This is a genomic window from Streptomyces armeniacus (assembly GCF_003355155.1).
In the GTDB taxonomy this organism is placed as follows: Bacteria; Actinomycetota; Actinomycetes; order Streptomycetales; family Streptomycetaceae; genus Streptomyces; species Streptomyces armeniacus.
This window is the reverse complement of sequence record NZ_CP031320.1, coordinates 2,635,780-2,692,613: the sequence shown is the minus strand read 5'-3', so window position 1 is coordinate 2,692,613 and position 56,834 is coordinate 2,635,780. Positions and strand designations below refer to the sequence as shown.

The following is a 56,834-nucleotide window of genomic DNA, read 5'->3' as shown; positions in this document are numbered from 1 at the left end:
GCCGCCGCGGAACGTACGGCCGGTGACCGTGCACCGCAGCCCGTCCGCGGGCGGGGGCGCGGTGACGCGTACGCCCGTGGGGCGGATCAGCAGCGTACGGTCGCCCTGCGGGGTGCCGTCCGGTACGGGGACCGGGCCCCACGGGGTGTCCGCCGTACGGCCGTTGACAGTGGCCCGTACGACGTTGTCGAAGCCGAGGAAGCGGGCGACGAACTCGGACGCCGGGCGCTGCCACACCTCCAGCGGCGTGCCCGCCTGAGCGATCCGGCCCTCCCGCATGACGACCACCCGGTCGGCGAGCGCGAACGCCTCCCCCTGGTCGTGCGTCACGGCCAGCACGGTGGTGCCCAAACGGCGGAACAGCAGGCGCAGTTCGACGACGAGCCGCTCGCGCAGCCCGCGGTCCAGCTGGCCGAGCGGCTCGTCCAGCATCAGCAGCTTCGGCTCCGGCGCCAGCGCGCGGGCCAGCGCCACCCGCTGCTGCTCGCCGCCGGACAGCGAGGGGATGGCGCGGCGGGCGGCGCCGGGGAGGCCGACGAGGTCGAGGAGTTCGGTGACGCGGTGCTCCACCCGGTCGCGGCCGAGCCGCCGCATCTGGAGGCCGAACGCGACGTTGCCGCCCGCGTCGCGCTGCGGGAACAGCTGGTGGTCCTGGAACATCAGCCCCAGGCCCCGCTTGTGCGCGGGCACGCCCCTCTGGTCACGCCCGGACAGCAGGACGCGCCCGGCGTCCGGGGCCTGAAGGCCCGCGACGACGCGCAGGAGCGTCGATTTGCCGCTGCCGCTGGGGCCGAGCACGCACACGGTCTCGTGCTCGGCGACGGACAGGTCCACCGCGTCCAGCGCGGCCCGCGCGCCGTACCGTACGGTGACGTCTTCCAGACGCAGCATCAGAACTCCCCCGCACGGCCGGCGCGTACGCGTTCCAGTGCGAGCAGCGTCACCGCGCACACCAGCATCAGGATCGTGCTCAGGGCCATCGCCTGCCCGTAGTTGAGCTCGCCGGCGCGGCCCAGGAAGCGGGAGACGGCGACGGGCAGGGTGGGGCTGTCCGGGCGCGCGATGAAGATCGTCGCGCCGAACTCGCCGAGCGACACGGCGAACGCGAAACCCGACGCGACCAGCAACGCGCGGCGCACCAGCGGCAGTTCGACCGTACGCCACGCCCGCAGCGGCGACGCGCCGAGCACTGCGGCGGCCTCCCGGAGGCGTACGTCCACGGCGCGCAGGACGGGCAGCATCGTACGGAGCACGAACGGCACTCCGACCAGCGCCTGCGCCAGCGGCACCAGAATCCACGACGAACGGAGGTCGAGCGGCGGCTCGTCCAGTGCGATGAGGAAGCCGAAACCGACGGTCACGGCGGAGGTGCCCAGCGGCAGCATCAGCAGCGCGTCGAAGCCGCGCACGAGGCGGCCGGCCCGGCGGGTGAGCGCGGCGGCGGCGAGGCCGCCGACGAGGAGCGCGATGAGCGTCGCGGCGGCGGCGTACGCGAGGGAGTTGCCGATCGCCTCGGCGGGCGGCACCAGGAAGGTGCCGTTCTCGTCCAGGGTGTTCAGGGCGCGGTAGAACGCCAGCCCGTAGCCGCCGTCGGAGGTGCGCAGGGAGCGTTCGACGAGGACGGCCAGCGGGGTCACCAGCAGCACCGCGATGACGGCGAGCACGGACCAGAGCAGCGCCCACTGCCCCGCGCCCTCCGGGCGGCGTGCGGTGTGCCGGGCGTCCACCAGGCCGAGCGCCGACTCCCGGCGGCGTACGGACCACGCGTGCACGGCGAGCAGGACGGCGACGGCGGCGAACTGGAGCAGCGTCAGCACGGCGGCGGTCGGCAGGTCGAGCAGGCCCGCCGTCTGCCGGTAGATCTCGACCTCCAGCGTCGCGTAGCGCGGCCCGCCGAGCACCTGGACGACGCCGAACGACGTGAACGTGAACAGGAAGACCATCAGCGCCGCCGCCGCGAGCGAGGGCGCCAGAGCCCGCAGCGTCACCTTCCGCCAGGCGGCGAAGCGGCTCGCGCCGAGGACCCGCGCGGCCTCCTCCTGGCGCGGGTCGAGCTGCGACCAGAGGCCGCCCACGGTCCGTACGACCACGGCGTAGTTGAAGAACACGTGCGCCAGCAGGATCGCCCACACCGAGGTGTCCAGCCGCAGCCCGAACGCCTCGTCCAACGCGCCGCCCCGGCCCAGCAGCGCGAGGAACGCCGACCCGACGACGACCGTCGGCAGCACGAACGGCACCGTCACCAGCGCGCGCAGCAGCTGCTTGCCGGGGAAGTCGAAACGGGCGAAGACGTACGCGCCCGGCAGCGCCACCAGCAGCGTCAGCCCGGTCGACGCGGCGGCCTGCCAGACCGTGAACCACAGCACGTGCAGCACGTCCGGATCGGACAGCACCTCGCCGGCCCGCCCCAGCTGCCACCGCCCGCCCTCGCGCAGCCCGCGGCCGACGATCGCGGCGACGGGATAGCCGAAGAACAGCGCGAAGAAGGCGGCGGGGACGGCCATCAGCGCGAGCCGCAGGGCGGCGCCGCGGCGGCCGTCCGTACGGGCGGACTCCCGCGGCGGCGCGGTCACTTCAGTACGAGTGAGGTCCACGACTTCACCCACTGCTCCCTGCCCTCGCCGATCTTCTCCGGCGCCATCGTCGCCGGATCGTCCACGGTCACGCCGTACCGGGTGAACAGCTCGGGCAGCTTCGCGTCCGCACGCGCCGGATTCACGAACATCTGCAGCGGCAGGTCCTCCTGGAACGCCCTGCTGAGCAGGAAGTCCAGCAGCGCCTTGCCACCCTTCTCGTTCCCGGCGCCCGACAGCAGCCCGGCGAACTCCGTCTGCCGGAAGCACGTCTCCTCGGCGACGCCCGTCGGCGCCTGCTCCGGCTGCGGCTTCTTGCCGAGCACCTCGACGGGCGGGCTGGACGCGTACGAGACGACGAGCGGCCGGTCGCCCTTGCCCTTTCCGGCGGCCGAGCCGCTGAAGCGGTCGTTGTACGCCTGCTCCCAGCCATCGACGACCTCGACGCCGTTGGCGCGGAGCTTCTTCCAGTAGCCCTGCCACTCGTCCTTGCCGTACTTCTCGATGGTGGCGAGCAGGAAGCCGAGGCCGGGCGAGGAGGTGGCGGCGTTCTGCGTGACCAGGAGGTCCTTGTAGGCGGGCTTCGTCAGGTCGTCGAGGGTGCGGGGCGGGTCGAGCTTCTCGCGGGAGAAGTAGTCCCGGTCGTAGTTGACGCAGATGTCGCCGGTGTCGACGGGCGTGACGCGGTGCTTCTCCGGGTCCGCCCGGAGCCGCGCGGGGACCTTGTCCAGGCCCTTCGCCTCGTACGGGGTGAAGACGCCGTTGTCGAGGGCGCGCGAGAGCAGGGTGTTGTCGACGCCGAAGAAGACGTCGCCCTGCGGGTTGTCCTTGTTGAGGACGGCCTGGTTGACGGCGGAGCCTGCGTCGCCGCCGCGCAGGACCCGCACCTTGTAACCGGTGCGCTCGGTGAACTCGTTGAGCACCTTCTTCGACGCCGCGAACGAGTCGTGCGTGACGAGCGTGACGGTCTTCGACCCCTTGCCGTCCTCGGCGGAACCCCCCGATCCGCACCCGGCGAGCAGTGAGGCGCCCAGCGCGACGGCGAGGCCGGTGGTCACGGTGTGTCTCATGCAGCTGCCCTCGGTACGGGTGCGCAGGCGCACGCGGGCAGCACAAGAGTTTCGCCGAACTTCCTACCCAGCATGACCTGGGCGAGGTTCGAGGGTCTGCGGCTGCTGCCGCACTCTCAGCGCTGCTCGCGCTCCCCTGTCGGTGTGGACGTTCTTTCGAACACTACCAGCCCGCGTTCGGGAGCCCCCGGTCAGCGCTCCGTCGCCGCCAGCTGCCCGCAGGCGCCGTCGATCTCCTGCCCGCGGGTGTCCCGTACGGTCACCGGCACGCGGTGCGCCTCCAGCGCCCGTACGAACTCCCGCTCGTCCTCCGGGCGGGACGCGGTCCACTTCGAGCCGGGGGTGGGGTTGAGCGGGATGAGGTTGACGTGCACCCGCTTGCCCTTGAGCAGCCGGCCGAGGAGATCGGCCCGCCACGCCTGGTCGTTGATGTCCCTGATCAGCGCGTACTCGATGGAGACACGGCGGCCGGAGCGCTCGGCGTACTCCCACGCGGCGTCCAGCACCTCCCGTACCTTCCAGCGGGTGTTCACCGGTACGAGCGTGTCCCGGAGTTCGTCGTCGGGCGCGTGCAGGGACACGGCGAGCCGGCAGCTGAGGCCCTCGTCCGCGAAGCGGAGCATGGCCGGGACGAGGCCGACGGTCGACACGGTGATGCCGCGCTGGGAGATGCCCAGCCCGTCCGGCTCGGGGTCGGTCAGCCGGCGGATGGCGCCGACGACGCGGTTGTAGTTCGCCAGGGGCTCGCCCATGCCCATGAAGACGATGTTGGACAGGCGCGCCTGCCCGCCCCCAGAGCCTCCGGCCTGGGAGGTACCCCCTGGCACCTCCCCGTCGCGCAGCGCGCGCATGCCGTCCACGATCTGGTGCACGATCTCGGCGGTGGACAGGTTCCGGTCCAGCCCTGCCTGGCCCGTGGCACAGAACGGGCAGTTCATGCCGCAGCCCGCCTGCGAGCTGACGCACATCGTGACCCGGTCCGGATAGCGCATCAGCACGGACTCGACGAGCGTCCCGTCGTGCAGCTTCCAGAGCGTCTTGCGGGTCGTGTCGTCGTCGCAGCTGATGTGCCGCAGCACCGTCATGAGCTCCGGCAGCAGCTCCGCCGCCAGCTTCTCGCGAGCGGCAGCGGGGATGTCCGTCCACTGCGCGGGGTCGTGGGCGTAGCGCGCGAAGTAGTGCTGCGACAGCTGCTTGGCGCGGAACGGCTTCTCACCGAGCGCGGCCACCGCCTCGCGGCGCTCCGCGGGGGCGAGGTCGGCGAGGTGCCGGGGCGGCTTGGCGGCGCCGCGAGGGGCGGCGAAAGTCAGTTCTCCGGGTGCAGGCATAACCTCCCCAGTGTCGCAGACGCGCGGCGGGGACCCGTACCGCGTGCGTACGGGCCCCCGCGTACCGCCTTGCGCGCCTGCGCGCCCGGTGCGGGCGAGCGCTCTCAGCCCGTGCCGACGAAGACCACCAGGAGCAGCCAGGCGACCGGGGCCGTGGGCAGCAGCGAGTCCAGTCGGTCCATGATCCCGCCGTGGCCCGGCAGCAGCGTGCCCATGTCCTTGATGCCCAGGTCCCGTTTGATCATGGACTCGCCCAGGTCGCCGAGCGTCGCGCTGACCGCGACCGCCAGGCCCAGCACGAGCCCCTGCCACCAGACGCCGTCGTCGATCAGGAAGTGCATGCACAGCGCGCCCGCCGCCATCGCGAAGCCGACCGCGCCGAGCAGCCCTTCACGGGTCTTGCCGGGACTGATCCGGGGCGCGAGCTTGTGCGTGCCGAAGCGCCAGCCGACCGCGTACGCGCCGGTGTCGCTGACGACCGTCAGCAGCAGGAACGTCAGCACGCGCCACGCGCCGTCGTCCGCCGCCAGCATCAGGGCCACGAAGGTCGCCAGGAACGGCACGTAGAACGCCGCGAAGACGCCCGCCGTCACGTCCCGCAGATACTCCTCGGACGATTCGGTCATGCGCCAGACCAGCACCGCGAGCGCCGTGAGGGCCATCGCCACCCACGCGCCCTCCGCACCCCGCGCGTAGCCCGCGACGACCATCGCGGCACCGCCGACGACCAGCGGCACCAGCGGGACGCGGATCTCCTTGCGTTCGGCGAGCCGGGTCGTCAGCTCCCAGAGGCCGACGCCGACCGCGGCGACGATCACGCCGAGGAACACCGGCTTGTAGACGAAGAGGGAGGCGATGATGACGGCGCCGAGGCCGAGGCCGACCCCTATCGCCGCCCGCAGGTCGCGTCCCGCGCGCTTGCCTCCCCTGCCCTTGTCCTGGTCCTTCCCCTGGTCCGGGCCGCCGGCACGGGCCCGGCGGCCCGGCGGCGGAGTCGCGGGCCGGCCGGACGGACCGGACTGGCCGGATGGTCCCGCACGGTCCCGGGGTCCGTCGCGTCCTGCGTCGTCGCTGCTGCCGGGGTCACCCCGGTCCGGCGGGTCGGGCACGATGGGCATGGGCCGAGTCTGCGACGCGTCCGCCAAGTCGCCGTCCAGGCGCGCGGGAACGCCCGCCTCGCTTCGCTGGGAGGCGTGCCCCGGCATGGCGGGGCGCCGTTCGGGAGTGCTCCTGAAGCCGGCACCCGGCGACGGAACCCCCCGCGTTGAGTCAGTCACGGATCGCAGCCTCAGACTTCGAGCAGCTCGGCTTCCTTGTGCTTGAGCAGCTCGTCCACCTGCCCCACGTACTTGGCGGTGGTGTCGTCCAGCTCCCGCTCCGCGCGGCGTCCCTCGTCCTCACCGACCTCGCCGTCCTTGATGGCCTTGTCGATGGTCTCCTTGGCCTTGCGGCGGATGCTCCGGATGGAGATCTTGGCGTCCTCGCCCTTGGTCTTCGCGACCTTGATGAACTCCCTGCGGCGCTCCTCCGTCAGCTCGGGAAACACCACCCGGATGAGGTGCCCGTCGTTCGACGGGTTGACGCCCAGGTCTGAGTCGCGGATCGCCTGCTCGATGTTGCGCAGCGAGCTCTTGTCGAACGGAGTGACCACCGCCATCCGCGGCTCCGGCACCGAGAACGACGCCAGCTGGTTGATCGGGGTCATCGTGCCGTAGTACTCCGCCACGATCTTGTTGAACATCGCCGGGTGCGCACGACCGGTGCGGATCGCGGCGAAGTCCTCCTTGGCGACGACGACCGCCTTCTCCATCTTCTCCTCGGCCTCGAGGAGGGTCTCTTCGATCACCACGTGCTCCTGGTTCGATGAATGAGCGTGAGACTGCTTCGTTCCGGCAACGGCCGCCGGCCGTCCGCAGTGCCCTGATTCCTGCACGGTGTCCGACCGGCAGGCTGTTGTCCATCCCCGTACCGCGCCGTTCCGGCCACGCCAACGGCGCGGCGCCGCCGGTGAATTCACACGGCCGGGAGGCCGGTCAGTCCCTGGTGCCCTGGCTGCTCACCAGGGTGCCGATCTTCTCACCTTTCACCGCGCGGCCGATATTGCCCTCCGCCAGCAACTCGAAGACGAGGATCGGCAGCTTGTTGTCCCGGCAGAGGGTGACGGCGGTGGCGTCGGCGACCCTGAGGTCCCTGGTGATGACCTCGCCGTACTCCAGCGCGTCGAACTTCACGGCGTCGGGGTTCGTCGCCGGGTCGGCGTCGTACACCCCGTCCACGCCGTTCTTGCCCATCAGCAGCGCCTCGGCGTCGATCTCCAGGGCTCGCTGGGCGGCGGTGGTGTCGGTGGAGAAGTACGGCATGCCCATCCCGGCGCCGAAGATGACGACGCGGCCCTTCTCCAGGTGCCGTACGGCCCGCAGCGGGATGTACGGCTCCGCGACCTGCCCCATGGTGATGGCGGTCTGGACACGGGAGTCGATGCCCTCCTTCTCCAGGAAGTCCTGGAGCGCCAGGCAGTTCATGACCGTGCCGAGCATGCCCATGTAGTCGGAGCGCGCCCGGTCCATGCCGCGCTGCTGCAGCTCAGCGCCGCGGAAGAAGTTCCCTCCCCCGATCACGACGGCGATCTCCGCACCCTCGCGGACCACGGAGGCGATCTCCCGTGCCATCTTGTGCACGACGTCGGGGTCGACCCCCAGCCCCCCACCGCCGGCGAACGCCTCACCGGAGAGTTTCAGCAGGAAGCGACGCCGGCCGTTGTCTTTGTCGGTGTCTTTGCTCATGGAGATCTCCTCGTGCATACGAAGGAGGCCACTGCCGGTGGACCCTCTCGGCTCCTCGTGGCAATGGCCTCCTCGTCAGAACTGCCGTGTGCCCGACCCTAACGGGTCTCTGTCCGGCCCGCGGACCAGCCGGGCACGGGGTCGGCGGGGGTGCTTCAGGCGCCGACACGGAAGCGGGCGAACCGCTTCACCGCGACACCGGCCTCCTGCAGCACCTTCTCCACGGACTTCTTGTTGTCCTTGGCGAACGGCTGGTCGAGAAGGCAGTTCTCCTTGTAGAAGCCGTTCACCCGGCCCTCGACGATCTTGGGCAGGGCCTGCTCCGGCTTGCCCTCCTCGCGCGCGGTGTCCTCGGCGATACGGCGCTCGCTCTCCACCGTCTCGGCCGGAACGGCGTCGCGGGAGAGGAACTTCGGGGCGAACGCGGCGATGTGCTGCGCCACGTCCTTGGCGATCCCGGCCTTCGCCTCGGCGTCCGCCGAGCCGGCGTCCAGCTCGACCAGCACGCCGACCTGCGGGGGCAGGTCCGGGCTGGTGCGGTGCAGGTACGCGGCGACGTAGCCGTCGGCGAACTTCGCGAAGCGGTCGAGGACGATCTTCTCGCCGAGCGTGGCGTTGGCCTCGTCCACGTACGCCTGGACGGTCTTGCCGCTCTCGATCTCCGAGGCGAGCAGCGCCGGGGTGTCGGCGGGGTCCGTGGCGTCGACGTGTGCCGCGATCTCGTCGGCGACACCGGTGAACTTGTCACCCTTCGCCACGAAGTCGGTCTCGCACTTCAGCTCGACGAGCACACCGGAAGTGTTGTCGTCGGCGATGCGGGCGACGACCGCGCCGTTGGAGGCCGTACGCGACTCGCGCTTGGCGACGCCCTTCTGGCCCTTGACGCGCAGGATCTCGACGGCCTTGTCGACGTCGCCCTCGGCTTCGTCCAGCGCCTTCTTGCAGTCCATCATGCCGGCGCCGGTGAGCTCGCGCAGCTTCTTGACATCAGCGGCGGTGTAGTTCGCCATCCTTCTTTCCTTCTGTGCACTAGGCCCTGCCGCGTGCTGGGCACCGGGCAGGGCTGTCCGTCATGAGGTCGCTCTGGGTGGCGGCCGAGCGAGCGGATTCGGCGCCGCTCAGCCGGGCCGGTCCGGCAGTCCCGGCCGGCGGAGTGGCCGAGTGCCCCTCCGCCGGCCGGGGAACGTGTGGAACGTCAGGCGTCGGCCGACTTCTCGTCGCCGGCCTCGCCGGCCGCGGGGGCCTCGGCTGCCACGACGGCCTCGTCGGCCGGCTTCTCCTCGGGCTTGGCCTCGGGAGCGGCGGCCTCGTCGGCCTTCGCCTCCTCGGGCTTCGCCTCTTCAGCCTTGGGCTCCTCGGCCTTCTCGCCCTCGAGGAGCTCGCGCTCCCACTCGGCCAGCGGCTCCGTGGCGGCCTTCTCGCCCTTGCCCTCCGCCGAACCGGCCGAGCGGGCGATGAGGCCCTCCGCGACGGCGTCGGCGATCACGCGGGTGAGCAGGGTGACGGACCGGATCGCGTCGTCGTTGCCCGGGATCTTGTAGTCGACCTCGTCCGGGTCGCAGTTGGTGTCCAGGATCGCGACGACGGGGATGTTGAGCTTCCGCGCCTCGCCGACGGCGATGTGCTCCTTCTTGGTGTCCACGATCCAGACGGCGCTGGGCACCTTCTGCATCTCGCGGATACCGCCGAGGGTCTTCTCCAGCTTCGCCTTCTCGCGCGAGAGGACGAGGAGCTCCTTCTTGGTGAGGCCGGACGCGGCCACATCCTCGAAGTCGATCTGCTCGAGCTCCTTCAGGCGCTGCAGGCGCTTGTAGACGGTCGAGAAGTTCGTCAGCATGCCGCCCAGCCAGCGCTGGTTCACGTAGGGCATGCCCACGCGTGTGGCCTGCTCGGCGATGGCCTCCTGCGCCTGCTTCTTGGTGCCGACGAACATGATGGAGCCGCCGTGCGCGACGGTCTCCTTGACGAACTCGTAGGCGCGGTCGATGTACGACAGCGACTGGAGCAGGTCGATGATGTAGATACCGTTGCGCTCGGTAAAGATGAAGCGCTTCATCTTCGGGTTCCAGCGGCGGGTCTGGTGCCCGAAGTGGACGCCGCTCTCCAGCAGCTCCCGCATCGTGACGACGGCCATGGCCGTTCTCCTTGAGGTACTCGGTTGTTTCGCGAGGACCTTGCGGCCCCCGCATGCCTGACGCCCCTGACGCGTTGTGCCTGCGAGTTCCCTGTTCAGAAAGGGTTCCGAGGACCGAGATACGCGGCCACCGGGTGAGGGTGGCGGGGCGTGCGAAGTCGACCCGGTGACCCGGATCGCCACCAGAAGTGTACGGGACCCCGGAAGCGGCGTGCGACCGTGCCCGAAGGGGGCGGCGGGGAGACCGCGGGGGCGCCCGGAGTCACACGCGGGGGTGACCGAGTTGTCCACAACCCGCGAGTTATCCACCGGAACCAACCATGATCAACTGTTGGGGAGTTCACGCGCCACGCTCTGTGCATGCGAAACGAACAGTACGTACACACAAGCATGTCCACGCCCGCTGCGGCATTACTGGTGCTGTCGGCGCTGGCGATGGCGCTGGCACTGCTGTGGCTCTGCCCGTCGCCGGTGCACGCGGTGATCGGCTCGGCTCGGGCGGCGGATTCGGCGAGGACCGGGCCGCCGGACGGGGCCCGGCCGGACACGGAACACCCCGGCCCGGAGCGGGGGCAGTGGCAGGAACGGGAGCAGGAGCAGGAGGCGCGCCGCGCCTGGCCGGTCGCGGGCGAGGGCGGAAGCCCGCGGCCGGTGGTCGTCCATGGCTGGCGGCCCCCGCCGACGCCGTGGGCGGCGGGCCACCGCGGCGTCGACCTGGCCACCCGAGCGGGCCGGCCGGTACGCGCAGCCGGTGCGGGCCGGGTGTCCTTCGCGGGGCCCGTGGCAGGGCGCGGGGTGGTCGCGACCGAGCTGTCCGGGACGGGCGATCCGCCGTTGCGCACGACGTACGAGCCCGTGCGCGCGTCGGTGCACAAGGGCGAACGGGTGCGGGCGGGCGACGTGGTCGGCACGGTGCAGCCGGGCCGCTTCCACTGCGGCACCGCGTGTCTGCACTGGGGGCTGCTGCGCGGCGACCGCTATCTCAACCCGCTCTCGCTGCTGCCGCCGCACATGCTCCGCGGCGGTCCGGCGCGGCTGCTGCCCTTCTCCGGCGTACCGGAGCCGCGGAGCGAGCCACGCGGCGGCGACGGCGGCCGACCGGACACGCCGGAGACCGTCGCGGCCCGGTCGTCCACAAGCGGCGGCACGGGGCCGCTCGTCGCCGGACTGGCGCTGGCCGCGGCGTCGGTCTGGGCGCACCGGAGGCTGCGCCGGCGGCGGCCGTCCACGCGGACGGTTCAGCCGCGCACCCCGCCGAGGGCCATGGACACGGCGGCCTCGGTGATATGTGCGGGGTCCTCGGCTGCGCCGAGTTCGATACGCCGCACGGCGGCGTCGACGACGCCCTGGAGCAGCATCGCGGCGAGCCGCGGCTGAGTGTGGCCGAGCTCGCTGAGCGCCTCGACGACCATCGCGATCAGACCGCCGTGCGCGGCGCGGATCTTCTCCCGCGCGGCGGCGTCGAGCTCGCCCGCGGAGATCGCCACGACCGCCCGGTGCCGCCGGTCGCCGACGAGCGCCAGCTGCTGCCGCACGTACGCCTCGATCTGCGCTTCCGGGCCGTCGGCCGCCGCCATGGCGGACTCGACCTCGGCCGCCCACACGGGGAAGTCGACCGCGCACAGCTCCTCGACCACGGCGGCCCGGGAGCGGAAGTACTCGTAGACGGAGGACCGGGCGAGACCCGTGCGCTGCGCGAGCGCGGGAAAGGTCAGGGCCTCCGTGCCACCTTCGGAGAGGAGGGAGCGCGCCGCGTCCAGCAGGGCGCCACGCTGCATGGTCCGGTGCTCGGCCACCGAGGCCGCTCGAATCCTGGGCACACGGCCACTCTACGGAGGGCAGTACCGATTCAGCGACCCATCTCCGCCAGCTTCCCCCGGAGCTGGAGCACCGACTTGGTGTGGATCTGGCTGACCCGGCTCTCGGTCACGCCCAGCACATGGCCGATCTCGGCGAGGGTCAGCCCCTCGTAGTAGTAGAGGGTGACGACCGTCTTCTCCCGGTCCGGAAGGGTGTTGATCGCCCGTGCCAGCAGCCGCCTCAGCTCGCGGTCCTCGGCGACCTCCACCGGGTTGTCGGCGGCGGTGTCCTCCAGCGTGTCCATCAGGCTGAGGCGGTCGCCGCCCTCGCCGCCCGCGTGCAGCAGCTCTTCCAGAGCGACCACGTTGGCAAGCGACAACTGGCTGAAGACCGCGTGGAGTTCCTCCACGGGGATCTCCATCTCGGCGGCCACCTCGGCCTCCGAGGGCGTGCGGCGGAGTGACGCCTCGAGGGTGGCATACGCCCGCTCGACGGCGCGCGCCTTCTGCCGCACGGAGCGCGGAATCCAGTCCATGGCCCGGAGTTCGTCGATCATTGCGCCGCGGATACGGGTGATCGCGTACGTCTCGAACTTGATGGAGCGGCCCGGGTCGAACTTCTCGATGGCGTCGATCAGGCCGAAGACCCCGGACGAGACGAAGTCGGCCTGCTCCACGTTGGGCGGCAGCCCGACGCTGACGCGTCCGGCGACGTACTTCACCAGCGGCGAGTAATGCAGGATGAGCTGTTCCCGCAGCCTGCCGTCACCCGTCCCCTTGTACGACCGCCACAGCTCGTCCAGCGAGCTGGGGGCGGGGCCGGGCGCAGCGTCCTCGACTGCGACCGGCGCCTCGGCGGTGGCCGTACGGTCGGGCCCGGATTTGTGCTGGGGCATTCGTCGCCTTGAGCCGTTCTACTGGAGAGTCAGAGTGTTGTGAGCGTAGCGTGACTGTCTGGTCGCGGTATGCGATGAGCGTCCGATCTGGTATGCGCAGATACGTTCCGCTGCACGCACCCCTGGGTTACGCCGCAGGCAGGGCCCGTTCCACGGGTCGCGGAGCGGGTGCTGGCTGAACCGGCGGACTACGCTCACCCTTTCACCCAGGAGCCGCAGGTCAAGGACCGAACCGTCACCCGATGGGGTGTCTGCGGGCGGGCTGCGCCGCGCGTGCCAACCACCAGTGATCGCCTTTCCGTTCGACGAATCCGAGTGACCTCAGTTCGTGGAGGCGTACGAGTGTGAGCTCACTCGGAGTGCCCGCTTCGCGCGCCAACTTCTGCGCGGTGACGGCGTTCCTCGCGGGCATCGCCTCCAGCACCCGCACCGCGTCCGGCGGCAGGACGTCGCGCGGCAGGGCGGGCCCGCTGCGTTCGGGAGCCAGCTCACCCATGCGGCCGACGAGTTCGATCACCTCGTCGGGATCGGTGACCAGCTGTCCCTCCAGCCGCAGGAGTTGGTGCACTCCCGCTGACAGCCCGGAGGTCACCGCGCCGGGCACGCCCATCACCGTCCGCCCCAACTCCCTGGCCCGCCGCGCCGTGACCAGCGAGCCGCTGCGCAGCTCGGCCTCCACCACGACGGTCCCGCGTGTGAGCGCGGCGATCACGCGGTTGCGCAGCACGAAACGGTTCCGCGTCGGGTGCGCGCCCGGCGGCAACTCCGCGACCAGTAGCCCCTGTTCACCGATCCGCCGGATCAGCCGTCCGTGGCCCGGTGGGTAGGTGACGTCCACGCCGCAGGCCAGCACGCCGACGGTGGCCCCGCCGACCGCGAGGGCACCGCGGTGCGCGGCGCCGTCCACCCCGTACGCCGCGCCGGACACCACCGTCCAGCCGCGCTCGGCCAGCCCGGCGCCCAGGGTGGAGGCCACGTGCACGCCGTAGTCCGTGCAGGCGCGGGCGCCGACCACGGCGACGGAGCGCAGCGCCCAGAACCGGAGCGACGGGGCGCCGCGCACCCAGAGGCCGACCGGCCGCGCCCCGCCGAGGTCGTCGAGCTGCCCCGGCCACTCCCCGTCGCCGGGGCAGAGGAAGCGGCCGCCCAGCTGCTCCACGGCGGCGAGGTCCGCCTCCGGCTCCGGGGCGTCGCGGGCACGCAGCCGCAGACCTTCCCAGCGCTGCTCGGTGGTCCCGTCCAGCCGCGTGCCGTCCCGGCGGAGCGCCCGCGCCACCTCCTCCGCGCCGTACTCCGCCAGCCAGCGGCCGACGAGCTGGTCCCCGGGCTCGGTGACACGCGTCAGAGCCATCCGCGCCAGCCGCTCCGCATCACCGCTCCCGGACCCGCTACTCCCGGACCCACCGCTCCCCGATCCGCCGCCGCCCGCCGGCTCACTGTTCACAGCCGACTCCCCGACAGCGTGCTCCCCCGCGTGATGCCCGTACGCAGCTCCAGCGCGCACCGCACGTCCGCCGCCGTCGGCCGGTCGTGGCCTGCCAGGTCCGCCACCGTCCACGCGACCCGCAGCACGCGGTCCAGCCCGCGGGCGGTAAGCACCCCGCGGTCCATGTCCTCCTCCGCTTCGCGCAACGCGCCCGGCGCCACGGGCCAGCCCTTGCGCAGCGCGTGCCCCGGCACGTCGCTGTTCGTGGTCCAGTCAGTCCCCGCGTACCGCGCCGCCGCCCGCTCGCGGGCCTCGCGCACCCGCGCGGCCACCGTGGCGGTGCACTCCGCGGTGCCCTCCAGCGCGGCCAGCTCGGAACGGGTGAGGGGATGGACGGTGACCCGGAGGTCGACGCGGTCCAGCAGCGGCCCGGACAGCCGTGCGCGGTAGCGCCTGATCGACGACGGCCGGCACTCGCACCCTCCGGCGTTCATGCCGTGCCGCCCGCAGGGGCACGGGTTCGCGGCGAGCACGAGCAGGAAGCGGGCGGGCAGCCGCATCATCCCGCTGGCGCGCGCCACCACCACGTACCCCGACTCGAGCGGCTGCCGCATCGCGTCCAGCACCCGCCCGCTGCATTCGGCTGCCTCGTCCAGAAAGAGCACGCCGTGGTGTGCCACGGAGACGGCGCCCGGGTGGGGCAGACCGGTGCCGCCGCCGATGAGGGCCGCCATGGTCGCGGAGTGGTGCGGCGCGCAGTACGGCGGCCGTTCCACCAGCGGGTGGCCGGGTGGCAGCGTCCCCGCCACCGAGTGCACGGCCGTCACTTCGAGCGACTCCGCCGCGCTCAGCGGGGGCAGCAGCCCCGGCAGCCGTTCCGCGAGCATCGTCTTGCCCGCGCCGGGCGGCCCTTTGAAGAACAGGTGGTGCCGTCCGGCCGCCGCCACCTCCAGGGCTCTGCGGGCGCCGGCCTGGCCCGCGACCTCCGCCAGGTCCAGCTGCCGTTCGCCGCCCGCCGTCACGGCGCGGCCGGAGCCGGGGACCAGGAAGCCGCCAAGCACGGCCTCGCTACGGCCCGGCGTGCCAAGCCTGTCCGCACGCTCCTGCTGCTGTTCCTGTTCGCCGTCCTCGGGCGGCGCCTCGTCCGTGAGCAGCGCGATGAGCTGCCGCAGGCTCCGCACCCCGAGGACGGTGACGTCCGGGACGAGCGACGCCTCCGCGACCGCCTGCTCTGGCACGACCACCTGCCGGTATCCCGCGTCCGCCGCGGCGAGCACGGCGGGCAGGACACCGCGTACGTGCCGGACTCTGCCGTCCAGCCCCAGCTCGCCGATCATCATCAGGTCGGCAATGGCCCGCGGATCGATCCGTTCCGCCGCGCCCAGCACCGCGCACGCCACGCTCAGGTCGAAGCCGCTGCCGCTCTTGGGCACGGACGCCGGGCTGAGCCCCACCGTGAGCTTCTTCTGCGGCCATTCCGCGCCCGCGTTGACGACCGCCGCGCGCACCCGGTCCCGGCTCTCCACGAGGCTCTTGTCCGGCAGCCCCACCAGGGTGAACGCGGCGACGCCCGGCTCGAGGTCCGCCTGCACCTCGACGACGACGCCCTCCACGCCGACCAGCGCCACCGAGCACGTACGCGCGAACGCCATCACGCCACCCCTCGCACGTGCTCCACCCACGGCGCGCCCCGGGCCGGCAGCACCACGCCGACCAGGTCGATCCGTACACCTCCGGTGGGCGGGCGGCCGTACCGCACCAGCCAGCGTTCGTGGAGCCAGCGGGCGGCCAGCCGGCGCAGCCGCGCCGACTTGTTCGGGGTCATCGCGGCCATTGGGTGCTCGTAGCCACCCGCGCGGCGCGTCTTCACCTCGCAGATGACCAGCGAGTCCCGGTCTCTCGCGATGATGTCGATCTCGCCGTCGCGGCAGCGCCAGTTCCGTTCCAGGACGGCCATGCCGGTCTCGCGCAGCCTGCGCGCTGCCAGGTCCTCGCCGTAGCGGCCGAGTGCTCCTCGGGCATTCATGTGGACCACCTCCGTCACCGACTGTGACGGCCCCTGAGGTGGTCAGATGATCTTGCTGTGTTTCGGTGGATAACTCACGGGTTGTGGACAACACCGTCACCCACAGGGGTGGTGTCCGTGACGTACGGCGGGCCCCCGTCGTTCAGCCCGTCGTTCAGCCCTTGAAGCCGGAATCCTCGGGGAGGTCGAGTTCGCTCTTGTTGAGCTCCTCAATATTCACGTCCTTGAACGTGAGCACCCGCACCTGCTTGACGAAGCGGGCCGGCCGGTACATGTCCCAGACCCAGGCGTCGGCCATCGAAACTTCGAAGAATACCTCACCCTGCACCGAGTGCACCTGCATCTCGTAGTCGTTGGTGAGGTAGAAGCGTCGTTCCGTCTCGATCACATACTTGAACAGGCCGACGACGTCGCGATACTCGCGATAGAGCTTCAGCTCCATCTCGGTCTCGTACTTCTCGAGGTCCTCGGCGCTCATGGCATGTTCCCCTTCAGCCGTGCGTCCCCCCATTGTGCGTCAGCCCTGACGACTGCGTGCAGCCCTTGCCCGGCGTCGCACGATCGGCCCATGGGCGGCGCCGCCCAGGATCAGCAGGGCGCCGGCCACGATGGCGGCCAGGAGCAGCCGCAGCGGCCCCGGGTCGGAGACCCCGCCGGGCAGGCCCGCGAACGCGTCCGGGCGCTCCACGGTGCCGACGCTGCCCATCGGCCAGGCGGTGGCGTCGACCCGCGCACTCACGGCCGAACGGGGCACGGCCCAGTGGTCGCCCTGCAGACGTACGCGGGAGTCCTGCGAGCCCTGCCGGTAGTCGCCGAGCAGGAACAGCCTGCCCTCCGGCACCGTCTCGTCGAAGCCGGTGGAGGAGGCCGGCCCGCTCCCGCTGAGATACGGCTCCTCGACCGGCCGGCCGTTGACCGTGAGCTGTCCCGCCTTGTCGCAGCAGGCAACCTTGTCGCCGCCGACGCCGATGACGCGCTTCACCATCGGCAGGTCGCCCCAGACCGTGTCCTCGAACACGACGACGTCGCCGCGCCGCACCTCGCCGCCGTCTATCCGCTCCGCCAGCACGCGGTCGCCGGCCTTCACGGTGGGGTTCATCGAGTCGGTCGGGACCGTGTACGGCTGGTAGGCGATCGCGCCCCAGACGAAGCCGCCGAGGAAGAGCACGCAGCCGAGCGCCACAGCGAGGCCGGACAGCGCGTGACCTCGCCCGCTGCCCGGCCTGCCGCCCGTACGTCCTGCTTTGCCCATGCGTGTGCTCCCGGGTGCTCGCCACAAGGACCTGGGGAAGGTCTGGGCGCACCTTACCGGGGCGTACGGACCCCGTCAGCCCTTGATCGACACCGGCCCGGCGGTCTCGCCGGCCGCCTGCGCGTGCCGCCGCCTGCGGCGCCACATCACCAGCGGGATCGCGCCCGCGAGGCCGAGCGCCGCGGGGGTGGCGCTCGCCGCCTTGGCGGCCAGCCCGTCCTGGTCGAACGTGTCCGGGACCGGCAGGGTCGACCAGCGGTCGAGCGGCCAGGCCACGACGACCGCGCGGCCGACGGCCTTGTCGACCGGCACCATGCCGTTGTCCGTCTTCGTGTGGTAGCGGGAGTCCAGCGAGTCCTCGCGGTGGTCGCCCATCACCCACATCTTCCCGTCCGGCACCTCGATCGGGCCGAACGGCTTGTCGTCGCAGGGGGCGTTGCCCGGGTACAGATACGGCTCGTCCAGGGGCTTGCCGTTGACCTCGACGGGGCCGCCCTTCTTGCATTCCACCGTGTCGCCGCCGACCCCGATGACCCGCTTGATCAGGTCCTTCTCGTCGGCGGACGGCATCAGCCCGATGAAGCTGAAGGCGGTCTGCACGAAGTTCTGCTCGGTGTTCTGCTCGGGCAGCCAGCCGCCCGGGTCGTGGAAGACGACGACCTCACCGCGCTCGGGCTCCGACCCGAACCACGGTGTGAGCTTGTCCACCAGCACCCGGTCCCCGATCTGCAGGGTGTCCTGCATCGAGTTCGACGGGATGGAGAAGGCCTGCAGCAGGAACGTCTTGATGACCAGGGCCAGCACCAGCGCGATGCCGACCAGCAGGGGAAGCTCCTTCCAGAAGGAGCGCGGCTTCTTGGGCTTCGCGTGTCCCCCCGGGTTCTCCGGCATTCCCTCAGTCACGCCGTCCGCTTCGCCCTTCTCCGCGGTCCCGCGATCGTCGCTCAACACGGGCGGTACGCCGGACCCCTCCCCCTCTGGATCGCCCGAACCGGACCGCGCGCCGACCGCCACGTCCCCCACAATCACTCCTCACGCTGCGCTGTCGCCTGTCCCACCATCGGGAAAGGCCCACTACTCCCATAACGAGCGGGAGTTCCGCAGGAGTCGGGAGCTGAACCATTCGATTGTCCCCGAGCCCGTCCGCCGCCGTCGGAGCGCCCTTCGCGTCCGGAACCGAGGCGTAGGCCTCGGACTCCTCCAGTCCCCGCCAGTGGTCGAAGGGCCAGGCGATGACGACGGCGCGGCCGACGATCTTGTCCTCCGGGACCGTGCCCCGGCCCTCGTCGTCCAGGTGGTAGCGGGAGTCGGCGGAGTTGGACCGGTGGTCGCCCATCACGAACACCCGGCCGATCGGCACCGTCACCTCGAACTTCATCTTGGACGGCTCGTTGTCGGGATGCAGATACGGCTCGTTGAGCGGCTCCCCGTTCACCGTCACCCGGCCGTCCTTGCCACAGCACTTGACCGTGTCACCGCCGACCGCGACCACCCGCTTGATCAGGTCCTGTTCGTCGTCCGACGGCAGGAGCCCGATGAAGGTGAGGAACTCCTTGCCCTGCTTGATTCCGACGGGGTCGTCCTCCTTCTGCTTCTGCTCGTCCTCCAGCCAGCCGCCCGGATCCTTGAAGACGACCACGTCGCCGCGCTCCGGTTTCGACCCGAACCACGGTGTGAGCTTGTCCACCAGCACCCGGTCCCCGATCCGGATCGTCTGCTCCATCGAGCCCGACGGGATGACGAACGCCTGCACCAGGAACGTCTTCAGGACCAGTGCGATCAGCAGCGCCACCCCTATGAGGATGGGTATCTCCTTGGTCATCGAGAGGCGTCTGCGGCGCTTGATCCGCTTCGCCGCGCGCCTGCGCGCCGCCCGGCCCTCCCCCGGTCCGCGCAGCGGCGTCCCCGTCCTCTCCGGCGGTGCCGCCGGGGGCGGCGGGCTGCCCGGGGGCCTCCGGTGGTGGCCGTACGGCCGGCCGCGGTTACCCATGGCGGTCCGTTCCCGTGCCTTCCCCCGCCCCGTGTGAGCGGACCGAGTCCCACCGGCCGGCGGGCCAGCCGATCCAGTCCACCCGCCCGATCACCCGGCCCACGGGGACCGTGCCGCCACCGGGCCTGCCGAGGTGGTCACGGGAGTCGCTGGAGTCGGAACGGTGATCCCCCATCACCCACAGCCGTCCCTCCGGCACCTCGATGTCGAACGGCACTGTCGACGGCTTGTCCCCGCGATGCAGGTAGTCCTCCTCCACCGGCACGCCGTTCACCTCGATCCTCCCCCGCTTGTCGCAGCACCTCACGCTGTCGCCGCCGATCCCGATCACGCGCTTCACATAGTCGGTCTCCGACGGCTCCACCAGGCCGACCGCGGCCCCGGCCTCGTGCAGCAGACCGGTCAGCGGGTTCCCGTGCGACTCCTCCTCGGCTGCGAACGAACCGGTGCCGTCAAAGACGACAACGTCCCCGCGCTCCGGATGGTTGCCAAAACGATAGGCCAGTTTGTTGACCAGGACACGATCACCGACCTGCAGCGTCGGCTCCATCGAAGAGCTCGGAATCAGAAAAGGCTGCACCACAAAGGCGCTGACCAGCAAGAGCACCGTCATCACGCCGACCGCCGGCAGCCCGAAACGGACGGAGCGCGACCAGCGCCTCCGTCCCTCCTCGGGGACCGGAGAGCGGTCGCGCTCCGTGTCGTCGTGCTCGCTGGGCGGTTCGTCGGTGTGCATCGAGCCGAGAGCTTAGCCAGCCGCTCCCGGCCGCCCGACAGGAGATCAGTTCTCGCGCTTCTCCTTGATCTTCGCGGCCTTGCCGCGCAGGTCACGCAGGTAGTACAGCTTGGCGCGGCGGACGTCGCCGCGGGTCACGACCTCGATCTTCTCTACCACCGGGGTGTGCACGGGGAAGGTGCGCTCCACGCCGACGCTGAAGCTGACCTTGCGGACGGTGAACGTCTCACGGATGCCGGAGCCCTGGCGGCGGATGACGACGCCCTTGAACTGCTGCACACGGGAGCGGTTGCCCTCGACCACGCGCACGTGGACGTTGACCGTGTCGCCCGGGCGGAACGCCGGGATGTCGTCGCGCAGAGAAGCGGAATCGACGCTGTCGAGAAGGTGAGACATGACCGTCTGCTTTCCTCGCCGATGCCACAGGTCATCAGCGGAAGTCGTGGTGCTGGATCGGGGGCCACCGCTCCGAGCGGGCGTCGGTCCCCCTGTGGCAGGGTCGCGCGCCGGACGTGAGGCAGCGGCCTATTCTTCCACGGCCTCGCCCGTACGCCCAAATCGACCGCGCGTACGCCCGTCCTGCCCGTCGTGCCCGCTCGTCCTCGCGCCCCCGTCCACCGGCTCCCAGCCGAGTGCGGCGAGCGTCGCCCGGTCGTGCTTGTCGAGCGCCTCCGGGTCGCAACTCTCGATGAGGTCCGGGCGGTTCGCGCTCGTACGGGCCAGCGCCTGGTCGCGGCGCCAGCGCGCGATACGGCCGTGGTGACCGCTCAGCAGCACCTCGGGGATGCCACGGCCGCGCCACTCGGGGGGCTTCGTGTAGACCGGCCCCTCCAGCAGCCCGGCCATCGTGCCCGGGGCGAACGAGTCGTCGCGGTGCGACTCGGCGTTGCCGAGCACGCCCGGCAGCAACCGCGCGATCGCCTCGACCATGACCAGTACGGGGGCCTCGCCGCCGGCGAGTACGTAGTCCCCGATGGAGACCTCGCGGACGTCCAGCCGGCCGCCGTACTCCTCGATCACCCTGCGGTCGATGCCCTCGTAGCGCGCGGGCGTGAACACCAGCCAGGGTTTCGCGGCCAGTTCGACGGCCAGCCGCTGGCTGAACGGGCGCCCGCTGGGCGTGGGCACGATCAGCACGGGCCCGTCCTCCCCGCCGCGCGGGCCGGACTCCAGGACGGAGTCCAGCGCCTCCCCCCACGGCTCGGGCTTCATCACCATGCCGGGCCCGCCGCCGTACGGGGTGTCGTCGACGGTGTGGTGCCGGTCGTGCGTCCACTCCCGCAGGTCGTGCACGCGTACGTCGAGCTGCCCGCGGGCGCGTGCCTTGCCGACCAGGGAGACGTTCAGCGGCTCCAGGTACTCCGGGAAGATCGTGACGACGTCGATCCTCATGCCGTGCCGTCCTCGTCGGCCTCTTCGGTCTCGTCGGCCTCGTCGACCTCTTCGATCAGGCCGGGCGGCGGGTCGACGACCGCGCGCTGGGCGGCCAGGTCGATCTCGGGCACGATCTCCTCGACGAACGGGACGAGCACCTCGCCGCCGTCCGGCCGCCGCACGATCAGCACGTCCTGCCCGGGCAGGTGCGCGACCTCCGCGATGCGGCCGATCTCCCGGCCGTCCCGGGTCACGACGTCGAGGTCGGCCAGCTGGTGGTCGTAGAACTCCTCGGGGTCGTCGGGCCGTTCGTCGGGATCGACCTCGGCGATCAGCAGGGTGTTGCGCAGGGCCTCGGCGGCCGTACGGTCCCGTACGCCCTCGAAGCGCAGCACCAGCCGTCCGCTCTGCACGCGGCCGCTCTCGACGGTGAGCGGGCCGGTGGACGCCGGCTCGGTGGCGAGGACGGCGCCGGGGCCGAGTCGCAGCTCGGGCTCGTCCGTGCGCACCTCCACCGTGACCTCGCCCTTGATTCCGTGGGCGCGGCCGATACGCGCGACTACCAGCTGCACTTGCTCGTTCCCCTTCGCTACGACAGACAGCGGCCGGGGGAGGCCGAAACCACCCCCGGCCGCTGCCGGTGCTGCCTGCTGCGGTTCAGCTGACCTGGTCCACGTCGACGAAGTCGACGCGGATACCGCGGCCGCCGAGTGCCCCTACGACGGTGCGCAGGGAGCGCGCGGTGCGGCCGTTACGGCCGATCACCTTGCCGAGGTCGTCGGGGTGCACCCGGACCTCGATGACCCGCCCCCGGCGCAGATTGCGCGAGGCGACCTGCACTTCGTCGGGGTTGTCGACGATGCCCTTCACCAAGTGCTCGAGGGCCTCCTCGAGCATCCTCAGGCCCCGGTCGACTCGGAGGCGGACTTGTCGGCCTTCTCGGCCTCGTCCGCCTTCTTCTCGGCCTTATCGGCCTTGTCGGCCTTGTCCGCCTTCTTCGCCTTGGGAGTGATCGCCTCACCCTTGGGCTCGTCGGAGGACTCCTTGGCCGCGGCCTCGAAGAGCGCCTTCTTGTCGGCCTTGACCTCCGGGACCTTCATCGGCTCAGGGGCCGGCAGGCCCTTGAACTTCTGCCAGTCGCCGGTGACCTTGAGGATGGCCGCGACCGGCTCGGTCGGCTGGGCGCCGACACTCAGCCAGTACTGGACACGCTCGGAGTCCACCTCGATACGCGAGGGGTTCTGCACCGGGTGGTACAGGCCGATCTCCTCGATGGCCCGGCCGTCACGGCGGGTACGGGAGTCGGCGACGATGATGCGGTAGTGAGGCGAACGGATCTTGCCCAGACGCTTCAGCTTGATCTTGACTGCCACGGGTGTGGTGTCTCCTGGTCTTGACGTGGTTGGGCACGAGGGATGTCCACGTGGGGTTGCGGTGCCCGAGTGCCCGAATGGACGCGTCAGCCGGAGGAGAGAGGGGTCCTGTGCGGCTGTCGAGTACAGCCGCATATCATGCCACACCTCACCCTGGCCGCAGAAACGCGGCCCGGCAGGCCGCCTGCGGACCCCTCCCCGCGGCCTTCGCGCGCTGACGCGCTACGCGCGCCGCGCCCCCGTCAGCCCGCCACCGCCAGCGGCTCCGGCGTGCTGCCGCCCGACGCCTCCGGAATGCGGAACGGCTTGCCGCACGCCCCGCACATGATGGGGGCCTGCTCCAGAACGGACGGAACGACCCGGACGTTGCGCCCGCAGTCGCAGACGGCCTTGACCCGGACACCGCCCCCGGACGATCCGTGCCGCGCGGCGGGGCCGCGGAAGCTGCGGCGGGTGTCGGTGGCGGTGGCGACGGTGTGTGCCTTGAGGGCGCGCTGGAGGCGCTCGATCGTCGGGCGGTAGCGCCTTCTCGTCTCCGGGGCCAGCACCACGAGCGAGAAGCCACTGCTGGGGTGCGGCTCCTCGGCGTGGTCCAGGCCGAGCTCCTCGGCGATCGCCAGGAAGCGACGGTTGTGGTAGCGGCCGGCGCGCGAGGTGTCCCGGATGCCGCGGGCGGCGGCGATACCGTGAACGGCCTCGTGCAGCAGGCGTTCGAATGAGAGCTCGGCGCCACATGCGGACGACGACTCTCCGATCAGCGATTCAGGCGCGGCCAGATCCGGCAGCTCGTTGTGGTGCCGTTGAATATCGGCCCAGGCGGCTGCCAGCTCGGCGGCGAGGACTGGTGGTGTCGTGCTCACGTCGCTTACAACGAGCGGGGACCCCTTCGTGTTCCGATTCCGGGGCATCTCAAATAATTTGCACGTACCAGTCAGTTCACTCTGATGGGTCTGGACGAGGGCGGGTGCGCAGATCTGCGGAGAAGTCGCACACCTGCCTCATCCGAGGACGTACTGCCGGATGAGTACGCGCGGCGGGCGGCCGTACTCAGCGCTCCACTCCGCGACACACCGTGATCCCCCACTCTCTCAGAGGTGCCCCGGCGGCGGGGCACCGGCCCGGCGCCGCGGGCCGCGTACGTACGAACGCGCCGTCCGCAGCCCGGAATGCCGTAGCGAAATGCCCGGTTTAGCATGGTTTCGCGAACCGGACCGTTGTCGGCCCGCTGAGTGTTGCCGGTCAGTTCCCGGCAACCGCGGTGCCCCAGACGGCGACATATCGGCAGCGGATTGGGGCGCCCCGATGACACCCACGCTCGTACAGGACACTCACCTCCCGCAGCGTGCCCGCGACTGGGCCGAGATCCAGGAGCGGATGCTCGTGCCGCTCTACGAGGCGGTGTACGAGCGCCTCGACGTCGGGGCCGGTACGCGGCTGCTCGGCCTCGGCTGCGGCTCCGGGCTGGCGCTGCTGCTGGCGGCGGCGCGCGGCGCGACGGTCACCGGCGTGGACAGCGACGCGATCCGGCTCGGACTCGCCCGCGAGCGGCTCCTGCCGCAGCCCGCCGAGGGCGCGCGCCGGTGGAACGCGCGGCTCGTACGGCGCGCCGACGGCGTGCACGAGCCGGAGGCGGACGCGGCGCTTCCGCCCGCCGGCCCGCACCCCGACGTGGTGACCGCCTTCGACGCGCTCGCGCAGTCCGCCGAACTCGCCCGCACCGCCGCCTCGTTGGAGCGCGGCACCCCGGTCGTCCTCGCGGGCTGGGGCCCGCCGGAACGGTGCGGCGCGGCGGCCGTGCTGCACGTCGCGGCCCGGCTGACGGAGCCGCGCGCCGCGCGCCGCGGCGCGGCCGAGGGCGCCGCCGGCTGCTGGCAGCCCGGCAGCCGCGACGATCTGGAGGAGCTGGCGCACCGTTCGGGGCTGCGGCTGGACGGCTCGGGCCGGGTGGCGTGCCCGTTCGGCTACGCGGACATGGACAGCGCCGTACGCGGGCTGCTGTCCACCGGCCTGTACGACGACGCCGTACGCGCGACCGACCGGGAGCAGGTGCGCAGGGAGCTGGCCGGGGCCCTCCAGCCGCATCTGCGGGACGACGGCACCGTGTGGATGCCGAACCTCTTCCGCTACGTGATCGCCCGCGCCTGACCGGAGCCCGGGTCCCGTACGACAGGGGCGCCGTTGGCAGTATCCAGGATCCTGGATACTATCCAGGCATGCACGGCAGCGAAGAACGTTTCCTGACCCGCAACGGACTCGCGGCCCGCCAGCTCGCCGCGCTGCTGCTGCACCACGAGCCGGACTCACGCCTCCCCAGGCTCCGCGACTTCGCCGGCGAGCTCAAGGTCGGCAACGGCACCGTGCAGACCGGCCTCCAGCTGCTCGAGGAGGCGGGCGCCATCGAGACCAAGGCGCGCGGCCACCTGGGCACGTATCTGATACGGGCCGACCGCGCCCTGCTCTGGCGGCTGGCCGGTCTCGGCACGCTGCTCGCGGCGATGCCGCTGCCGTACTCGCACCGCTACGAGGGCCTGGCCACGGGGCTGCGCGCCGCGTTCGAGCAGTCGGGGGCGCCGTTCGCGATCACCTTCATGCGCGGGGCGGCGACCCGGCTCTCCGCGCTGCTGGAGGGGAAGGTCGATCTGGTCGTGCTGTCGCGGTTCGCCGCCGACCGGGTGCTGGCGGAGCACCCGGTGCGGCTGCTCGCCGACCTCGGCCCGGCGACGTACGTGGGGGCGCACGGGCTGCTGCTGCGGCGCGGGGTGCCACTGGAGACGGCGGGACTGCGCGTGGCCATGGACTCGTCCTCGGAGGACCTGCGGGCACTGGCCAGCAGGGCGTTCGGGCGGCGCGACGACATCGCGTGGATAGAGGCGTCGTACATGCAGCTGCGCGACCTCTTCGCGCGCGGCGAGGTGGACGCCACCGTCTGGAACCTGGACGAGGTGCGCGACCATCTCGGCCCCGACATAGACGTGCTGCCGCTCGGCGACGAGATCACCCGCGATCTCGCGCTCCGCAACTCCCGCGCCGCCGTCATCAGCCGCGCCGAGGGCACCCGGGCGCTGGACGCCGTACGGGAGTCGCTGGACTTCTCGCTCGTCACAGGCATCCAGTCCGAGGTGCTGCGCGGCGAGCGCGTGCCGCTCTACTGAGCCTCCCGCCTGCCGGGCGGCCACCTCCGCACCACTCCGGAAGCGGAACCCTCTACTCAAAAACCAGAATCCTGATTACTGTGGGCGCCAGCACGGGACAGACCCGGCACAGGACGGCCAGAGGACGGAAGGACGCGCCATGGAGGACAAGCTGGCCCGGCGGATCCAGCTGTTCCGCGAGACCGGGCAGGTACGGCCCGAGGTGGCCGAGTTCGTGTCCGCAGAGCTGGAGACGCTGGCCGCCGAGGGCCACCCCGTCTCCGAGGCGAGCGCGGGCATGCTCACCAGCCATCTGATGATGGCGCTCACCCGGCTCGTGAACGGCGCGTCCATCGACGAGTTCCCCGCCGACGACCACATCGCGGACGAGCTGGCCGACCACCCCGAGGCGGTCGAACGGTCCCGGGCCGTCGCCGTACGCGCCGAGCGCACGCTCGGGGCCACGCTCCCCGCGTCCGAGATCAACTTCCTGGCGCTGCATCTGGCGGTGCTGGCCCGGCAGTCACCCGCCAACGGACCCGAAAGGCAGGACACACCATGACGAAGATCCTCACCGGCGGAGTCGGCAAGACCGAGGTCGCCGAGGCGCTGAACGGCCTGCTGGACACCGGCCGCGTCGAGGTCGCCGTGTCCAGCGACATGGACGCGGCGATGAAGCTCCGCGCCGGACAGGCCGACTACTACCTCGGCACCTGCCACACCGGCGCGGGCGCCTCCCTCGGCCTGCTCCTCGGGCTGCTGGGCAGCGACGTCTGCCACACCTTCGGCCGCTCGGTGCCCAGCGAGGACGAGGTCAACTCGCTGCTGGACAGCGGCAAGAAGGTCTTCGGCTTCGGCATGGACCAGATCGCCGACACCACTCCCGTACTCGCCCGCGCGATCGCCGCGCGCGCCGCCTGACGTACGCGCACGCCTGACGTAGGCGCACCCCCTGGCGTACGCCGCCCGCCGCGGCCCCGTCCCCACGCGGGACCCGCCGCACCCCCGGCCCCCGCAACCAGCCCTCGCAACGCGTCCCCGCGCGGCACCGCAGCACCCCACTCCCCGATCCCGGCCAGGTCCCCGGCCACGAAGGCATGAAGGAGCAGTCCGTGAGCACCATATTGGCCAGCACGGCGGAGGCCGGAAGCAAGAGCCTCGACTTCTCGCTCGGACAGCAGCTCACGGTCATCGCGCTGTGCGCGCTCACCGCGTTCATCTCGCACATGGCGCTCGCCGTGTTCAACGACGGCGTACGGCCGTTCATGCTCGACTTCATCCAGGGCCGTACGACCCGCACCGCCACCACCGCCGTGGCGTTCGGGCTGTCCGCCGGGTTCATCTTCGGGCTCGGCGCGCCGATGGCGCTGGCCAGCGGCGTGCTCAACCCCTGGCTGCTGTTCCTGCCGACCGACGTGCTCGGCATCCTCTCGCCCAAGAAGTGGCTGGCGCCGCTGCTCGGCGGTGCCTGGGGCGCGGTCGTCGTCTTCGGGCTGGGCGGGGCCAACGACCTCGCGCACGAGCTGCCCGTCGACTTCCTGACGGCGATGCAGGAGATGTCGACGCCGATCCTGTTCCTGTTCACGCTGTTCCCGGTGCTGGCCATCACCAAGCAGTTCGGCCGGCTGCGGGGCGGCATCGCGGGCGTCGTCGAACTGGCCCTGGTCGTGGTCACGATGAAGGCGTGGCCGGACATCTTCCCCGGCGCCGTGGCAATGGCCGTGGGCGTGCTGATCCTGATCGGCTTCGCCGTCCAGAAGGACCTGAACCAGCGGCGGCTCGACCGCGCGGAGAAGGCGAAGGCAGCGGCGGCCGGCGACACCGAGGCCGCCGGGGACGCCGCCGACGACCCGATGAACTCGCTGTTCAGCGCGAGCGCGGCGCGGATACGGCGGTATCTGCCGCTGTACATGGCGCTCGGCGCGGGCGTGTGCCTCCTCGCGCAGATGCACGTCTTCGGCGGCGGCGAGGCCACCAGCTTCCTGATCGCCAAGGGCGAATACGCGGAAGCGGCGCAGGTCGACTTCTACCGCGTGTTCGGCTTCATCCCGCTGATCGCCACCACGGCGCTGGCCTCGGGCGCGTACGCCATCGCCGGGTTCACGCTCGTCTACCCGATCGGCTACCTCCTGCCCAGCCCCTGGCTCGCGGTGCTCGCCGGCGCGCTGGTGTTCGCCGTCGAGGTGCTGGCGCTGTCGTACCTCGGCAAGGTCCTCGGCCGGCTGCCGTCCGTACGGGACTCCTCCGAGCACCTGCGGAACGCGATCAGCGAAAGCCTGTGGCTGGCCATCCTGTTCGGCTCCCTGATGGCCGCCAACACCATGGGCGGCGGCCTCGGCATCATGATCGTCGGCGGGCTCTACCTGCTGAACGAGGCGATGGGCCGCGTCGTCGTACGGATGGCCGCCGCGCCCGCCGCCGTCCTCGTCGGCGGCGTCCTCCTCAACCTCCTCTACTGGCTCGACCTGTTCACCCCGGTCAAGGGCTGACCGCCGGAACCCCCGGCGCACCGCCGGGAAAGCACGCCAGGAAGGCAGCGCACCCCATGCACGACCTGCGGACCGTCACCGGTCCCCGTCCCCCCGCCCTCGTACGGGGCCCGGTGCTCCCCCACGAGCACCTCGCCCTGGACCTGTCCCGCGAGGGCGATCCGGACGCCGTACTCGACCCCGTACGGCACGCGGCGCCCGTCACGGCCGAACTGGCCGCCCTGCGCGCGGAGTACGGGCTCGGCCTCGTCGTCGAGCAGACCTGCCGCGGCATGGGCCGCGACCCGTGGGCGCTGGCGCGGATCTCGGCGGAGAGCGGGGTGCCGGTGGTGGCGGCCACCGGCTGGTACTACGAGCCGTTCCATCCGCCGGGGACCGCGGACGCCGGTACGGAGGAGCTGACCCGCGTACTGGTGGAGGAGGCCGCCGGCGGCCTCGACGGCACCGGCGTACGGCCCGGCGTGCTGGGCGAGATCGGCAGCCACGGCGACGCGCCCAGCGGGACGGAGCGCCGGGTGCTCACGGCCGCCGCGCACGCCGCGCTGGAGACCGGCCTGTCGGTGGCCACGCACGCGCAGCTGGGCCGGGGCGGCACGGCGCAGCTGGAGCTGCTGACGGCGGCGGGGCTGCCGCCGCACCGGGTGTGCCTGGGGCATCAGGACCTGCTGGACGACGCCGGTACGCACCGGGCGCTGGCCGCGTCGGGCGCGTACGTGGCGTTCGACACCGTCGGCAAGGAGAAGTACCAGAGCGACGCCACCAGGCTGCGCCTGCTGCTCGCGCTGCTGGAGGCGGGCCACGCCGACCGGGTGCTGCTGAGCTGCGACGTCTCGCGGCACGCGTATCTGCGCGGCGAGGGAGGACCGGGCTACGGGCACCTCTTCCGCGCCTTCCTGCCCAGACTGCGCGCGGCGGGCGCGGACGACGCCGTGATCGACCTGCTGACCAGGCGCAACCCGCTGCGCTTCCTGACGGGGGCGACAGGCACGGACGACGCCGTCGACGATGCTCCGCCGACACCACTGAGCAAGGAGCCGACATGACGAGCGCACCCCAGGACGCAGCTGCCGGCGCGCCTCCGCGCCTGCCGCGGACCCACCCGCTGGCCACCGTCCCGCTGGAGGACGCGGTGGCGCGGCAGCACAGGCTGCTGGAGTGCGTCGCACGGCACTTCGAGGGGGAGCAGCTGTTCGCCGCGGACGCGGGTGTCGTGCCCGGGCACGGGCGCCCGCGAACGACCGCGCGCGCGGAGGCCGTTCTCGCCGACTTCTTCGGCGCGGAGGACGCCGCCCTCGTGCAGGGCGCGGGCACCGGGGCGATCCGGGCGGCGCTCGGCGCCGCGCTGCGCCCCGGTGAGCCGCTGCTCATCCACCGGGCGCCGGTCTACCGCACCACCGCCGTGACGCTGCGCGGCCTCGGCGTGCAGCCGGCGGAGGTGGACTTCAACGACCGTACGGAGCTCGCCGACGCGCTCGGCTCCGGCAGCTTCCGGTACGCGTACGTGCAGCACTCGCGGCAGCGGCTGGCCGACGCGTACGACCCGGGCGAGGTGCTGGCGGCCTGCCGTGCGGCGGGCGTACGGACGGTGGTGGACGACAACTACGCCGTGCTGCGCGTCCCCGCCTCCGGAGTCGAACTCGGCGCCGACGCCTCCTGCTTCTCGCTGTTCAAGCTGCACGGCCCGGAGGGCGTCGGCGCGGTCGTCGGCACCGGCGAACTCGTCGGACGGGTGCGCGCGGACAACTACTCCGGCGGCGGCCAGGTCCAGGGCCACCAGGCGCTGGACGCGCTGCGCGCGCTGACGCACGTACCGGTGATGTGGTCGCTCCAGTCGCGGGAGGGCGCCGAGGCCGCCGAACGGCTCGCCGCGGGCGAGGTGCCCGGCGTCGCGGAGGTGCGGCTCGCCAACGTGCAGGACCGCTGCCTGCTCGTACGGCTGCACCGGCCCGTCGCGCGCGAACTGCCCGCGGCGGCGGCGCGTTACGGCGCCGCGCCGTACCCCGTCGGCGCCAACTCCCGCTACGAGGTGGCGCCGCTGTTCTACCGGCTCTCCTCGTCGTCCCTCGACGACTCCCCCGCGCTGGCCGACTGGACCGTACGGATCAACCCGATGCGCGCGGGCGCCGGCCTCGTCCTGGACATCCTCCGGCGCGCCCTGCGCGACCTGGGCGCCGACAGCGGCGGCCCCGAGCCGGACACGTACGGGCCTGACGCGGACGGGCCGCCCACCTGATGCCGCCCACCTGACGCGCCCCCCGAAAGCACCTCCTGAGCACAGCACCCCGAACCCCGAGAGCAAGGACTGACTGACCGTGTTCCTCGACACCGTCCTCACCCGGAACCCGCGGCTGGCCGAGACCGCCGCCGCGCTGCACGGGGACGGCGCCATCCCGCCGGACACGTACGTCGTGGACCGCGACGCCGTCGAGGCCAACGCGGCGCTGCTCGCCGCCGAGGCCGAACGGCTCGGCCTGACCCTGTGGTTCGTCGTCAAGCAGCTCGGCCGCAACCCCGAGCTGATCCGCGCCATCGCCCGCCACCTGCCGAAGTCCGCGGCCATCGACGCGGCGGAGGCACGCACGCTGCACGCCGCGGGCGCGCGCCCCGGCAACCTCGGCCACCTCGTACGCGTACCGGAGCGCGCGCTGCCGGAGATGCTGGGCTGGCGCCCGGAGGCGGTCACCGTCTTCGATCTGGACAACGCCCGCGCCGTGTCCGACGCCGCACGGCGGCTGGGGCTCGTACAGGACGTGCTCGTACGGCTGGAGGGCGCGCCGGGCGCGGGCTACCCCGGGCAGGAGGGCGGGGTGCCGCTGGACCGGCTGGACGCGTTCGCGGCGGCGGCCGAGGAGCTGCCGGGCATACGGCTCGCCGGGGTGACCGCGTTCCCGTGCCTCCTGTGCGACGCGGACACCGGTGAGCCGCGGCCCACCCCGAACTTCGGCCTCGCCCTCAAGGCCCGGGATCTCCTCGCGGGCCGCGGACACACCGGGCTGAAGCTGAGCGCGCCGAGCGCCACCTGCATGGCCACGCTGCCGCTCCTGGCCGAACTGGGCGCCACCCACGGCGAGCCCGGCCACGCGCTGACCGGGACGACGCCCCTGCACGCCGTGGACGCGGGGCAGCCGGAGGCGCCCGGCTACGTGTACGTCACCGAGGTCGCGCACACCCTCGCCGACGGCCGCCCGGCGGTGCACGGCGGCGGCTTCTACCCCCGCTCGGGCATAGCGGACGCGCTGCTGCCGCGCACCGGGCTGCGGCTGCGCGTGCAGGACGCGCCCGCCGAGAACATCGACTACTACCGGCTGCTCGATGCCCCGCCGCCGGGCGCGGACGTACGGGCGGGCGACACGGCCGTGCTCGCGTTCCGCACGCAGATCTTCGTCACCAGGAGCACCGTCGCGGTGGTGGCCGGTCTGTCGTCCGGTACGCCGCGGCTGACGGGGCTGTACGACGCGCTGGGCAGGGCCGTATGAGCAGGACCGTCATCCTCGTCGTCGACGGGCTGGGCGTCGGCGCGATGCCCGACGCGGGCGAACTGCGCCCCGGCGACCGGAAAGCCGACACCCTCGCGCACACCCTCGACCACTGGCGCGCGGTGAACGGCACGCCCCTGCGGCTGCCCGCCTTCGCCGCCCTCGGGCTGGGCGCGCTGCGCCCGCACCCGGACCTGGCGGAACGGGCGGCGCTGCCCGCCGCGTACGGCAGGGCGGCGCTCGGGTACCGCGGCGCGGACACGTACGCGGGCCACCAGACCATGATGGGCGCCGACTTCAGCGCCGTGACCGTCGCCCGGCTCGGCACGCACCTTCCGGAGGTGACCGCCGCCCTGGAGGCCGCCGGCCACCGCGTGGCGCGCCTGTCCGGCGAGCCGCTGTTGGAGGTGGACGGCGCGGTGCTCGTGCACGACAGCCTGGAGGCCGACCCCGGCGTCAACTGGAACGTGTCCGGACGGCTGTCGGACGCGCCGTTCGACACCATCCTCGCCATCGCCCGTACGGTGCGCGAAATGGCACCCGTCGCACGGGTGATCGCGGTGGGCGGGCACGCGGACGAGCCGCTGGCGCGGAGCGTACGGCACGGGGACGGTGGCACCGTCGGGCTGGACACCCCGGCCACCGGCTTCTACCGCAACGACGGCCTCCAAGTGCAGCACCTGGGCGCGCCGTTGGACCACACCCGGCAGCTCCCGGAGGCCGCCGCGCGCGCGGGCGTGCCCGTACGGCTGGTGGGCAAGGCGGCCGACATCCTGGCCTGTGACGCGGCGCAGCGCAGGCCCGCCGTACGCACCGGGGAGGTGCTGGAGCACACGCTGGAGGCCGTACGGGAGGCCGCGCCCGGCGGGCACGCGCTCGTCGTCGCGAACGCGCAGGAGACGGACCTGGCCGGGCACCAGCAGGACCCCGCGCGCTTCGGCGCAGTCCTGGCACGCGTGGACACGGGGCTCGCCGAGCTGACGCGCCTGCTGGACGCGCCGGGCGACCGGCTCATCGTCACGGGCGACCACGGCAATGACCCGACGGCCGGACACGCGTACCATACACGGGAGTTCGTGCCGGTGCTCATCCACAGGCCGGGGGCGGAGGGCGCCGTACGGCTGCCGGACGCCGCCACGCTGGCGGATGTCGGCGCGACAGCCGCACGGGCCCTGGGCCTCGGCCCGGACGTGCTGGGCAGCGGGTCGCCGCTGCTGTGAACCCGCCACCGACGTGCGGTCCGGGCCGGTCCCGTGCGCGCGGCTACTCCTTCTCGCCCGTGACGCGCGCCGGCCCGGCGGGCCCCGTCTCGCCGACCGGGCCCGTACGGTGCCGGGCGGGGTTCCGCTCCCGCCGCCCGTCGTCGAGCAGCGCGTCGAACAGCGCCCGGCCGCGCACCATGGCCTCCCGCAGCTGCTCGGTGCCCAGCTGCCCGAGCGCCGCCGCGTGCAGCAGCCGGCGCCCGTCGGCCTGCAGCGGGTAGTGCACGGAGAGCGCCTCGAACTGGCGGTCGTGCTGGCCTGCGGCCGGGAACCCGCGGTCCGCCGCCAGCTGGGCCAGCAGCGCGTCCGCCTCGTTCACCGCCTGCTGCGGCGAGGCGACGAACCGCTCCTGGACGGTGGTCCAGCGGGACAGGTACGCGTCGTCCGCGCCGAAGGCGAGCGGCGTCGGGTTGAGGGTGCCGTACTCGTCCATACGGTCGCCGAGTTCGCGGTCGGCCGCCTCCGTGTCGCCGCCGTGGCGCTCGAGCACCCGCTCGTACTCGGGCCCGAAGTGCTGCCGGAGTTCGCGGCTCCGGGCGCCGCGGCGGCTGCGCACCCCGTAGAGGACGCCCGCGACGGCGACGGCGACCACGGCGATCAGGACGACGGTCAGGACTGTGGACACGGCTGTCCACCTCCGGCTCTGTCGGGTAACTGGCTTGTCACCGCGCCGGGTAGCCGGGGCAACGGGCGGTAAACCACTGCCCGTTACGCGCTGCCGAGGCCGCCCCGCGCTCAGGCGCCCGCCCCCGGCCACTCCTCCGCCGTGAGGGCGAAGCGCTCGTGGTCGCGCCAGGCGTCGTTGAGGTAGAGCATGCGCGGGGAGAAGCCCTCGTGCCGGAAGCCGAGGCGTTTGGCCATCGCGAGGGACCGTTCGTTCTCCGGCTGGACGTTGATCTCCAGGCGGTGCAGCCCGAGCCCGTCGGGCCCGGCCGCGAAGCACCGGTCGACGATGAGCCGCAGCCCCTCCGTCATGCGGCCGGTACCCGCGTACGGGACGTAGCTGTCGTAGCCGAGCGAGGCGTTGAGGAAGCGGCCGCGGACGATGTTGGCGACGTTGACGCGGCCGACCAGGCCGTCGTCGTCCCGGTTGAGGATCATGAACGAGCGCAGTGTCGCGCCCTGCCGCCGCAGCAGGTCGGGGAGGCCGTCCGGCTCCACCGGGTTCCACGGGCTGAGGTGGTCGGCCGAACGCACGACGGCCTCGCTGTACGCCCGCTCGTCCTCGGGCCGCGGGGGGCGGATGTATACGCGCATGTGTCACATCATCCACCGCCGCGCCCCTCAGCCCGGCTCGGGCCCGCTCACTTCGGCGGCAGGATGTCCTTGAACTCCTGCGGCAGCTCGAAGTCCCCGGGGTCCTCCCCCGCGCCCGGCAGCCCGAACGCGCCGCCCGCCTGCGCGGCGGCCCGCCGCTCGGCCGCGGCCTGCTCCTCCTGCTTGCGCTTCATCGGGTTCCCGGACTGGCGCTTGCCCTTGGCCTTCTTCTGCGGCTTGCCCTTCTTCTTCGTGGCACCGCCGCCGCCCATGCCCGGCATCCCGGGCATCCCCGGCATGCCGCCGCCCTGGGCCATCTTGGACATCATCTTGCGGGCCTCGAAGAACCGCTCCACCAGGTTCTTCACCGCGCTGACATCCACGCCGGAGCCCTTGGCGATACGCGCCCGCCGGGACCCGTTGATCAGCGTCGGCTCGGCGCGCTCGCCGGGCGTCATGGACTTGATGATGGCGGCCGTACGGTCGACGTCGCGCTCGTCCAGGTTGTTGATCTGGTCCTTCATCTGGCCCATGCCGGGCATCATGCCGAGCAGTTTGGAGATGGAGCCCATCTTGCGGACCTGCTCCATCTGCGCCAGGAAGTCGTCGAGCGTGAACTCCTTCGGTCCCTTCGCCAGCTTGGCCGCCATCTTCTCGGCCTCTTGCTGGCTGAAGGTCTGCTCGGCCTTCTCGATCAGGGTGAGCATGTCGCCCATGCCGAGGATGCGGGACGCCATGCGGTCCGGGTGGAACGCGTCGAAGTCGTCCAGCTTCTCGCCGTTCGAGGCGAACATGATCTGCTTGCCGGTGACCTGCGCCACCGACAGCGCGGCACCGCCGCGCGCGTCGCCGTCGAGCTTGGACAGCACGACGCCGTCGAAGCCGACGCCGTCCCGGAACGCCTCGGCCGTCGTGACCGCGTCCTGGCCGATCATCGCGTCCACGACGAACAGGATCTCGTCCGGGCTCACCGCGTCCCGGATGTCCGCGGCCTGCTGCATCAGCTCCTGGTCGATGCCGAGCCGGCCGGCGGTGTCGACGACCACCACGTCGTGCTGCTTCTCACGGGCGTGCGTGATCGAGTCCTTGGCGACCTGGACCGGGTCGCCGACGCCGTTCCCGGGCTCCGGGGCGAAGACGGCGACGCCCGCGCGCTCGGCGACGACCGCGAGCTGGTTGACGGCGTTCGGGCGCTGGAGGTCGCAAGCGACCAGCATCGGGGTGTGGCCCTGCTGCTGCAGCCAGCGCCCCAGCTTCCCGGCCAGGGTCGTCTTGCCCGCGCCCTGCAGACCGGCCAGCATGATCACGGTCGGCGGGTTCTTGGCGAACCGGAGCCGGCGGGTCTCGCCGCCGAGGATGCTGATGAGCTCCTCGTTGACGATCTTGATGACCTGCTGGGCCGGGTTCAGCGCCTGCGAGACCTCGGCCCCGAGGGCGCGCTCCTTGACCTGCTTGATGAAGGCGCGGACGACGGACAGCGCGACGTCCGCCTCCAGGAGGGCGATACGGATCTCGCGCGCCGTGACGTCGATATCGGCCTCTGTGAGGCGGCCCTTGCCCCGGAGGTTCTTGAAGGTCGCTGCGAGGCGATCGGAAAGAGTGTCGAACACGGCGGTCGCGGATCCTTCGGGTCGGATGTCATGCGGGCAGTCGACCCCCAAGGGTATCCGCCTTGCGGGGCAAGCGGTCATCCCTGGTCGGCCACGGTCAGCCGGTCAGCGCCCGTTCCAGCTCCCGTGCCAGCTCGGAGGCTTCCGTCGCGGGCAGCGGAGCGCCCTCGGGGCCGGTGACGTAGAAGGCGTCGACGGCGTTGGCCCCGAGCGTACTGACGTGTGCGCTGCGCACCGTCACCCGCGCACGCTCCAGCGTACGGGCGACGCGGAACAGCAGCCCCGGCGCGTCCTGCGCGCGCACCTCGATCACCGTCGCGAGCTGCGACCCGGTGGCCGCGACGGTCACGCGCGCGGGCGGCGCCTCGGACGTACGGCCGCGGGGTCTGCGGTACGCGGCCTCCCGCTCGCCGAGCCGCGCGGCGACGTCCAGGGCGCCGTCGAGGGCGCGTACGAGATCAGCCCGCAGCCGGTCGGGCTCGGGCAGCGCACCGTACTCGGCGGCGACCCGCCAGCTCAGCAACAGCACGGAGGGGCCGTTCCCGACGTGCGCGCCGTCCCCGGCGTCCCCGCCGCCCGGCTCGGTGACCTCCGCCGGCAGCGGCAGCCGCCGCAGCTCCGCGGCGCGCACGGTGAGCCGGTGCAGGGCCAGTACGCCCGCCACGGCGGGCAGTACGCCCGGCCGCTCGGGCAGCGCGACGAGCAGCTCGGCACCGGCGGGTTCGCCGCCCGGGGCGCCCGGCGCGCCCTCCGCACCGTCCGCGCCCTCCGGCTCCGCCCCCGTATGCAGCACGAGCGCGGGCCCGCCGGTGCGCCACGCGTCCAGGGCGAGCCGTTCGGTCTCCGCCGTCGGCTCGTACGGCTCGGCCCCCGCGTCGGCCGCGCCGCCCGCGAGCACCGCGCCCACCCGCTTCACCAGGTCGGCCACCAGCCCGCCGCGCCAGGCCGACCAGGCGGCGGGCCCGGTGGCGAGGGCGTCGGCCTCGGTGAGCGCGCGCAGCAGTTCCAGGGTGCCGGGGGCGCCGATCGCCTCGGCGGCCGACTCGACGGTCGCCGGGTCGTCCAGGTCGCGGCGCGTCGCGGTCTCCACGAGCAGCAGGTGGTGCCGTACGAGCGTGCCCAGCACGTCCACGTCGGCGGGCTCGAAGCCGATACGGGCCGCCATGTCCCGCGCGATGGTCGCGCCCACCACGGAGTGGTCGCCCGGCCAGCCCTTGCCGATGTCGTGCAGCAGCGCGGCGACCAGCAGCAGGTCGGGCCGCTGCACGCGGCGGGTGAGCGCGGAGGCGCGTACGGCGGTCTCGACCAGGTGCCGGTCGACGGTCCAGGTGTGCACGGGGTTCCGCTGCGGGCGGCACCGTACGCGGTCCCAGTCCGGCAGCAGCACCGTGACCAGCCCGGCGTCCTCCATGGCCTCCCACACCGGTACGGTCGCCCGGCCCGCGCCGAGCAGCCGTACGAACTCCTGCCGCGCCTCCGCCGGCCACGGCACCGGCAGCGGCGGCGCCGCCTGCGCGAGCCGCCGTACGGTCGGCAGCGTCAGCGGCAGCCCGGCCTGCGCGGCGGCAGCGGCTGCGCGCAGGGGGAGCACCGGGTCGCGTTCGGGGCGCGCCGTACGGGCGAGGGTGGCCTCGCCGTCGTGTTCGACGACACCGTCCGCCAGCGGCGTACGCTCCTGGCGCGCGCCGCCGCGGGCGCCCAGCAGGCCGCGCAGGCGCTGCCGCCCTGAGCGGCCGCGCAGCACCCGGCCGACCTCGCGCCAGGTGACGTCGCCGGCGTACGAGAGGGTGCGCGCCGCCTCGTACACCTGCCGCAGCAGCGTGTCCGCGTCCAGCAGCCCGAGGTCGGCCGCGACCTGGTCCTGGTCCTGGAGCGACAGCCGGTCGCCGGCCCGGCCGGTGGCGAGCTGAAGCGCGTCGCGCACGTCGAGGAGCGTGCGGCGGGCCTGTTCCAGGCCCTCGCGGGGGGCGTCCGCCAGCCAGGAGGCGGCGACGGCGCGGAGCGCGGTGGCGTCGCGCAGGCCGCCGCGCGCCTCCTTCAGGTCCGGTTCGAGCAGGAACCGCAACTCCCCGTGCCGGTCCGCCCGTTCGCGGCACAGCTCGTGCAACTCCGGCAGCCTGCGCGGCGCCTGGGCCCGCCACCGCGCCAGCACCGCCGTACGCAGCGCGGAGGTGAGCGCGGGGTCGCCGGCCAGATGGCGGGCGTCGAGCAGTCCCAGCTGCACCTTGAGGTCCTCGTCCGCGGTCTTGCGCGCCTCGGCCGGCGTCCGTACGGAGTGGTCCAGGGCGATGCCCAGGTCCCACACCGGGTACCAGATCCGGTCGGCCAGCTCGGCGAGCTCCGCCGAGCCGGTGCTGCCGTCGTGCAGGAGCAGCAGGTCGAAGTCGCTGCGCGGCGACAGCTCGCCGCGCCCGTACCCGCCGGTGGCGACGAGGGCGGCGCCGGGCCGCGCCCCGCCGAACAGGCCGGCCAGCCAGTGGTCGGTCAGCCGGGACAGCTCGGCACGGCGCGACGGCCCCGGCCGCGCCGTGCCCCGCAGGAGGCGCCGCCGGGCCGTCGCGTAGTCCCTGGGCGCCACGTCAGAGGGCGTCCGGGCCACGCTCGCCGGTCCGCACCCGTACCGCCGTGTCGACCGGCAGGCTCCACACCTTGCCGTCGCCGATCTTGCCGGTACGGGACGCCTTCACCACCACCTCGATCAGCTGCTCGGCATCCTCGTCCTCGGCCAGCACCTCGATCCGCACCTTGGGCACCAGGTCGACGGTGTACTCCGCGCCCCGGTAGACCTCGGTGTGGCCGCGCTGGCGCCCGTACCCGCTGGCCTCGGTGACCGTGAGGCCCTGCACGCCGAACGCCTGCAGCGCTTCCTTGACCTCTTCCAGCCGGTGCGGCTTGATGACCGCCGTAATGAGCTTCACGCGTCCACCTTCCTGGTCTGCTTGCCCGTCTCGCTGCCCGCGGCGCCGTGCACCGGAGCGGTGCCACGCGCGGCCGAACCGCCCGCCGCGCTCGAGTCGTACGCCGTCTCCGCGTGGAACGCCTGGTCGAGACCGGCCACCTCGTCGTCCTCCGCGGCGCGGAAGCCGACCGTGGCCTGCACCAGCCGGGCCAGCAGCCAGGAGACCACGAACGAGAACGCCATCACCGAGAACGCACCGACCGCCTGCTTGCCGAGCTGGCTCGCGCCGCCCACGCCGTCGATGGCGAGGACGCCGACCAGCAGCGTGCCGACGACACCGCCGACCAGGTGCACACCGACGACGTCGAGCGAATCGTCGTAGCCCAGCTTGAACTTGAGGCTCACGGCCCACGAGCAGAGCGCCCCGGCGGCCAGGCCGATCAGGATGGCGCCCATCGCGTTGACGTGCGCGCCGGACGGCGTGATCGCGACCAGCCCGGCGACGGCACCGGACGCGGCGCCGAGGGTGGTGAACGCGCCGTGCCGCACCCGCTCGTACGCCAGCCAGCCGAGCATCGCGGCGCCCGTGGCGACCTGCGTGTTGAGCGCCATGGTGGCGGCCGTGCCGTCGGCGGCCAGCGCGGAGCCCGCGTTGAAGCCGAACCATCCGAACCACAGCAGCGCCGCGCCGAGCATCACCAGCGGCAGGCTGTGCGGGCGCATCGCGTCCTTGCGGAAGCCGATGCGCTTGCCGATGACGAGGACGGCGGCGAGCGCGCCGATGCCCGCGTTGATGTGGACGGCGGTGCCGCCCGCGAAGTCGATGACCTCCAGCTCGAACAGCCAGCCGCCCTCAGCCCACACCCAGTGCGCGACCGGGAAGTAGACGAACGTCACCCAGAGCGCGATGAACAGCGCCCACGCGCTGAACTTCACCCGGTCCGCCAGCGCACCGCTCATCAGGGCGGGCGTGAGCACGGCGAACATCAGCTGGAAGAAGACGAACGCGAAGACCGGAATGCCTTCCTTGCCGTCCGTGAGCGTCGTGACGTCGATGCCCTTGAGGCCGATGTGGTCGAAGTTGCCGATGACTCCGCCGTTGTCGGAGCCGAAGGCAAGCGAGTATCCGTACAGCACCCAAAGGACGCTGACGATGCCCAGCGAGACGAAGGACATCATGAGCATGTTGAGTGCGCTCTTGACCCGGACCATGCCGCCGTAGAAGAAGGCGAGGCCGGGCGTCATCACCATGACCAGCGCTGCGCTGATCAGTACGAAGGCGGTATCCGCGCCGTTCAATGTGGACGTCTCCTCGGTGTAACGACCCGTTGGGGGCAGGATCTGATGGGCCGGATTGCGCCACAGAATCCCGAGGCCCCGTTTCGGCCGGTGCCGCGAGGTGTTTCACCGCGGTGACGAAGACGCGCGCGTTGTTACGCCTGGATGAACGGACGGCCGCGCGGCGGTTCAGCCCGCCAGCGCGGACTCCTCTTCCGGCAGCTCACGGGCCAGCCGCTCGGTCAGCCGGGCGACCGCGGGCACCTGCCCGAAATCGCGCGCCGCCGTCGCGGCGGTCTTGCGGATCCGGTTGTTCACCCGCTCCGAGCGCAGCCGCCGGGCGACGTCCATCGCCTCCGAGGTCCGGTCGGCGCACCGCTCGGGGTCGTTCTGCAGCAGGTGCACGCTGGCCATGCCGATCAGGTTGAGCGCGAACGAGCGCTGGTGCCCGCCGCCCTCGGCCTCCGCCGCCTCCTGCCGGAACAGCTCGATGGCGCGCTCCATCGCGGGCTCCGCGAGCGAGGCGTACGTGGGGCTGCGGCCCGCGGAGTACGCGAGGTCGCGGTACGAGTGGGCGTTCTCGGCGTGCAGCTCCCCGGCCGAGAAGAAGCGGATCCAGTCCGGGTCGTCGTCGCCGGGGTCGATGTCCTCGAACGTGTCCTCGGCCATCCGCACGGCCCGCTTGCACTTGCCGGGCTGCCCCATGTTCGCGTACGCCCGCGCCTCTATGGCGTGCAGCATCGACTGCGTACGCGGCGTGGCGCCCTCGCGGCTGCCGTACTGCGCGAGGTGGATCAGCTCCAACGCGTCCTCGGGGCGCCCGAGATGGATCATCTGGCGGCTCATGTCGGAGAGGACGTACGAGCCCAGCGGCCGGTCGCCGGCCTCCTTCGCCGCGTGCAGGGCCAGCACGAAGTACTTCTGCGCCGTCGGCTGCATCCCGATGTCGTACGTCATCCAGCCGGCCAGCTCGGCCAGTTCGGCGGTCACCCGGAACAGGCGGCGGGTGACGGGCTCCGCGTGGGACTCCTGCAGCAGGTCGGTCACCTCGTGCAGCTGTCCGACCACGGCCTTGCGGCGCAGGCCGCCGCCGCACTGCGCGTCCCAGCGGCGGAACATCACGGTGGTCTGCTCGAGCAGTTCCAGCTCCGGCACGGACAGCCGCGCGGCGCGCCGCGACCCGCCGCCGGCGCCGCCGCCGCCCGACGGCCGTTCCTGCGCGGGGAGTTGCACGGGCTGCGCGTCCGGGGGCGCGCCGGGCGCGGTCGCGTGCGCGGGGGCGGCCGGGGTGGGCACCAGCCAGCGCTGCATGGGCTCGATCAGGGCCTGTCCGGCGGACATCGCCAGCGAGGTGCCGAGGAAGCCGCGCCGCCCCAGCATCAGGTCGCTGCGCGAGAACTCGCTGATCATCATCACCGTCTGCGGGGCGGCCCAGGGCAGATCGATGCCGGAGGCCGCCGGGGACGTACGCGCCGGGCGCAGGCCCAGATCCTCGACGGCGACGACGCAGCCGAAGCGCTCGGAGAACAGCTCGGAGAGGATGCGCGGTATGGGCTCGCGCGGCTGCTCGCCGTCCAGCCAGCGGCGCACCCGCGAGGTGTCCGTGCTGATGTGGTGCGCGCCCAGCTGGCGGGCGCGCCGGTTCACCTGGCGCGCCAACTCGCCCTTGGACCAGCCGCTTCGGACAAACCACGAACCCAGCTGCTCGTTCGGACGCTTTTCGCTCGCGCTACCACCGCTGCCGCCGCTGCCGCTCACGGGTAACGCCCCCATCCGGCCCCGCCCCGCGTGTTGCCTCCGGCATACGCGTGCGCTGGGCTTCTCGCCGCTGTGTGTACCGAAAGTAACCCCACGATCACCCGCCGCGCGAGGCCGTTTTCAGAATCGCCACCATTCGCCACCCCATCGAATGAACCTTTCGACAGCATCCCACGATTGACTTGACACCGGGGACGAGCAGCACGGTTGAGCTCGGGCAGTCACTGTCCGCAGTCTGGTCGTAACCATCGGCATGTGGGACCCGTTGGAGGAAACATGGGGTTCACGATCGGCGCCCTCGGCAGTGGCATCCGGGACATCCGGGAGCTCCGCGAGCTGCGCCCCGGCTCCCGGCGGCGCAGCCGGGCGTCGGAGTGCACGGCCGTCGCGGAGTACGCCGGCCTGTGGGGCTGGTCCGTGGTGCCGGGCGCACGCGCGGCGCGCACCGGCGGACGTACGCGCTGCTCGTGCGGCGTGGACGACTGTGCCGCGCCGGGCGCACACCCGCTGGACCCGTCGCTGGAGGTGCCCGCGGGCGCCACCCTGGACGAGGCCTCCGCCGCCTGGTCGCAGGTGCCGGGCGCGGCGCTGCTGCTGCCCGCGGGGCGTACGTTCGACGTCATCGAGGTGTCCGAGGCCGCAGGCCGGCACGCCCTCGCGCGGCTGGAGCGCATGGGCCTGCCGCTGGGCCCGGTCGCGGCCACTCCGCACGGCCGCGCGTGGTTCCTGGTGGCGCCGGGCGCCGCCGCCGAACTCCCCCGGCTGCTCTACCGCATGGGCTGGGACGACTCGCGCCTCGACCTGCGAGGGCTCGGCCCCGGCGACCACATCACGGCGCCGCCGTCCGACCTCGGCGGGCTCGGCCCGGTGCACTGGCTGCGGCCGCCGACCCTGGAGGGCGCGGCCCATCCGCCGGAGGCACGGCTGCTGCTGGGCACGCTCGCGTACGTGTGCCACCGCTCGGCGGCCTGAACCGCACGCCGTACGCCCTTCCGCACACCCGCGCCGTACGCCCGCCGCGCATCCCGACGCCGTACGCCCCGCCGTAAGCCCGCGCGCGGGGCGCGGCCGGGATGCCGCCGCGCCGTCCGCCGCGCGTTCACTCCCCGTCGATCAACGCGTCCACGAAGGCCGCCGGTTCGAACGGCGCCAGATCGTCGGCGCCCTCGCCGAGGCCCACCAGCTTGACCGGCACGCCCAGTTCGCGCTGCACGGCCACGACGATGCCGCCCTTGGCGGTGCCGTCCAGCTTGGTCAGCACGATTCCGGTGATGTCCACGACCTCCGCGAACACCCGTGCCTGCACCAGCCCGTTCTGCCCGGTCGTGGCGTCCAGCACCAGCAGCACCTCGTCCACCGGGCCGTGCTTCTCCACGACGCGCTTGACCTTGCCGAGCTCGTCCATCAGGCCGGTCTTGGTGTGCAGCCGGCCGGCGGTGTCGATCAGTACGACGTCGGCGCTCGCGTCGGTGCCCTCCTTGACCGCCTCGAACGCGACGGACGCCGGATCACCGCCCTCCGGTCCGCGTACCGTACGGGCGCCCACCCGCTCGCCCCACGTCTGCAGCTGGTCGGCGGCGGCGGCGCGGAAGGTGTCCGCGGCGCCCAGGACGACGGACTTGCCGTCGGCGACGAGCACCCGGCCGAGCTTGCCGGTGGTGGTGGTCTTGCCGGTGCCGTTGACGCCGACGACGAGCACGATCCCGGGCCGGTCCACGGCGCCGCGGGTCTCGGTGTGCACGGTCCGGTCGAGGTCCGGCCCGACGAGCTTGAGCAGCTCCTCGCGGAGCAGCGTGCGCAGCTCCTCGGGCGTACGCGTGCCGAGCACCCGTACGCGCTCCCGCAGCGCCTCCACCAGCTCCTGCGTGGGGGCGACGCCGACGTCGGCGGTGAGCAGGGTGTCCTCGATCTCCTCCCAGGTCTCCTCGTCCAGGCGCTCCCGGGAGAGCAGCGTGAGCAGGCCCTTGCCCAGCGAGTTCTGCGAGCGCGAGAGGCGCGCCCGGAGCCGTACGAGACGGCCGGCGGACGGCTCCGGGATCTCGATCTCGGGCGCCGCGGGGGCGGGGGCGGTCTCGGTGTCCGGCAGGCCGACCTCTTCGATCGTTCTGCGCGGCTCTTCCAGCGCGGTTTCCGCGTCCTCGCCGACTTGGGGCTCGGCGGGCGGCGCGGTGGTGGTGGCGGCGGGCGTGGCTGCGGCGCGGGATTCCCTGGTCTTCTTCCTGCGACCGGTGATCACGAGCCCGCAGATCGCGAGGAACGCGACCACGGCGATGACTACAGCAAGGATGACGATTTCCATAACGCGGCCCAGTATTCCAGTGCCCGACGCGCGTACTGCCCCGGCTCGGGGTGAGCCGGGGCAGTATCCGTGCCGAGGAGTGGACGGCGGGGAATTAGCCCATCTCCTCCAACGCCTTGCCCTTCGTCTCCGGCACCCACTTGAGGATGAAGGGGATCGAGAGCACGGCGAAGACCGTGTAGATCACGTACGCGCCCGAGAGGTTCCAGTCCGACAGGCTCGGGAAGCTCACGGTGATCAGCCAGTTGGCGACCCACTGCGCCGCGGCGGCGACGCCGAGGGCGGCGGCGCGGATGCGGTTCGGGAACATCTCGCCCAGGAGCACCCAGACGACCACGCCCCAGGACAGGGCGAAGAAGAGCACGAAGGCGTGGGCGGCGATGAGCGCGACGTTGCCCTGCAGCGTCGGCAGCGAGATGTCGGTGCCGGTCCCGGTCTTGTACGAGAAGGCCCACGCCGCGAGCCCGAGTGACACCGCCATGCCCACCGAGCCGACGAGGACGAGCGGCTTGCGGCCGATCCGGTCCACGAGGAGCACCGCGATGACGGTGCCGACGATGTTGATGATCGACGTCGTGAAGCTGTAGAAGAACGAGCCGGACGGGTCGATGCCGACGGACTGCCACAGCGACGCGCTGTAGTAGAAGATCACGTTGATGCCGACGAGCTGCTGGAAGACGGAGAGCCCGATGCCGATCCAGACGACCGGCAGCAGCCCGTAGCGGCTGCTCAGCAGGTCCCGGATCGTCGGCTTGTGCTCGCTGTTCATCGCGCGCTCGATCTCGGCCACCCGCGCGTCGGGGTCCTGCCCGGTGCCCTCCACCTCGGCGAGCACCCGCTTGGCCTCGGTGGTGCGCCCGGCGGCGATGAGGTAGCGGGGCGACTCCGGTATGGCGAACGACAGCAGCCCGTACAGCACGGCGGGCACGACCATCACGCCGAGCATCCACTGCCACGCCTCCAGGCCGGCGATGGTGCCGCGCTGGTCGCCGTCGGCGAGGTTGAGGATGCCCCAGTTGACGAGCTGTGAGACGGCGATGCCGATGACGATGGCGGCCTGCTGGAAGGAGGCGAGACGGCCGCGGTACGCGGCGGGGGCGACCTCCGCGATGTACGCCGGCGCGATCACCGAGGCCATGCCGATGGCGACGCCGCCCAGGACGCGCCACATGGCGAGGTCCCAGAGCGAGAAGGGCAGGGCGGAGCCGATCGCGCTGATGGTGAAGAGCACGGAGGCGAGCTGCATCACGCGGATGCGCCCCACGCGATCGGCGAGCCGGCCCGCGGTCGCGGCGCCGGCGGCGCAGCCGATCAGGGCGGCCGCGATCACCTGGGCCAGTGCCTCCGAACCGACGTCGTAGCGGTGCCGGATGGCCTCGACGGCGCCGTTGATGACGGAGCTGTCATAGCCGAAGAGGAAGCCGCCCATGGCCGCGGCGGCGGCGATGAACACGACGTGGCTGAGCTGCTGCGGCCGGGCGGCACGGGCGGCCTCCGGCTCCAGTGGTGTGGTGCTGGTCAAGAGTGCTCCTGCGGTGCCCGGCAGCGGCGCCGGGGTGGGGGTGTGTGTCACCTCCGCTTGGTGGAGGCGGAGCGCCACTCCTGGCCAGCCCGTCACCAGTTGAAGGTAAAAGCGACGTTGCAGAGACTATTCCTTCAAGTTTCTAAGTCAATAGCTGAACGTGACCCATCTCGAGACCCACGCCACCCGCGCGCCTACAGGTTGTGTTCATTCAGTGAAGCTGAGCGGTATCAGTTCAGCCGCTGGCTGATGACCTTCGAGACGCCGTCGCCCTGCATGGAGACCCCGTACAGCGCGTCCCCGACCTCCATCGTCCGCTTCTGGTGCGTGATGACGATGAGCTGGGAGCTGTCCTTGAGCTCCTCCATGATCCTGATCAGCCGCTGCAGGTTGGTGTCGTCCAGCGCCGCCTCGACCTCGTCCATCACATAGAACGGGCTCGGCCGCGCCTTGAAGATCGACACCAGCAGCGCCACGGCGGTCAGCGACCGCTCCCCGCCGGACAGCAGCGACAGCCGCTTGACCTTCTTGCCCGGCGGGCGCGCCTCCACGTCGACGCCGGTCGTCAGCATGTCGTCGGGCTCGGTGAGGACCAGCCGGCCCTCGCCGCCGGGGAACAGCCGGGAGAAGACGCCCTCGAACTCGCGCGCCGTGTCGTGGTACGCCTGCGTGAAGACCTGCTCGACCCGCTCGTCGACCTCCTTCACCACCTGGAGGAGGTCCGCCCGGGTCTTCTTCAGATCCTCCAGCTGCTCGCTGAGGAACTGGTGCCGCTCCTCCAGCGCCGCGAACTCCTCCAGCGCCAGCGGGTTGATCTTCCCCAGCTTCTGGTACGCGCGCTCGGCCGCCTTCAGCCGCTTCTCCTGCTCCGCCCGTACGAACGGCACCGGCTGGTTGCGCGGGTGCTCCGGGTCCTCCGGAAGCTCCTCGCCCTCGGCGGGCGGCGACGGCGGCACCGGCTGGTCCGGGCCGTACTCGCTGATGAGACCGGCCGGTTCGACGCCCAGCTCCTCCAGCGCCTTCGTCTCCAGCTGCTCGATCCGGAGCCGCTTCTCCGCGCCCAGCACCTCGCCGCGGTGCACGGAGTCGGTGAGCTTGTCCAGCTCGTCCTTGAGCTCGCGGCCCTGGTTGCGCTCGGCGACCAGCGCCCGCTCGCGCTCGGACTTGGCCTCCTCGGCCCGCTCCCGTTCCTCCTCCGCCCGCAGCAGCGACGCCTCGACGTGCGCCAGCAGCTGCCGCGTGCCGTTCGCCACCGCCGCCGCGACCTCCGCCTCGTGGCGCATACGGGCGCGCCGCCGCTCCGCGCGCGCCCGCGCCTCGCGTTCGGCGCGCGCCCCGCGGTCCAGCGAATCCGCCCGCCCGGCCAGGCCCTTGGCCCGCTCCTCGTGCGTACGGACCTGAAGGCGCGCCTCCATCTCCGTCTGCCGCGCGTTCGCACCGTCGGCCGCGAGCCGGTCCCGTTCGGCGGTGTCCGGCTCCGCCTCGTCCTCCTGCGCCTCCTCCGCCACGGCGAGCCGCTCGGCCAGCTCCTCGGCCTCCTCGGTGGCCCGTACGAGCGCCTCCTCGGCCCTGGCCACGGCCGCGGCCGACCGTTCCGCCTCGCCCGCCGCCGCGCGGGCCTGGCCGCCGAGGCGCCCCAGCTGGCCGGCCACCTGCGACTTCTCCCGGTCCGCGACGCTGCGCCGCGCGCCCAGCTCCTCGACCAGCGCGGCGGCGGCACGGCGCCGCTCCTTCGCCTCCTCACGACCGCGCGCGGTGTCCTCGCAGCGGACGGCCAGCTCCTCCAGCTCGGCGGCGGCCTCGTCGACGGCCGCCTGCGCCTCCAGCATGCTGGGCGCGCCCGCCGAGCCGCCCTGCGCGAAGTGGACGCCGAGCAGGTCGCCTTCGGCGGTGACGGCCACGAGCCGGGGCTCGGCGGCGACGAGTTGCTCCGCGTCCTCCAGCGTGCCGACGAGGACGACGCCGCGCAGCAGCCTGCGTACGGCGGGCAGCAGCGACGCGGGCCCGTCCACCAGTTCGCTCGCCGCGCGCCGCCCGTCCGCCCGTACGGCGTCCTCGGACGCACCGTCGTCGGGCGCGCCGCCCAGCAGCAGCGCCGCGCGCCCCGCGTCGTGCTTGCGCAGGAGGCGCAGCGCGTCGGCCGCGGTGCCCGGGTCGGCCACCGCGAGGGCGTCGGCGGCGGCGCCCAGCGCGGCGGCGACGGGGACCTCGTATCCCGGTGTCACCGTGAGCAGTTCGGCCGCCGGGCCGAGCAGGCCGGTGAGCCGGTCGCGGGCGCCGAGCAGCGCGTCGGTGCCGTCCTTGCGGCGCAGGCCCAGGGCCAGCGCGTCGTGCCGGGCGGAGGTGGCGGCCCGTTCGCGTTCGGCCGTGGTGGCCGCCTCGCTCGCGGCGGCCAGGGCGGTCTCCGCCTCGGCCAGTTCGCGCTTGGCGGCCTCGTGCTGCCCGGCCAGCTCCTCATCGCCCGCGTCCAGTCCGTCGACCTCGGCCTGCAGCGCCTCGTACTCCTGCTGCGCCGCGGCGGACCGCTGCTCCGCGTCCTCGCGGCTCGCCGTCAGCCGGTCGATCTCGGACTGCGCCGAACCGGCCCGGCTGCGGGCCGCGTTGGCCTGCCCCTGGAGCCGCGCCAGGCTCTCGCGGCGCTCGGCGATGGCGCGTGCCGCGTCCTTCAGACGGCGCTCCTCGTCCTGCAGCCGGCGCTCCAGTTCGGCGCGGTGGGACACGGTGTCGTCCAGTGCCCGCGAGGCCGCCTCGATCGCGGCCTCCAGTTCCGCTTCCTGCTCGCGTACGCGCGCCGCCTCGCGTTCCATGTCCTCGGGGTCGCGCCCGCGCCGCTCCTCCTCGGGCTGCGCGTTGGCGCTCTTCACGCGCGCGTCCGCGAGGCTGACGGTGCCGCGTACGCGCTCCGCGAGCTGGGAGAGCTCGTACCACGTCTGCTGCGCCCGCTGCAGCCGCGGCGTCAGCGTCCGTACCTGCTGCTCGAGATCGGCCTCCCGCTGGAGCGCCGCCTTCAGCTGGGCCTCGGCGGCCTCCTTGCGCTCCTTCAGCGCCGCCTCGTCGGCGACCTCCGCCTTCAGCGCCTCCCGCAGCGCCACGAGGTCGTCCGCGACCAGGCGCAGCCGCGCGTCCCGCAGATCGGCCTGGATCACCTGGGCCCGGCGGGCGACGGCGGCCTGCCGGCCGAGCGGCTTCAGCTGGCGGCGCAGTTCGTCGGTCAGGTCCTGGACGCGTGCGAGGTTCGCCTGCATCGCGTCGAGCTTCCGCAGCGCCTTCTCCTTGCGCTTGCGGTGCTTGAGCACCCCGGCCGCCTCCTCGATGAAGGCGCGGCGGCCCATCGGGTCGGCGTGCAGTACGGAGTCCAGCTGGCCCTGGCCGACGATGACGTGCATCTCGCGGCCGATGCCGGAGTCGGAGAGCAGCTCCTGGATGTCGAGGAGCCGGCAGGTGTCGCCGTTGAGCTGATACTCGCTGCCGCCGTTCCGGAACATGATCCGGGTGATGGTGACCTCGGCGTAGTCGATGGGCAGCGCGCCGTCGGCGTTGTCGATGGTGAGCGAGACCTCGGCGCGGCCGAGCGGCGGGCGGCCCGTCGTGCCGGCGAAGATGACGTCCTCCATCTTGCCGCCGCGCAGCGACTTGGCACCCTGCTCGCCCATGACCCAGGACAGGGCGTCGACCACGTTGGACTTGCCGGAGCCGTTCGGCCCGACCACGCACGTGATGCCGGGCTCGAAGCGCAGCGTGGTGGCAGAGGCGAAGGACTTGAACCCCCGCAGGGTCAGGCTCTTGAGGTGCACGCCGTCGGACTCTACCTCGCGCCCCCGGGCCGCCGCCGCCCTCGCGTTCGGTGACCCCGCGCGCCGGGCGTTCTTTTGGGTTTCGGCACAGAGAGTGCCGGGCACATCAGACGGTAAGCAGCGCGGGGACGGACTGTAGGCAAAGGCGGCGGTAGGGGAAACCCGGGAGCGGAAACGACGAAGGGACGCCGAGGCGTCCCTTGAGGTTCTGAGCGGTTGGCGTTGCGAACACCTGACCGGCCCGGTAGGGCGAGATCAGGTCAGAGCAGGCTCCGCTGTGGATACGTCGATGCTTTCGAGCAGCGAGTCGCTGTGCCGTGCTGCGGCAGCCGACAGCGCGTCGTTCTCGGACTGGATCCGTACGAGCTCGGATTCGAGGTCCTGGACGCGCTGCTGAAGCCGTCGCATCTCGGCGAGGACTCGGGGGTCGGAGCCGCCGACGTAACCGAGAAGCGCCTTTGCCATGATGGATGGTCCTCCACAATGAGTGACCGACCGTAGCGGTGTGGGTCGTGAGGGATTCGCACCCGCGGTGCCTGCTCCGTACGTCCTTCTCGAAAGCAGACCTTCAAGGTGCGCGGGGTGCTCAAAGCGTCTCACCAAATGGATGGACGGTCAACACGATCACGCCCCGGTCGCCCGGGCGGCCCTGTCTCGACGGCGGTTCGGATCGCCGGAGTGTGCCGCCCGCGGGGGCGTTGTCGATCACTTGTGTCGGCAGCCTTGCACGGCCGGCCGGAATTGGCAACCAGTTCCCTGACACGGGCCGATCAGCTGCTGGTCACCGGCCGATCAGCCGCCCGTCAGCGGATCTCGAACCCGTCGTAACCACCCCGGGGCGCGTCCCAGATCTCCGTGACGCCGTCGACCCGCCCTGGCGTGTCGCCCGTACGCAGCCAGTCGAGGAGTTCGTCACACCGCGCCCGCGTGCCCTCGGCCACGACCTGCACCCGGCCGTCGCCGAGGTTGGTGGCGAAGCCCTCCAGGCCGCCGAGGCGCAGCGCGGTGGCGCGCGTGAACCAGCGGAAGCCGACGCCCTGGACGCGCCCGCGCACCCATGCCGTCATCCGGACGTGCTGATCGCTTCCCGGTGTGCCGGGGCTCGTACTCGCAGACATGGGAGGCACCGTATCCGGACAATTCCTCAACGGGCACGTGGAGTTCCCCCTCGATGCCGTAGTCTCCGGCGTCAAACGGAATCACTCGTACGGGTGAGAGCCTCCGCTGCCGAGCATCTGAGGAGTGCCGAGATGGGCCGCCATCGCCGCGCCACCCCCGCACCTTCCGAGCCCCTCGTCCACACCCCGGAGGGCGGGCGGCACCGTGGCACGCACCGCAAGCGGAGCGCGGCACCCGTACGGACCGGGCTGCTGGGCGCTTCGGCGGCGGTCGCGATGGGCGCGGTGGCCGTCGCGTCCGGGCTGATCCCGGGCCCCGGCGGCGGCTACACCGTGGGCGACTCGCGCGACCCCGGCGAGCGGGTGCGCGCCGACGGGCCCTCGGACCTCGCGACGCAGGGCAGCCCGTCCGAGCCGGCGCCCTCGGCCACCGGCTCCGGTACGCCGGGCGACGACGCGAAGCGGGACCGTTCACCTTCCGCCAAGCCCACGAAGTCGCCGGAGGAGGACAAGTCCTCGGCCAAGCCCACCCCGTCGCCGGAGAAGTCCAGACCCGGCGGCGGAAGCAGTGGCGACGACAAGAGCGGCGACGGCGGTACGACGCCGGAGAAGCCGAGTACGCCCCGCGACGACAAGCCGTCCGGTGGCTCCGGCGAGGAGGCGGCCGCCGAGGCGCAGGTGCTCAAGCTGGTCAACCAGGAGCGCGCCCAGAAGGGCTGCGAGCCGGTGCGCGCCGACGCGAAGCTGGCGGAGTTCGCCGGGGACTACAGCGTGGACATGGCCGTACGGGGCTTCTTCTCGCACAACACCCCGGACGGCAAGAGCCCCTGGGACCGCGCCAAGTCCGCGGGGATACTCAATCTGGGCGGCGAGAACATAGCCCGCGGACAGGCCAACGCCCAGTCGGTGATGGACTCCTGGATGGACAGCCCCGGCCACCGCGCGAACATTCTCAACTGCGACTACCGGACGATGGGTGTGGGCGCTCACTTCGCCGAGGGCGGTCCGTGGTGGACGCAGAACTTCGGCTTCTGAACGGACGCTGGCAGCGCGGGCAGTAGTAGCTGGAGCGGTTCATCCACGGGCGGCGGCGCATCGGTGTGCCGCACCGGCGGCAGGGCTCGTCCTCGCGCCCGTACGCGTCCAGGGAGCGCGCGAAGTAGCCGGACTCGCCGTTCACGTTCACGTAGAGGCTGTCGAAGCTGGTGCCGCCGACGGCCAGCGCCGCCGAGAGCACGTCCCTGACGTGGGCCAGCAGTTCGGTGCTGCGGGCGCGGGTGAGCGTGGCCGTGGGGCGTTCGTAGTGCAGCCGTGCGCGCCAGAGGGCCTCGTCGGCGTAGATGTTCCCGACGCCGCTGATCAGCGACTGGTCGAGGAGCGCCCGCTTGACGGTCGTACGGCGGCGGCGCAGCGCGGCGTGGAAGGCCGCCTCGTCGAAGGCGGGGTCGAGCGGGTCCCGGGCGATGTGGGCGATCACGTCCGGCAGCCCTTCGTCACTCCCGGGCATTTCCGGGTGCAACGAGAGCCCACCGAACGTGCGTTGGTCCACGAAGCGCAGCTCGGTGCCCTCCGCGTCGGCGAAGCCGATCCGGATGCGCAGGTGCTTCTCGTCCGGGGCCGACTCCGGCTGGACGAGCAGCTGCCCGCTCATCCCCAGGTGCGCCAGCACGGACGCGCCCGTGTCGGCCAGCGGCAGCCACAGGTACTTGCCGCGGCGCCGCGCGGGGCCGAACGGATGCCCGTCCAGCCCCGCGGCGAAGTCCGGCGCCCCTGCGGTGTGGCGGCGTACGGCGCGCGGGTGCAGCACCTCGACCCGGTCGACCGTACGGCCGCTGACCCAGCGCTCCAGACCGCGCCGCACCACTTCCACTTCGGGCAGCTCGGGCACGGCGGACTCAGGCGTCCACCGTGTCACCGGACGTGCCGGTCGCGTCGGCACGGATACCGCGGTACGCCGCCTCCGCCGCCTGCTGTTCCGCTTCCTTCTTGCTACGGCCGGTGCCGGTGCCGTACGCGACACCACCGACGCGGGCTGCAGCCGTGAAGATCTTCTCGTGGTCGGGGCCGGTCTCGGTGACCACGTACTCGGGAACTCCCAGCGCCTCGGCGGCCGTGAGCTCCTGGAGGCTGGTCTTCCAGTCCAGGCCGGCGCCCAGGCTGGACGACTTCTCGATGAGCGGGTCGAAGAGCCGGTGCACCAGTTCCGAGGCGGCGTCGAGGCCCTGGTCGAGATAGACCGCGCCGATCACCGCCTCCAGCGTGTCCGCGAGGATCGACGCCTTGTCGCGCCCGCCCGTGCCCTCTTCGCCCCGGCCCAGCCGGATGAAGGCGCCCAGGTCGAGGCCGCGGGCGACCTCGGCGAGCGCGCGGGAGTTGACGACCGCGGCGCGCAACTTGGCGAGCTGGCCCTCGGGGAGATCGGGGTGGATGCGGTAGAGCGTGTCCGTGACGACCAGCCCGAGGACGGAGTCCCCGAGGAATTCGAGTCGCTCGTTGGTGGGCAGCCCGCCGTTCTCGTACGCGAACGAGCGATGTGTCAGCGCACGCACCAGAAGGGCGGACTCGAGCTGGTACCCGAGCCGCCCTTCCAGAAGCGTGTGGGACGAGGCCGCGTCCACCAGGTCCGCCGATGCCGCCGGTGCAACCTCGCTGGGGCGGGGTGGCGTACCAGGCGTGGTGGCGTCTGACATGGAGCGTGTCACCCGCCGATCAGACCTCGAGGACCTGACGCTTGTTGTAGGTGCCGCAGTTCGGGCACGCGATGTGCTGGAGCTTCGGCTCCTGGCAGCGCTCGCACTTCACCAGGTTGGGGACCGCAGCCTTCCACTGCGACCGGCGGTGGCGCGTGTTGCTGCGCGACATCTTCCGCTTCGGAACAGCCACGGCTACTTCTCCTGCTTCTCGTCGGCGTCCGGTCCGGCGCCGCCCTGATCGTCCTTCTCGCCGTCCGGGATGGTCCCGGCGAGTTCCTGCAGTGCCGCCCAACGGATGTCGACGGCCTCGTCGTGCCGGTGGTCCGGATCGTCCGCCAGCCGCGCCCCGCACTCGGGGCACAGGCCCGGACAGTCCTCCCGGCACACCGGCTGCAGCGGAAGCGACAGCACCACCGCGTCCCGCAGCACGGGCTCGAGGTCGAAAAGATCGGCCTCGAGGAAGAGCGTGTCCTCCTCCTCGGCGTCGTCGCCGGTGTCCGCTGTCGGGCGGCTCCGGGCGTCGGCGTCGGGGTAGGAGAACATCTCCTGGAATTCCGCTTCGCATTCCTGCTCCAGCGGTTCCAGACACCTTACGCACTCCCCCCGCAGCGGTGCACGGCCGGTGCCCGTGACGAGCACACCTTCCATGACCGACTCCAGGCGGAGGTCAAGCTCCACGGTCGCGCCCTCCGGCACCCCGATGAACTCGACGCCGAGGTCCTTCGGCGCCGGCACCGTGCGCGAAAGCCGCTTCATCGCACCAGGCCGCCTCCCCAGCTCGCGTGTGTCGAACACGAGAGGGGCACGGTGGTCGAGGGGGGCGTTCAGGGCTTCCTGCTTTCTACGGGTGTCACGTGGCTGCCGGGACGCTGTCCGGGCAGCGCGCATCGCGAACGTGGCCGCGACCGAACAGTCAGGATACTGGACTGCCCGCCGCTGACCCAATCCGGTGCCGGAGCACCGCCCGCGGCGCCGCGGGGCGGCCGTACGGGCAGGTCGGCGGAGGCCCGGGAGGCAGTCGTCGGAGGGTCAGCGGAAGGTCAGCGGCCCTGGTCGTACCGCTCCTCGTACTGCCGCACCTGATTCAGGTCGATCATGCTGGTGTCGAAGAGGCTGGTCTCGTCGAGCGCGGCGGCGGGCTGCTGCTGCGGCTGGGGCTGCTGGTCCGGGTAGTACGGCTGGCCGTAGTCCTGCTGCTGTTGCTGCTGGACCTGCTGGTCGTACGCCTGCTGGGCCTGGGCCTGGGCCTGCTGCGCCTGCGGGTCGTAGCCCTGCACGGCGGCCTGCTGCGCGTAGTACGCGTCCTGCTGGGCCTGGAGCTGCTGGGCGTAGTAGGCGTCCTGGTACGCGTCCTGCTGCTGCTGTGCGTAGTACGCGTCCTGCTGGGCCTGCTGCGGGTCGTAGCCCTGTGCGGCCTGCTGCGCGTAGTACGGGTCGGCCGCGGGTGGCTGGGGCGGCATCTCCGGCTGCGGCGGCATGGCGGGGGCGGCGGGCTGCTGGGCGTGCGCGGCAGCCGCCTGCCGGGCCGGGACGGGCGCCTCCTGGCGCTGCGCGGGAAGGTCCGCGGCGAGCCCCGCCATGTAGTCGGCATCACTCGTCTGGGTGAGCCTGCCGGCCGCGGCGGCCTCGTCCTGCGCGTCCATGTGCGCGCCGAGGTCGGCGGCCGGGTCGTGCCCGAGCAGCTTCTGCCGCCCGCGCCCGACGGCCTCCAGCGTCTTGGCGAGCACCGCGGAGACGGAGCCGAGCCGCGCGTCCACGTACGCGTCCGCGCGGTGCCGCAGCTCCGCCGGGTCGGCCGTACGCTCCGGGGCGTCCTCGGCGTACTGCTCGTCGTACTGGTCGGCTCCGCGGCCGCTGCCGAGCAGCTTCTCCCGGCCCCGGTCGACGGAGCCGATGGTCTTGCTCAGCACGACCTCGAAGTTGGCGAGCTTGCTGTCGACGTACTCGTCGGCCTCGGCGCGGATCGCCTCCGCCTCGCGGCGTGCCTCGGCCAGGATGCGGTCGGACTCCTCCTGGCTGCGGCGCGCGATCTCCGTACCGGAGACCAGCGAGCCGCGCTCGGCCTGCGCTTCCTCGATGATCCGCTGGGCTTCCCGCTGGGCCTCGGCGACCATCTGCTCCCGGCCGCCGAGCAGTTCCTGCGCCTGCGCGAGCGAGCCGGGCAGCGCGTCGCGCACCTCCTGGAGCATCGCGAGCAGCTCGGCCCGGTTCACCACGCAGGAGGCCGACATGGGCATCGAGCGGGCGCCGTCGATGGTCGCCACGATCTCGTCGAGTCTCTGCTGTACGTCCACGGGTGTGACTGTACGGCCCGTTGCCCGCGAGCCGACACCGGATGCCGGAAGCCCGGCGGGGTCAGGACTTGGCGAGCCGCTTGGCGAGTTCGTCGAGGACGGGCGGCGGCACGAGGTGGGAGACGTCGCCGCCCCAGGCGGCGACCTCCTTGACCAGGCTGGAGGAGAGGAAGGAGTACGTGGGGTTGGTGGGCACGAAGAGCGTCTCGACGCCGGAGAGGCCGATGTTCATCTGGGCCATCTGCAGCTCGTAGTCGAAGTCGCTGACGGCGCGCAGTCCCTTGACGATCGCGGGGATGTCGCGCTGCTTGCAGAAGTCCACGAGGAGCCCGTGGAACGCCTCGACGTGCACGTTCCCGTACGCCGCGGTGACCTCGCGGATCAAGTCGATGCGCTCGTCGACCGTGAAGAGCCCCTGCTTGGACTTGTTGATCATCACGGCGACCCAGACCTCGTCGTAGAGCTTGGAGGCACGGCCGATGATGTCGAGATGGCCATTGGTGATGGGGTCGAAGGATCCCGGACAGACCGCGCGACGCACTGGCGTCTCCTCGCTCTCTGATCTCTTCATGACTCGGGAGTAACTTCCCGTACGACCGCGCGACCGTACCAAAGCGTGCCCTCCCCGTACCGACGGGACCGGAGCCCCTCGAAGCCCTGCGGCCAGCGGAATTCGCCCCGTCTGGTGCTGCGCTCCACGGTGGCGAGTGCGGAGGGGGACAACCACCCCTCCGAGCGGAGTGTGATCAGGATCTCCCGGACCTCGTCGTCCGGCACTTCGTACGGCGGATCGAGAAACACCAGGTCGTACGGCTCCTCCGGGGCCGGTCCGCGCACCGTCTGCGCCGCGCGGGCCGTACGCACCTCGGCTCCGGGCAGGCCGAGCGCGCGGACGTTCTCCCGGATGACCCGGGCGGCTCGGGCGTCGGCCTCGACCAGCAGGACGTGGGCCGCGCCCCGCGACAGCGCCTCCAGGCCGACCGCGCCGGAGCCGCCGTACAGGTCCAGGACGCGCAGCCCTCGCCAGCCGCCCGCGCCGCCCAGCTGCGACTCCCAGCTGGAGAACAGCCCTTCGCGGGCGCGGTCCGAGGTGGGCCGGGTGCCGGTGCCCGGCGGCACCGCCAGCCGTCGTCCGCCGGCCGCACCGGCGATCACGCGGGTCATGGGGTTCGGGTCCTCCGTCCGGGATACGGC

55 protein-coding genes and 1 pseudogene (1 of these 56 running past the window's edge) are annotated in these 56,834 nt (G+C 72.4%); 12 read left to right on the top strand and 44 right to left on the bottom strand.

Features of this window, described 5'->3' with window-relative positions; translation table 11 throughout:
* The 9 genes from DVA86_RS11775 to rpsB all read right to left on the bottom strand — a co-directional run.
* On the bottom strand, positions 1-891 hold the 5' portion of the coding sequence (locus DVA86_RS11775) for an ABC transporter ATP-binding protein (RefSeq protein WP_208877973.1). Its footprint begins 150 nt before the window's first position; the window shows 891 of its 1,041 coding nt (coding positions 1-891); it begins with the start codon at positions 889-891; its stop codon lies off the left edge, out of view.
* Complete coding sequence (locus tag DVA86_RS11770; RefSeq protein WP_208884627.1) at positions 891-2,504, bottom strand: ABC transporter permease; 1,614 nt, start codon at positions 2,502-2,504, stop codon at positions 891-893. Before DVA86_RS11770 ends, DVA86_RS11775 begins: the two co-directional genes overlap by 1 nt.
* 65 nt (positions 2,505-2,569) lie before the next feature.
* Positions 2,570-3,643 carry a thiamine ABC transporter substrate-binding protein gene (locus DVA86_RS11765; RefSeq protein WP_208877972.1) on the bottom strand — a complete coding sequence of 358 codons (1,074 nt, stop codon included), beginning with the start codon at positions 3,641-3,643 and terminating at the stop codon, positions 2,570-2,572.
* Between the two features lie 191 nt (positions 3,644-3,834).
* On the bottom strand, positions 3,835-4,971 hold the full coding sequence (rlmN, locus tag DVA86_RS11760) for a dual-specificity RNA methyltransferase RlmN (protein WP_208877970.1): 1,137 nt from the start codon (positions 4,969-4,971) through the stop codon (positions 3,835-3,837).
* Positions 4,972-5,075: 104 nt separating this feature from the next.
* On the bottom strand, positions 5,076-6,248 hold the full coding sequence (locus DVA86_RS11755; protein WP_208877969.1) for a phosphatidate cytidylyltransferase: 1,173 nt from the start codon (positions 6,246-6,248) through the stop codon (positions 5,076-5,078).
* A gap of 11 nt (positions 6,249-6,259) precedes the next feature.
* The gene (frr, locus tag DVA86_RS11750; RefSeq protein WP_208877968.1) at positions 6,260-6,817 is read right to left on the bottom strand and encodes a ribosome recycling factor; all 558 of its coding nucleotides are present in this window, start codon (positions 6,815-6,817) and stop codon (positions 6,260-6,262) included.
* 187 nt (positions 6,818-7,004) lie between these two features.
* A complete protein-coding gene (pyrH, locus tag DVA86_RS11745) occupies positions 7,005-7,772 on the bottom strand; it encodes a UMP kinase (protein ID WP_222623314.1) in 768 nt (255 codons plus the stop codon).
* A gap of 137 nt (positions 7,773-7,909) precedes the next feature.
* On the bottom strand, positions 7,910-8,764 hold the full coding sequence (tsf, locus tag DVA86_RS11740; protein WP_208877964.1) for a translation elongation factor Ts: 855 nt from the start codon (positions 8,762-8,764) through the stop codon (positions 7,910-7,912).
* Positions 8,765-8,949: 185 nt separating this feature from the next.
* Entirely contained in the window at positions 8,950-9,888 is a 939-nt protein-coding gene (rpsB, locus tag DVA86_RS11735) for a 30S ribosomal protein S2 (RefSeq protein ID WP_208877963.1), read from the bottom strand.
* A 360-nt stretch (positions 9,889-10,248) separates the two neighbouring features.
* Here rpsB and DVA86_RS11730 point away from each other — a divergent pair.
* Positions 10,249-10,818: pseudogene (locus DVA86_RS11730) on the top strand (peptidoglycan DD-metalloendopeptidase family protein); the annotation flags it as partial.
* 308 nt (positions 10,819-11,126) lie between these two features.
* Here DVA86_RS11730 and DVA86_RS11725 read toward each other — a convergent pair.
* The 16 genes from DVA86_RS11725 to DVA86_RS11650 all read right to left on the bottom strand — a co-directional run bounded on the left by DVA86_RS11725 (position 11,127) and on the right by DVA86_RS11650 (position 23,668).
* Positions 11,127-11,684, bottom strand: coding sequence for a TetR/AcrR family transcriptional regulator (locus DVA86_RS11725; protein ID WP_208884625.1), 558 nt, complete (start codon positions 11,682-11,684; stop codon positions 11,127-11,129).
* Between the two features lie 53 nt (positions 11,685-11,737).
* Positions 11,738-12,583: an RNA polymerase sigma factor WhiG gene (gene whiG / locus DVA86_RS11720; RefSeq protein WP_208877961.1), complete on the bottom strand. Its 846-nt coding sequence runs from the start codon at positions 12,581-12,583 to the stop codon at positions 11,738-11,740.
* A gap of 235 nt (positions 12,584-12,818) precedes the next feature.
* Positions 12,819-13,934: a DNA-processing protein DprA gene (dprA, locus tag DVA86_RS11715; protein WP_208877959.1), complete on the bottom strand. Its 1,116-nt coding sequence runs from the start codon at positions 13,932-13,934 to the stop codon at positions 12,819-12,821.
* Positions 13,935-14,023: 89 nt separating this feature from the next.
* The gene (locus tag DVA86_RS11710) at positions 14,024-15,661 is read right to left on the bottom strand and encodes a YifB family Mg chelatase-like AAA ATPase (protein ID WP_208877957.1); all 1,638 of its coding nucleotides are present in this window, start codon (positions 15,659-15,661) and stop codon (positions 14,024-14,026) included.
* Positions 15,661-16,035 (bottom strand): YraN family protein, encoded by a 375-nt coding sequence (locus tag DVA86_RS11705; RefSeq protein ID WP_208877955.1) that lies wholly within the window; start codon positions 16,033-16,035, stop codon positions 15,661-15,663. Before DVA86_RS11705 ends, DVA86_RS11710 begins: the two co-directional genes overlap by 1 nt.
* Positions 16,036-16,189: 154 nt before the next feature.
* Complete coding sequence (locus DVA86_RS11700; protein WP_023527784.1) at positions 16,190-16,513, bottom strand: DUF2469 domain-containing protein; 324 nt, start codon at positions 16,511-16,513, stop codon at positions 16,190-16,192.
* 39 nt (positions 16,514-16,552) lie between these two features.
* Positions 16,553-17,287, bottom strand: a complete 735-nt coding sequence (gene lepB / locus DVA86_RS11695) for a signal peptidase I (protein WP_208877953.1) — start codon at positions 17,285-17,287, stop codon at positions 16,553-16,555.
* Between the two features lie 75 nt (positions 17,288-17,362).
* Positions 17,363-18,178 carry a signal peptidase I gene (gene lepB, locus DVA86_RS11690; protein ID WP_208877952.1) on the bottom strand — a complete coding sequence of 272 codons (816 nt, stop codon included), beginning with the start codon at positions 18,176-18,178 and terminating at the stop codon, positions 17,363-17,365.
* A gap of 4 nt (positions 18,179-18,182) precedes the next feature.
* Entirely contained in the window at positions 18,183-19,277 is a 1,095-nt protein-coding gene (lepB, locus tag DVA86_RS11685) for a signal peptidase I (RefSeq protein WP_208877951.1), read from the bottom strand.
* Complete coding sequence (gene lepB, locus DVA86_RS11680; RefSeq protein ID WP_208877950.1) at positions 19,270-20,013, bottom strand: signal peptidase I; 744 nt, start codon at positions 20,011-20,013, stop codon at positions 19,270-19,272. The genes lepB (DVA86_RS11685) and lepB (DVA86_RS11680) overlap by 8 nt, the downstream gene beginning before the upstream one ends.
* Positions 20,014-20,058: 45 nt before the next feature.
* On the bottom strand, positions 20,059-20,409 hold the full coding sequence (gene rplS / locus DVA86_RS11675; protein ID WP_208877948.1) for a 50S ribosomal protein L19: 351 nt from the start codon (positions 20,407-20,409) through the stop codon (positions 20,059-20,061).
* A 129-nt stretch (positions 20,410-20,538) separates the two neighbouring features.
* Positions 20,539-21,405, bottom strand: a complete 867-nt coding sequence (gene trmD / locus DVA86_RS11670) for a tRNA (guanosine(37)-N1)-methyltransferase TrmD (protein WP_208877947.1) — start codon at positions 21,403-21,405, stop codon at positions 20,539-20,541.
* The gene (gene rimM, locus DVA86_RS11665) at positions 21,402-21,959 is read right to left on the bottom strand and encodes a ribosome maturation factor RimM (RefSeq protein ID WP_208877946.1); all 558 of its coding nucleotides are present in this window, start codon (positions 21,957-21,959) and stop codon (positions 21,402-21,404) included. Before rimM ends, trmD begins: the two co-directional genes overlap by 4 nt.
* 85 nt (positions 21,960-22,044) lie before the next feature.
* Entirely contained in the window at positions 22,045-22,284 is a 240-nt protein-coding gene (locus tag DVA86_RS11660; protein ID WP_208877943.1) for an RNA-binding protein, read from the bottom strand.
* A 2-nt stretch (positions 22,285-22,286) separates the two neighbouring features.
* Positions 22,287-22,760, bottom strand: a complete 474-nt coding sequence (gene rpsP, locus DVA86_RS11655) for a 30S ribosomal protein S16 (RefSeq protein WP_208877942.1) — start codon at positions 22,758-22,760, stop codon at positions 22,287-22,289.
* Positions 22,761-23,002: 242 nt separating this feature from the next.
* Positions 23,003-23,668: a hypothetical protein gene (locus DVA86_RS11650; protein WP_208877941.1), complete on the bottom strand. Its 666-nt coding sequence runs from the start codon at positions 23,666-23,668 to the stop codon at positions 23,003-23,005.
* A 394-nt stretch (positions 23,669-24,062) separates the two neighbouring features.
* Between DVA86_RS11650 and DVA86_RS11645 the strand changes: the two genes are divergently transcribed.
* From DVA86_RS11645 to DVA86_RS11605, 9 genes are all read left to right on the top strand, one after another.
* Entirely contained in the window at positions 24,063-24,905 is an 843-nt protein-coding gene (locus DVA86_RS11645) for a methyltransferase domain-containing protein (RefSeq protein WP_208877939.1), read from the top strand.
* 68 nt (positions 24,906-24,973) lie between these two features.
* Positions 24,974-25,912: a GntR family transcriptional regulator YhfZ gene (yhfZ, locus tag DVA86_RS11640; RefSeq protein ID WP_208877938.1), complete on the top strand. Its 939-nt coding sequence runs from the start codon at positions 24,974-24,976 to the stop codon at positions 25,910-25,912.
* A 139-nt stretch (positions 25,913-26,051) separates the two neighbouring features.
* Positions 26,052-26,453: a PRD domain-containing protein gene (locus DVA86_RS11635; protein ID WP_208877936.1), complete on the top strand. Its 402-nt coding sequence runs from the start codon at positions 26,052-26,054 to the stop codon at positions 26,451-26,453.
* Positions 26,450-26,812, top strand: a complete 363-nt coding sequence (locus DVA86_RS11630; RefSeq protein ID WP_208877934.1) for a DUF2620 family protein — start codon at positions 26,450-26,452, stop codon at positions 26,810-26,812. Before DVA86_RS11635 ends, DVA86_RS11630 begins: the two co-directional genes overlap by 4 nt.
* A gap of 191 nt (positions 26,813-27,003) precedes the next feature.
* Positions 27,004-28,380 carry a YhfT family protein gene (locus DVA86_RS11625; protein WP_245996503.1) on the top strand — a complete coding sequence of 459 codons (1,377 nt, stop codon included), beginning with the start codon at positions 27,004-27,006 and terminating at the stop codon, positions 28,378-28,380.
* A gap of 56 nt (positions 28,381-28,436) precedes the next feature.
* A complete protein-coding gene (locus DVA86_RS11620; RefSeq protein WP_208877931.1) occupies positions 28,437-29,423 on the top strand; it encodes a phosphotriesterase family protein in 987 nt (328 codons plus the stop codon).
* Positions 29,420-30,613 (top strand): aminotransferase class V-fold PLP-dependent enzyme, encoded by a 1,194-nt coding sequence (locus DVA86_RS11615; protein ID WP_208877930.1) that lies wholly within the window; start codon positions 29,420-29,422, stop codon positions 30,611-30,613. The genes DVA86_RS11620 and DVA86_RS11615 overlap by 4 nt, the downstream gene beginning before the upstream one ends.
* Before the next feature lie 79 nt (positions 30,614-30,692).
* Positions 30,693-31,856, top strand: coding sequence for an alanine racemase (locus tag DVA86_RS11610; RefSeq protein ID WP_208877929.1), 1,164 nt, complete (start codon positions 30,693-30,695; stop codon positions 31,854-31,856).
* On the top strand, positions 31,853-33,076 hold the full coding sequence (locus tag DVA86_RS11605) for a phosphopentomutase (protein WP_208877927.1): 1,224 nt from the start codon (positions 31,853-31,855) through the stop codon (positions 33,074-33,076). Before DVA86_RS11610 ends, DVA86_RS11605 begins: the two co-directional genes overlap by 4 nt.
* Positions 33,077-33,119: 43 nt before the next feature.
* On the opposite strand, the gene DVA86_RS11600 is transcribed toward DVA86_RS11605, so the two are convergent.
* From DVA86_RS11600 to nsdA, 7 genes are all read right to left on the bottom strand, one after another.
* Entirely contained in the window at positions 33,120-33,743 is a 624-nt protein-coding gene (locus tag DVA86_RS11600; RefSeq protein ID WP_208877925.1) for a hypothetical protein, read from the bottom strand.
* 110 nt (positions 33,744-33,853) lie between these two features.
* A complete protein-coding gene (locus DVA86_RS11595) occupies positions 33,854-34,375 on the bottom strand; it encodes a GNAT family N-acetyltransferase (RefSeq protein WP_208877924.1) in 522 nt (173 codons plus the stop codon).
* A gap of 47 nt (positions 34,376-34,422) precedes the next feature.
* Complete coding sequence (ffh, locus tag DVA86_RS11590) at positions 34,423-35,985, bottom strand: signal recognition particle protein (RefSeq protein ID WP_208877923.1); 1,563 nt, start codon at positions 35,983-35,985, stop codon at positions 34,423-34,425.
* Between the two features lie 97 nt (positions 35,986-36,082).
* A complete protein-coding gene (locus DVA86_RS11585; protein WP_245996502.1) occupies positions 36,083-38,563 on the bottom strand; it encodes a [protein-PII] uridylyltransferase in 2,481 nt (826 codons plus the stop codon).
* 1 nt (position 38,564) lies between these two features.
* Positions 38,565-38,903 (bottom strand): P-II family nitrogen regulator, encoded by a 339-nt coding sequence (locus tag DVA86_RS11580; RefSeq protein WP_208877919.1) that lies wholly within the window; start codon positions 38,901-38,903, stop codon positions 38,565-38,567.
* Positions 38,900-40,183, bottom strand: a complete 1,284-nt coding sequence (locus DVA86_RS11575; protein WP_208877917.1) for an ammonium transporter — start codon at positions 40,181-40,183, stop codon at positions 38,900-38,902. Before DVA86_RS11575 ends, DVA86_RS11580 begins: the two co-directional genes overlap by 4 nt.
* A 168-nt stretch (positions 40,184-40,351) precedes the next feature.
* Entirely contained in the window at positions 40,352-41,920 is a 1,569-nt protein-coding gene (nsdA, locus tag DVA86_RS11570) for a transcriptional repressor NsdA (protein WP_208877915.1), read from the bottom strand.
* A gap of 276 nt (positions 41,921-42,196) precedes the next feature.
* On the opposite strand from nsdA, the gene DVA86_RS11565 reads away from it, so the two are divergent.
* Entirely contained in the window at positions 42,197-42,892 is a 696-nt protein-coding gene (locus tag DVA86_RS11565; RefSeq protein ID WP_208877913.1) for a bifunctional DNA primase/polymerase, read from the top strand.
* 127 nt (positions 42,893-43,019) lie between these two features.
* Here the strand turns inward: DVA86_RS11565 and ftsY are convergent, their stop codons facing one another.
* The 5 genes from ftsY to DVA86_RS11540 all read right to left on the bottom strand — a co-directional run bounded on the left by ftsY (position 43,020) and on the right by DVA86_RS11540 (position 50,653).
* Positions 43,020-44,219, bottom strand: a complete 1,200-nt coding sequence (ftsY, locus tag DVA86_RS11560; protein ID WP_208877911.1) for a signal recognition particle-docking protein FtsY — start codon at positions 44,217-44,219, stop codon at positions 43,020-43,022.
* Between the two features lie 94 nt (positions 44,220-44,313).
* The gene (locus tag DVA86_RS11555) at positions 44,314-45,741 is read right to left on the bottom strand and encodes a sugar porter family MFS transporter (protein WP_208877909.1); all 1,428 of its coding nucleotides are present in this window, start codon (positions 45,739-45,741) and stop codon (positions 44,314-44,316) included.
* Between the two features lie 230 nt (positions 45,742-45,971).
* Complete coding sequence (gene smc / locus DVA86_RS11550) at positions 45,972-49,535, bottom strand: chromosome segregation protein SMC (protein ID WP_208877908.1); 3,564 nt, start codon at positions 49,533-49,535, stop codon at positions 45,972-45,974.
* A 255-nt stretch (positions 49,536-49,790) separates the two neighbouring features.
* Complete coding sequence (locus DVA86_RS11545; RefSeq protein ID WP_208877906.1) at positions 49,791-50,000, bottom strand: hypothetical protein; 210 nt, start codon at positions 49,998-50,000, stop codon at positions 49,791-49,793.
* Between the two features lie 338 nt (positions 50,001-50,338).
* Positions 50,339-50,653: an acylphosphatase gene (locus DVA86_RS11540; protein ID WP_245996501.1), complete on the bottom strand. Its 315-nt coding sequence runs from the start codon at positions 50,651-50,653 to the stop codon at positions 50,339-50,341.
* Positions 50,654-50,785: 132 nt separating this feature from the next.
* Here DVA86_RS11540 and DVA86_RS11535 point away from each other — a divergent pair, with 132 nt between their 5' ends.
* Entirely contained in the window at positions 50,786-51,688 is a 903-nt protein-coding gene (locus tag DVA86_RS11535; protein ID WP_208877904.1) for a CAP domain-containing protein, read from the top strand.
* Here DVA86_RS11535 and mutM read toward each other — a convergent pair.
* From mutM to rsmD, 7 genes are all read right to left on the bottom strand, one after another.
* The gene (mutM, locus tag DVA86_RS11530) at positions 51,606-52,541 is read right to left on the bottom strand and encodes a bifunctional DNA-formamidopyrimidine glycosylase/DNA-(apurinic or apyrimidinic site) lyase (protein ID WP_208877902.1); all 936 of its coding nucleotides are present in this window, start codon (positions 52,539-52,541) and stop codon (positions 51,606-51,608) included. The two genes, DVA86_RS11535 and mutM, sit on opposite strands and share 83 nt — an antisense overlap.
* Before the next feature lie 7 nt (positions 52,542-52,548).
* Entirely contained in the window at positions 52,549-53,343 is a 795-nt protein-coding gene (gene rnc, locus DVA86_RS11525; RefSeq protein WP_208877900.1) for a ribonuclease III, read from the bottom strand.
* A gap of 19 nt (positions 53,344-53,362) precedes the next feature.
* Positions 53,363-53,536, bottom strand: a complete 174-nt coding sequence (gene rpmF, locus DVA86_RS11520; RefSeq protein WP_208877899.1) for a 50S ribosomal protein L32 — start codon at positions 53,534-53,536, stop codon at positions 53,363-53,365.
* A 2-nt stretch (positions 53,537-53,538) separates the two neighbouring features.
* Entirely contained in the window at positions 53,539-54,234 is a 696-nt protein-coding gene (locus DVA86_RS11515) for a YceD family protein (protein WP_208877897.1), read from the bottom strand.
* Between the two features lie 152 nt (positions 54,235-54,386).
* Complete coding sequence (locus tag DVA86_RS11510) at positions 54,387-55,640, bottom strand: F0F1 ATP synthase subunit B (RefSeq protein WP_208877895.1); 1,254 nt, start codon at positions 55,638-55,640, stop codon at positions 54,387-54,389.
* Positions 55,641-55,701: 61 nt separating this feature from the next.
* Positions 55,702-56,181, bottom strand: a complete 480-nt coding sequence (gene coaD, locus DVA86_RS11505) for a pantetheine-phosphate adenylyltransferase (RefSeq protein WP_222623313.1) — start codon at positions 56,179-56,181, stop codon at positions 55,702-55,704.
* A 26-nt stretch (positions 56,182-56,207) separates the two neighbouring features.
* A complete protein-coding gene (gene rsmD, locus DVA86_RS11500) occupies positions 56,208-56,804 on the bottom strand; it encodes a 16S rRNA (guanine(966)-N(2))-methyltransferase RsmD (RefSeq protein ID WP_208877891.1) in 597 nt (198 codons plus the stop codon).
* Between the last annotated feature and the right edge of the window lie 30 nt (positions 56,805-56,834).

Coding starts and splice junctions, on each gene's coding strand:
- tsf (WP_208877964.1), bottom strand. CDS start 8,764: ATGGCGAACTACACCGCCGCTGATGTCAAGAAGCTGCGCGAGCTCACC.
- dprA (WP_208877959.1), bottom strand. CDS start 13,934: ATGGCTCTGACGCGTGTCACCGAGCCCGGGGACCAGCTCGTCGGCCGC.
- DVA86_RS11635 (WP_208877936.1), top strand. CDS start 26,052: ATGGAGGACAAGCTGGCCCGGCGGATCCAGCTGTTCCGCGAGACCGGG.
- yhfZ (WP_208877938.1), top strand. CDS start 24,974: ATGCACGGCAGCGAAGAACGTTTCCTGACCCGCAACGGACTCGCGGCC.
- trmD (WP_208877947.1), bottom strand. CDS start 21,405: ATGAGGATCGACGTCGTCACGATCTTCCCGGAGTACCTGGAGCCGCTG.
- ftsY (WP_208877911.1), bottom strand. CDS start 44,219: ATGGAAATCGTCATCCTTGCTGTAGTCATCGCCGTGGTCGCGTTCCTC.
- lepB (WP_208877953.1), bottom strand. CDS start 17,287: ATGGGCAAAGCAGGACGTACGGGCGGCAGGCCGGGCAGCGGGCGAGGT.
- DVA86_RS11545 (WP_208877906.1), bottom strand. CDS start 50,000: ATGGCAAAGGCGCTTCTCGGTTACGTCGGCGGCTCCGACCCCCGAGTC.
- lepB (WP_208877950.1), bottom strand. CDS start 20,013: ATGCACACCGACGAACCGCCCAGCGAGCACGACGACACGGAGCGCGAC.
- DVA86_RS11710 (WP_208877957.1), bottom strand. CDS start 15,661: ATGGCGTTCGCGCGTACGTGCTCGGTGGCGCTGGTCGGCGTGGAGGGC.
- rlmN (WP_208877970.1), bottom strand. CDS start 4,971: ATGCCTGCACCCGGAGAACTGACTTTCGCCGCCCCTCGCGGCGCCGCC.
- DVA86_RS11515 (WP_208877897.1), bottom strand. CDS start 54,234: ATGCGCGCTGCCCGGACAGCGTCCCGGCAGCCACGTGACACCCGTAGA.
- DVA86_RS11605 (WP_208877927.1), top strand. CDS start 31,853: ATGAGCAGGACCGTCATCCTCGTCGTCGACGGGCTGGGCGTCGGCGCG.
- DVA86_RS11620 (WP_208877931.1), top strand. CDS start 28,437: ATGCACGACCTGCGGACCGTCACCGGTCCCCGTCCCCCCGCCCTCGTA.
- DVA86_RS11595 (WP_208877924.1), bottom strand. CDS start 34,375: ATGCGCGTATACATCCGCCCCCCGCGGCCCGAGGACGAGCGGGCGTAC.
- DVA86_RS11630 (WP_208877934.1), top strand. CDS start 26,450: ATGACGAAGATCCTCACCGGCGGAGTCGGCAAGACCGAGGTCGCCGAG.
- DVA86_RS11565 (WP_208877913.1), top strand. CDS start 42,197: ATGGGGTTCACGATCGGCGCCCTCGGCAGTGGCATCCGGGACATCCGG.
- rnc (WP_208877900.1), bottom strand. CDS start 53,343: ATGTCAGACGCCACCACGCCTGGTACGCCACCCCGCCCCAGCGAGGTT.
- DVA86_RS11660 (WP_208877943.1), bottom strand. CDS start 22,284: ATGCTCGAGGAGGCCCTCGAGCACTTGGTGAAGGGCATCGTCGACAAC.
- pyrH (WP_222623314.1), bottom strand. CDS start 7,772: ATGCACGAGGAGATCTCCATGAGCAAAGACACCGACAAAGACAACGGC.
- DVA86_RS11705 (WP_208877955.1), bottom strand. CDS start 16,035: ATGAATGCCCGAGGAGCACTCGGCCGCTACGGCGAGGACCTGGCAGCG.
- rplS (WP_208877948.1), bottom strand. CDS start 20,409: ATGTCTCACCTTCTCGACAGCGTCGATTCCGCTTCTCTGCGCGACGAC.
- DVA86_RS11770 (WP_208884627.1), bottom strand. CDS start 2,504: ATGGCCGTCCCCGCCGCCTTCTTCGCGCTGTTCTTCGGCTATCCCGTC.
- DVA86_RS11615 (WP_208877930.1), top strand. CDS start 29,420: ATGACGAGCGCACCCCAGGACGCAGCTGCCGGCGCGCCTCCGCGCCTG.
- DVA86_RS11765 (WP_208877972.1), bottom strand. CDS start 3,643: ATGAGACACACCGTGACCACCGGCCTCGCCGTCGCGCTGGGCGCCTCA.
- lepB (WP_208877951.1), bottom strand. CDS start 19,277: ATGGGTAACCGCGGCCGGCCGTACGGCCACCACCGGAGGCCCCCGGGC.
- DVA86_RS11645 (WP_208877939.1), top strand. CDS start 24,063: ATGACACCCACGCTCGTACAGGACACTCACCTCCCGCAGCGTGCCCGC.
- lepB (WP_208877952.1), bottom strand. CDS start 18,178: ATGCCGGAGAACCCGGGGGGACACGCGAAGCCCAAGAAGCCGCGCTCC.
- DVA86_RS11535 (WP_208877904.1), top strand. CDS start 50,786: ATGGGCCGCCATCGCCGCGCCACCCCCGCACCTTCCGAGCCCCTCGTC.
- DVA86_RS11650 (WP_208877941.1), bottom strand. CDS start 23,668: ATGCCCCGGAATCGGAACACGAAGGGGTCCCCGCTCGTTGTAAGCGAC.
- rpsB (WP_208877963.1), bottom strand. CDS start 9,888: ATGGCCGTCGTCACGATGCGGGAGCTGCTGGAGAGCGGCGTCCACTTC.
- whiG (WP_208877961.1), bottom strand. CDS start 12,583: ATGCCCCAGCACAAATCCGGGCCCGACCGTACGGCCACCGCCGAGGCG.
- DVA86_RS11540 (WP_245996501.1), bottom strand. CDS start 50,653: ATGTCTGCGAGTACGAGCCCCGGCACACCGGGAAGCGATCAGCACGTC.
- rsmD (WP_208877891.1), bottom strand. CDS start 56,804: ATGACCCGCGTGATCGCCGGTGCGGCCGGCGGACGACGGCTGGCGGTG.
- DVA86_RS11700 (WP_023527784.1), bottom strand. CDS start 16,513: ATGAGCGCCGAGGACCTCGAGAAGTACGAGACCGAGATGGAGCTGAAG.